The following is a 54270-nucleotide window of genomic DNA, read 5'->3' as shown; positions in this document are numbered from 1 at the left end:
GGTAGCGGCCGGGGAGCGGCTACAGCGCCTTGGCCAGGTTGTAGCGCGTCGTCGCGTAGCCGAGGGACTCGTACAGCCGCAGGGCCGGCGTGTTGGAGGCGAAGACGTGCAGGCCGAGCCGGTCCCCGCCCCAGGTGCGGGTGAGGTCCTCGGCGAGCAGCATCAGGGACCTGCCGTGGCCCCGGCCCCGGTGCTCCGCACGCACCTCGACGTCGAAGACGAACCCGGCGTCGCCACCGGGCGGCAGCTCCCGGCGGGCCACCCACACATGGCCGACGACCTCGCCCGCGTGCACCAGCACCTCGAAACACACCCCGGCGGTCGCCAGTCCGTCCGGCAGGAGGGTGGCGTGGTCGGCCTCGGACTTGAGCCTGGCCTGTTCGGGCGGCACGCCCCGGTCGACCCAGTCCTGTGCGTACGTGAGCACCGTGTCCTGCCGCCAGGCGGCGAACTCCTCGTCGCCCATCGCGCGCGAGGTGAGGCCCGCGGGAAGCGGGACGGTGTCCGGGCCGAGGTCCTTGGCCATGTTGCGGCTGCGTTCGGTGTAGCCGAGGGCGGCCGCGAGGCGGCGGGCCGGGTCGTTGTCGGCGGGGACCTCCACCCGCACCCGGGTGCAGCCCCACCCCCGCAGCACCTCTTCGGCGGCGAGCACGGCGATGGTGCCCCGGCCGCGTCTGCGCCGGGGCTCCTCAACGCTGAGCGAGCGCAGCACCCCGGCGGTCGCGCCGAACGCGTCGTCCGTGCTGATCGCGACGGCGCCGACGGGCCGCCCGTTGTCGCACACGTCGTACTGGCGGGCCCGCGCGCCGTCGGCGCCCTGCTGAAGCGGCCCGGACGGCCGGAGTGTCGTGGTCATCAAGGGTTTGTATCCCCTGCGCGAGGCCCCGTCACGCTCTTTTCGGGGCCGCCGGGGCTGTGGGGCCGCCCGGGCCCGTTACGGGTCGAGGTCGTCGCCGGCCCGCTCGGCGAAGATCCGCATGGCCTTCGCCGTCACCGGTCCGATCTCCTGGGCCAGCTCGCGATCGTCCAGTCGGTGCACGGCCTGGATGTCGCGGAGCGTCGAGGTCAGGAACACCTCGTCGGCCTCGGCGAGGACATCCATCGGAAGGTCGGTCTCCTCGGCCCCGGTCCACTCCACGGCCAGCGCGCGGGTGATCCCGGCGAGGCAGCCGGAGGTCACCGGCGGGGTGTGGACGCGGCCGTCCAGGACGACGAACACGTTGGAGCCGGTGCCTTCGCAGAGGCGGTCCGCGGTGTTGGGGAACAGCGCCTCCGACGCGCCCCGTTCCCGGGCCCGTGCCAGGGCGACGACGTTCTCGGCGTACGAGGTGGTCTTCAGGCCGGCGAGCGCGCCGCGTTCGTTGCGCGTCCAGGGAACAGTAATCACCGCTGTGCTGTCCGGGCGGCGCTTCACCCCGTCGAGGGCGACGACGAGGCTCGGCCCGTCGGTGCCCCGGTCCGAGCCGAGCGGGGACAGCCCGCCGGTGTAGGTGATCCGCAGGCGTCCCAGGGCGACGGGGTTGGCGTCGATGACCGCTGCGGCGGCGCGGCGGATCTCGTCGTGGTCCGGCTCGGGCAGACCCAGGCCCCGGGCGGACCGGGTGAGGCGGTCGAGGTGCCGGGTCAGCGCGAAGGGGCGCCCCTCGCTCGTGCGCACCGTCTCGAAGATGCCGTCGCCCACGGTCAGCCCGTGGTCGAGCACCGACAGCCGGGCGTCGTCGGCGTCCCGCAGTCCGCCGTTGACCCAGATCCTCATAGCGCGGTCCTTCCTGTCTCCGGATACGCGCCCGACGCTACAGCGAGCAGCCGGGCGGCCTTGAGTTCGGTCTCGTCCCATTCGCGATCCGGGTCGGATCCCCAGGTGATCCCGGCCCCGGTCCCGAACCGCAGCAGCGGCGCGGGACCGGTCCGGTCGATCCAGAACGTCCGTATCCCGACGGCGAGCGAGGCCGTACCCCGGTCGGCGTCGACCCAGCCGATCGCACCGCAGTACGGCCCGCGCGGGGCCCGCTCCAGCTCGGCGATGATCCGCAGCGCGCTGGACTTCGGCGCCCCGGTGACCGAGCCGGGCGGGAAGGCCGCCGAGAACAGCGCGGGCCAGCCCACACCGTCGGCCAGTCGGCCCCGGACGGTCGAGACGAGGTGGACGAGACCCGGGTGCTTCTCGACGACGCAGAGATCGGGCACGCTCACGCTTCCGGTGGCGCAGACCCGGCCCAGGTCGTTGCGTACCAGGTCCACGATCATCACGTTCTCCGCGTGGTCCTTGGCCAGCAGGTCGTCCTCGGTCCGGCCGGTGCCCTTGATCGGCCCGGACTCCACGGTCCGCCCGTCGCGCCGGAGGAAGAGTTCCGGCGACGCCGTGGAGACCTCCACGCCGTGGCCCGGCAACCGGATCGTTCCCGCGTACGGGGCGGGGTTGCCGCGGGCGAGCAGGGAGGTCAGGGCATCGACGTCGGCGTCGGCTCCGCCGCCGGGGAGCGGTGCGGACAGTACCCGGCAGAGGTTGGCCTGGTAGACGTCGCCCGCCGCGATATGTTCACGGATCCGCCGTACGCCCGCCGTGTAGGCGTCACGGTCCAGCGAGGAGGTCCAGTCCTCGGTGGCGGGACCGCGCCATGCTCCGGGCACGGGAGGGGGCACTGCCTCCTTGCGCACATCCGAGAAGCGGGCGCAGACGATACGCCCCTCGAAATCGGCACATACCGCCCAGAAACCGGATGAGTCGAGAGCCGCGGGATCGTGGGTCACATCCCGCAGACCGGAGGCGATGAGGCCGTCGAAACGGGCCAAGGGGGCGAGGTCGGGCACGCGACTGAGTCTAGGACGGTGCGCGGTGACCTGCGCCGGGGCGAGGTCACCGCAGCACGCTGCACAAACGCGTTTTTGTGCTGGCCCAGGAATCCGCTAGAGTTCAACACGTCGCCGGGACGCGCAAGCGGGCCGGACAAGGACAAGCGGACGTAGCTCAGTTGGTAGAGCGCAACCTTGCCAAGGTTGAGGTCGCCAGTTCGAACCTGGTCGTCCGCTCGCAGAAGGTGGGGGATTCTTCCCGAGCCCCCATCCCTGGTGGAGTGGCCGAGAGGCGAGGCAACGGCCTGCAAAGCCGTCTACACGGGTTCAAATCCCGTCTCCACCTCCAAGGACGATTAGCTCAGCGGGAGAGCGCTTCCCTGACACGGAAGAGGTCACTGGTTCAATCCCAGTATCGTCCACTGGTCCGCAAGGATCATCGGTCCGCAAGGATCCCCGCGCGATTAGCTCAGCGGGAGAGCGCTTCCCTGACACGGAAGAGGTCACTGGTTCAATCCCAGTATCGCGCACGCAGTAACAAGCAACACGCAGGTTCGCCCCTGCGCGATTAGCTCAGCGGGAGAGCGCTTCCCTGACACGGAAGAGGTCACTGGTTCAATCCCAGTATCGCGCACCACCGAGAACCCCCGGTCGTCTCCACGACCGGGGGTTCTTTCGTCGTACGGTCCGTCCGTCCGCCTCCGTGCCCCGGTGGCACGGTGGCCAGCCGGGGCACGGGGGGCCGATCAGAACGATCAGGACGAGAACAGCATCCGGCCGAAGCCCTTCTGGCGGTGGTGGCCGTAGTGCCCGCCGTGTCCACCGTGCTGCGGCGCACCCCAGGCGGGGGCGTGGGCGGCGGGCGCGGCCGGGTAGGCCTGCGGGGCGGGGGGCGCGGCCGGGTAGGCCTGCGGGGCGGGGGCCGCGGGCGGGGCCTGCTGGGACCACTGGGACTCCAGGCGGGTGAGCGACTCCAGCTCGCCGTAGTCCAGGAATATGCCCCGGCAACCGCTGCACTGCTCGATCTGGACGCCGTTGCGGTTGTACGTGTTCATCTGCGCGTGACACTTCGGACACTGCATCATCGGCTCGGCTCCTCGCCCTCGTTGTGCCGTCGCCGGAATGTCTGCCCGGCGGCGGTCCGTTCACCCTACGACGCGTGGTCGGCGGCCAACTCGGGCGGCAACGTAGCGATTCGGGCACAGGATTCGATCATCAGCTGTTCGAGCTCGTCCGGATCCCGTTGCTCCGCGGCGCACTTGGCCAGAGCGAGCGCCGCCGTCTGCACCGTCAGCGCGCGGGCCGGGACGTCCAGTGCGGGCCAGGGGTCCCCGTCGGCGGGCACCGCCGGTCCCCCGGCGGACCGGTAGGCGTCCAGGAAGGCGGACCAGTCCTCGGAGGCCAGGAGTCCGGCCGCGTACCAGGCGGCGGGCCGGCCGAGGTCCCAGGCCGGATCGCCCGCCCCCGCGTCGTCCACGTCGATGAGCAGCCAGGGCCCGTCCGGAGCGGGGTGGCGTACGAGCTGGCCGAGGTGGAGGTCCCCGTGGCACAGGAAGCCGGCCCTCCGGGCGGGTGCCGGGGCCTCGCCCCGGGCCCAGGCGGGCAGGGACCGCCACCCGGCCAGCACGGGCAGGACGGCCGGGTCGCCGGGAAGGGCGGCGGACATCCTGGCGACGGCCCGCGCGGCCTTGGCCGGTCCGCGCATCGGCGGGAGCCGGAACGGTGGCTCCGTCCGGTGGAGGCGGGCGAGCAGCACCGCGGCCTCGGCCCAGGGGGCCGCGTCGGGGTCGGTGGGGTCGACGGGCGCGCCGAGCGGCCACAGGGTGACCGGACGCGGGGCGGGAGCGGAGTGCCCGGAGGGCTCCGGGTGTCCCGGGACGGTGAGCGGCGGGAGCAGGATTCCGGTGAGCTGCGGGGCGGCGGCCAGGGCGATACGGGCCGCCAGCGCCTCGCGGTCGGTGTCGGCCGCGTGGGCCTTCGCGACGATCGCGCCGCTGCGGACGACCGTGCCGTCGGGCCGGTCCGCGAGGACCTGCGGCGGCTCGCACACGCAACGCGCCCCGGCGGGGTGGGAGAGACCGTGCGCGAGGGTGCCCAGGTCATGGACGACTGAGGTCTGAGTGGTGGTCAACGGCTCCCCCGGCGGCGGTCGGCCCGGCCGTGGCACCGGCCCCGCCGTGAGCGTAACGCGCGAGCCCGCCCGGGGGCCGACCCGGTCCGGAAGCCGCTGCCCGGGCCGGAGCTCCGTGGGACACACCCCTTCGGGGCTGGAGCGCCGGAACACGTCCCGGGGTGGTTGGTGCTGTGTGCGTCGGCCCGGCGGAGAAACACAGACGGGCCCGGACAGCGCGATGCCCGGTCAGCTCCCCAGCTGACCGGACAAACGCTGCCGTCCGCCGCACCCCCGTCCCCACGGGGCTGTTGGCCGGATGTGCGGGTCCGGACCGCTCTTCCGGACCCCGGGCGCCGCTCAGCGCCCCAGCATCACCGCCACGGACGACGCCTGTGTGACCACCGCTTCCCAGCCGCCGAAGACGACCGCGAGCAGGGCCGCCAGGGGAAGGACCATCGCCGTCGCCACCAAGGGGTGACGGGTGCCGGACGAACGGGTGCCGAACGCGGCGTACGCCCTGCGTCCCTGCGTACGGACCATGGTCCGTGTTGCCGTGTCCGACATGGTTCCTCTCCTGACCTGATGGGGAGCGGCGGGCGTGTGACCTCGGGGGACGAGTGCTGCGCCCGCCGCTTGACCTCAACTTTAGGTAACCGGCGAGCACAGGGCGTCATGCCCGCGTACCTAATCCCGGGCCTCCCGGAGGATGAGCCGTGGTCGACCGGCGTACTCCCCTGGGTGGAGACGGACCACCGGAGGTTGGGGTCATCCCGGAGGGGACGCCCGGGCCCGTCCGGCACACCGACCGGTACCGGTCGGCCTGCCCCGGGGGCGTGTGCGCCGGGTGACTTCACTCACGCCCATCACCCCGGCGGGCTGCCGCCCCGGCGCCGGGCACCCTGAGGGGCAGCCCCACCCCGTAGGCCCGGGCGGTGTTCACAGCCTCCGTGACGGCCGCGCGGCGGGGTTCCCGTGATGATCCAATCCCCCTTGCCCGACGGCCCTTTGAGCGGACCGGCCGGCCGAGGGGCCCGGATCCGCCGCCCCCTGCCCCCTCTTCACCTCTCCCGTCCGGCACGGACAATCGAATCCCCCGTGAGGGCGCGGCCTCTGAGCGCGTCGGGCGCGGGGTACGTAAGCTGTGCCTCGTCAGGCGGACCAGGCAGCGGGGATGGGCAGACGATGGCGATGATGCGGCTCCGGCGCGAGGACCCGCGTCTCGTCGGCTCGTTCCGGCTGCACCGACGGCTCGGCGCGGGCGGCATGGGCGTCGTCTACCTCGGCTCCGACCGGCGCGGCCAGCGGGTGGCGCTCAAGGTGATCCGGCCCGACCTGGCGGAGGATCAGGAGTTCCGTTCGCGGTTCGCGCGCGAGGTGTCGGCCGCCCGGCGGATCCGCGGCGGCTGCACGGCCCGGCTGGTCGCCGCCGATCTGGAGGCGGACCGCCCGTGGTTCGCGACGCAGTATGTGCCCGGCCCCTCGCTGCACGACAAGGTCGCCGAGGAGGGCCCGCTGGCCGCCGCCGAGGTCGCCTCGATCGGGGCCGCGCTCTCCGAGGGTCTGGTGGCGGTGCACGAGGCGGGGGTGGTCCACCGCGATCTGAAGCCGTCGAACATCCTCCTCTCCCCCAAGGGCCCCCGCATCATCGACTTCGGCATCGCCTGGGCGACCGGGGCGAGCACGCTCACCCATGTCGGTACGGCGGTGGGGTCGCCCGGGTTCCTCGCGCCCGAGCAGGTCCGGGGCGCGGCCGTGACGCCCGCGACGGACGTCTTCTCGCTCGGCGCGACGCTGGCGTACGCGGCGATGGCCGACTCCCCCTTCGGGCACGGCAGTTCCGAGGTGATGCTGTACCGCGTCGTGCACGAGGAGGCGCAGCTCCACGGGGTGCACGACGCGTTGGCCCCGCTGATCAGCGCCTGTCTGGCGAAGGACCCGGAGGAGCGGCCCAGCACGCTGCAACTGTCCATGCGGCTCAAGGAGATCGCGGCGCGCGAGGCGCAGGGGCTGCACGAGAGCCGGCCGCCCGCCCAGCGTTCGGCCCAGGAGGCCGACCGGCCGACCGGCCGGATGGCCGACCCGTACGCCGATCAGCACACCCGCCGCTCGGAGGGCCCGTCCGCCTCCCGCCCCCAGCCGGGCAGGCGCGGCGCGCCCGCGCGTTCGGGGCCGCCGCGCACCGGTGGCTCGCGCCCGCAGCAGACTTCGCGTGACACGACGCGTTCCGGGAAGCGGCAGGGCCCCCCGGCCGGGACGAACGGCCGGCCGGGGACCCGCTCCGGGGGGCGCACGACCTCGGCGGGGCGGCGTCCGGCCAATCCGCGGCTGCTGCGCCAGCGGCTGGTGGTGTTCGTCGTGGTGACGCTGCTGGTGGCGCTGGGCATCGCGGCGGCGCAGGGCTGCCAGGGGCCGGCGCGCGGGCTGGGCGGCGGGACCGGGGCCGGGACCGGGACCGAGCAGCAGTCTCGGACGCCGCAGACGCCGGCACAGGTCGTGCAGGAGCCGCCGCAGTCGTCCTGACGCGGGACCGGCCGGGGCCGGTTCCTGACGCCGGGACAGGCCGGCCGGCCGTGCTCAGCTCTCCGGGCGTCCCGTGGCCACCGCGTAGAAGGCGACGGCCGCCGCCGCGCCCACGTTCAGTGAGTCGACGCCGTGCGCCATCGGGATGCGGACCCATGCGTCGGCGGCCATCAGGGCCTGCGTGGACAGCCCGTCGCCCTCCGCGCCGAGCATCAGCGCCACCCGGTCCAGTCGGTGCGGGGCCGCCTCGTCGATGCTGGTGGCCTTGGCGTCCGGGGTGAGGGCGAGGAGCCGGAAGCCGGCCTCCCGTACGCCGTCCAGCGCCTTGGGCCAGGCTTCGAGCCGGGCGTAGGGGACGGAGAAGACCGCGCCCATGGAGACCTTGACGGAGCGCCGGTAGAGCGGGTCGGCGCAGTCCGGGGAGAGCAGGACCGCGTCCATGCCCAGGGCCGCCGCGCTGCGGAAGATGGCGCCGATGTTGGTGTGGTCGTTCACCGATTCCATGATCACCACCCGGTGCGCCGTGGCGAGCAGCTCGTCGGAGGCGGGCAGCGGCTTGCGCTGCATGGAGGCGAGCGCACCGCGGTGGACGTGGTAGCCGGTGACGCGTTCGGCCAGTTCGGGCGCGACGGCGTACACCGGGGCCGGGACCTCGTCGATGACGTCGCGCATGACGTCGACCCACTTGGCCGAGAGCAGCATCGACCGCATCTCGTACCCGGTCTGCCGGGCGCGGCGGATCACCTTCTCGCCCTCGGCGATGAAGAGGCCTTCGGCGGGTTCGCGTCGTCGTCGCAACTCGACGTCGGTCAGGCCGGTGTAGTCGCTCAGCCGCGGGTCGTCGGGGTCGTCGACGGTGATGAGTTCTGCCACAGGGTGATACTGCCTTGTCCGGTGTGTGGTGCCAACGCCTGGGATGAAGATAGGTAACCGCGGGTTACCTCACACCTGGTCGCCCGGCCGGTCCTGGCCGGTCCCCGGTGCGGAGTGCGGGCCGACCGCGACGACCTCGCCGATGACGATCACGGCGGGCGGGCGCACGTCCTCGGCGACCGCGCGCTCGCCGACGTCCGCGAGGGTCGCGTCGACCCGGCGCTGGGCGGCGGTGGTGCCCTCCTGGACGAGGGCGACCGGGGTGGCCGGGTCCTTGCCGTGGGCGATGAGGGCGGCGGCGATGGCGCCGATCTTGTCGACGGCCATCAGCAGGACGAGGGTGCCGCGCAGCCGGGCGATGGCCTCCCAGTCGACGAGCGAGCGCGGGTCCTCGGGGGCGACATGGCCGCTGACCACGGTGAACTCATGGGCGACGCCCCGGTGGGTGACCGGGATGCCGGCCGCCCCGGGGACGGAGATGGTGCTGGAGATCCCGGGGACGACCGTGCAGGGGATGCCCTCGGCGGCCAGCGCCTGGGCCTCTTCCATGCCGCGGCCGAAGACGAACGGGTCGCCGCCCTTGAGCCGCACGACGGACTTGCCCGCCTTGGCGTGCTCGATGAGCGCCTGGTTGATCGCCTCCTGGGCCATGAACCGCCCGTACGGGATCTTCGCGGCGTCGATCACCTCGACGTGCGGCGGGAGTTCGTCGAGCAGGTCGCGGGGGCCGAGGCGGTCGGCGATGACCACGTCGGCCTCGGCGAGGAGGCGGCGGCCGCGCACCGTGATCAGGTCCGGGTCGCCGGGGCCGCCGCCGACGAGCGCGACGCCGGGGGCCCGGGTGCGGTGGTGCGGGGCGGCGAGGGTGCCGTCGCGCAGGCCTTCGACGATCGCGTCCCGGATGGCGGCGGAGTGCCGGGGGTCGCGGCCCTGGGAGGTGGTGGTGAGGACGGCGACGGTCACGTTCTCGCTGCGGCCGGTGGCCGGGGTCCAGGCGGTGGCGGCCTCGGCGTCGTCGGCCCGGACGCACCAGGTGCGGGCGCGCTCGGCCTCGGCGGAGGCGGCGTCGTTGGCCGTGGTGTCGGAGGAGGCGATCAGGGCGTACCAGGTGTCGGCGAGGTCGCCGTCCTGGTAGCGGCGGCGCTCCCAGCGGATCTCCCCGGCGTCCGCCATGGCCTCGACGGAGGGCGTCGCGGACGGGGAGACGAGCGTGATGACGGCCCCGGTGGCGATGAGCTGCGGCAGCCTGCGCTGCGCGACCTGGCCGCCGCCGACGACCACGACGCGGCGGCCGTGCAGACGCAGTCCTACGGGGTACGCGGGGTGGTCGGCGTGACCTGCGCGGTCGGCGTGACCTGCGTGCTCGGCGTGGTCTGCGTGCTCGGCCATGGCGGTACGGGCTCCTCGTGCGGGTGCTGCGTAGGGGCCGCTGCGGCGGTGGAGCGGCTGTGACGTGCGGAAAGCTGAGGTCTGGGTCGGGGACACGATACGGGGTGGGGGGCGCCTGCGGCGGGCCAGTCCCCTCCCCCGCCCCTACCCGGGACCGGGGCTCCGCCCCGGTCCCCCTTCGTCCTCGAGCGCCGGACCGGCTGGATTCGGGGCTCCGCCCCGGACCCCGCTCCTCGAACGCCGGAGGGCTGGTTGGGCGGCTACTTCTCCGTCACGCCCGCCGAGTCGAACGTCGCCACTTCGTGCATCGCGCGCGCCGCGCTCTGCACGATCGGGAGCGCCAGCAGCGCGCCGGTTCCCTCGCCCAGTCGCAGGTCGAGGTCGACCAGCGGGCGCAGGCCCAGCTTGTTGAGCGCGGCCACGTGGCCGGGCTCCGCGCTGCGGTGGCCGGCGATGCAGGCCGCCAGTGCCTCGGGGGCGATGGCGCGGGCCACCAGGGCCGCCGCGCCGGCGCTCACGCCGTCCAGGATCACCGGCGTACGCAGGGAGGCTCCGCCCAGGAGGAAGCCGGCCATCGCGGCGTGCTCCAGGCCGCCGACCGCCGCGAGAACACCGATCGGGTCGGCCGGGTCCGGCTGGTGCAGGTCGAGGGCGCGGCGGACGACGTCGACCTTGCGGGCGTGCATCTCGTCGTTGATGCCGGTCCCCCGGCCGGTCACCTCGGAGGCGTCGATCCCCGTGTACACGCAGATCAGGGCCGCCGACGCGGTGGTGTTGGCGATGCCCATCTCGCCGGTGAGCAGGGCCTTGTTGCCTGCCGCCACCAGGTCCCGGGCGGTCTCGATGCCCACCTCGATCGCCGCGAGGACCTCTTCCCTGGAGAGTGCGGGGCCCGTCGTGAAGTCCGCCGTTCCCGCGCGTACCTTGCGGGGCAGCAGCCCCGGGGTCGCCGGCAGGTCCGAGGCCACGCCCACGTCCACGACACAGACCTCCGCGCCGACCTGGGCCGCGAAGGCGTTGCAGACGGCTCCGCCGCCCAGGAAGTTCGCCACCATCTGGGCGGTGACCTCCTGCGGCCAGGCGGTGACGCCCTGGGCGTGCACGCCGTGGTCGCCGGCGAAGATCGCGACAGCCGCGGGCTCCGGGATCGGCGGCGGGCACATCCGGGAGAGCCCGGACAGCTGTGCGGAGATGATCTCCAGCATGCCGAGCGCTCCGGCGGGCTTCGTCATCCGCTTCTGGCGTTCCCACGACTCGCCGAGCGCCTTCGCGTCCAGCGGGCGGATGGCGGAGATCGTCTCCTGGAGCAGGTCGTGCGGCTCGGCACCGGGCAGCGCGCGACGGCCGTACGTCTCCTCGTGGACGACCCAGGACAGCGGGCGGCGCTTCGACCAGCCCGCCTGCATCAGCTCGGGCTCCTCGGGGAACTCGTCGACGTAACCGACGCACAGGTAGGCCACGACCTCCAGGTGCTCGGGGAGGCCGAGCGCGCGGACCATCTCCCGCTCGTCGAAGAAGCTGACCCAGCCGACGCCGAGGCCCTCGGCGCGGGCCGCCAGCCACAGGTTCTCCACGGCCAGCGCCGAGGAGTAGGGGGCCATCTGCGGCTGGGTGTGCCGGCCGAGGGTGTGGCGGCCGCCGCGGGTGGGGTCGGCGGTGACGACGATGTTGACCGGGGTGTCGAGGATCGCCTCGATCTTCAGTTCCTTGAACTGCTTCGCCCGGCCCTTGGGCAGCGACTTGGCGTAGGCGTCGCGCTGGCTCTGGGCCAGTTCGTGCATGGAGCGACGGGTCTCCGCGGAGCGGATGACGACGAAGTCCCACGGCTGGGAGTGGCCGACGCTCGGCGCGTGGTGTGCCGCCTCCAGCACCCGGAGCAGGACCTCGTGCGGAATCGGGTCGCTGCGGAAGCCGTTGCGGATGTCCCGGCGCTCGCGCATGACCCGCAGGACCGCTTCCCGTTCGGCGTCGTCGTAACCGGGGGCGGGCGGGGTGAACGGCTCGGCCTGTCCGGCGGGTTCCGCAGCTTCGGCGGGCTCTTCGAGCTGCTGTGCCGCTTCGGGCTGCTGCGGTTCCTCGGTGTGCTGCGGTGCTTCGATGGGCTGCGGTGCTTCAGCCTGTGCCTGGTGGTCGACGGCGGGTGCCTGGTGGTCGGGCGCCGGCGGCTCCGGGAGCTCCGGTGTCTCGATGACCTCGGGGCCGGTGCCGTCCTCGGCTGCTTCGGGCACGGCCACGTCGGCCGCCGCTGCCGCGGGTGCGCCGCCGGGCTCGGGAGCAGGGGCCGGGGTGGCTTCCCGCTCCGTTACGGGGAGTTGCCGGGCCGTCGGCTCCTGCGCCTCCGTTCCCTCAACTCCCTCCGCTTCCTCCGTCGCGGGCTCGGCCGACTCCACCGGTCCGACGGGCTCCATCGCCTCCACCGGCTCCACCGGCTCCACAGCGATGGGCTCGGGGGCGAGCGGCTCGGCCGCCGACTCCGGCGCAACCACTTCCGGGGCGACAGCCGCCTCCGGGGCCGCAACGGCTACCGGAGCAGCGACGGCGCCCGGGCTCTCGGCCACTGCTGCCGCCGGGGCCGGCTCGGGGGCCGGCTCGTCGGGCCTCTCCTGCTCGGGCACCGCGGCCTCGGGCTGTACCACCGGCTCGACGACGGGCGTTTCCTGGGCCGGGGCCTGGGGTTCGGGGGCCGCGGCCTCCACCGGTTCCGCCTGGGCCTCGGGCTCCGGGGCCGCTGCAGCACCGTGCTGCGCCGCCACCGGCTCCGGCGGCCCGGATGCGGCAACCTCGTCGGCCGGAGCCTGAGCGGGTGCCTCTGCCGGAGCCTCCGGCCGGGCCGCCTCGGGCTCCGGGACGACGACGGGACCGGCGGGGGGCGTCTGGACGGCGGCCGGCTCGGGAACGACCGTTTCTGCCGGGACGGCCTGCGGGGCCTGCTCGGGCTGCGCAACGGCGGCGGGCTGCTCGGGCTGCACCGGCTGCTCGACCGGGGCCGCCGAAACCGCCGCCGGGGCGGGTGCGGGCTCCGCCGGGGCCACCGGAACCGCCACCGGCTCGGCCGGCTGTACCGCCTCAAACGCCTCAGCCGCCTCGACCGGCGGCACCTCCTGGACCGGCTCCTCGGCCTCGACAACGGCTTCGGGCACGGCTTCGGCCTGTTCGACCGTCAGGGCCTGCTCGACCACTCCGGGCGCGACCGCCGCCTGCTCGGCCTCGACCATCCGAACCTGCTCCGGCTGCTGAGCCGTATCGGCCGGCGCCGGCTCCGCGATGACCTGCTCCGGCTCCGGCTGCGGCGGCTGAGCCCCCCACGGGGCGCCGGCCTGCGGCGGGATCTCGCCCAGCTGCGGGCCGGGCAGGGTCGCGGGATCCTCGGCCGGGACGTCGATGTACTCGGGGCCGGCCGTCGGCAGGCCCGCGTGGCGTGCGGGGGCGGCGGTCCGGGTGGCCCCGGCGGGACCCCGGTCGGCCAGCGAGCGCACGACGCCGCCCTGTGTACCCCCGTACGCCGGGGCCTCGGCGGAGGCGGGGCCCCGGTGCAGCGGGCGGCGGGCAGGAGCGGGGGCGGCGGCCGTGTGCGCGCCGACCGGTGCGGGCGCGGGGTTGCGTACGCCGTTGAGGTCCACGGAGCCGGAGTCGCGGCCACCGGACTCATGGGTGCTGTGCGTCTCGACGGGGGCGGCGGGAGCGGCCTGGCCCTGCTGCGCGGGGAGCTGCTGGGCCTGGGTCCGGGTCGCACCCTGTTCGGGAGCGGCGGGCTGCGCCACCGCGGTCTGCGCGGCGGGCTGGCCCTGCGCGGGGGCCGGGGCGGCCTGCGGGTCGCTCCAGGCGCCCTGGGAGGTGGGCATCAGCAGAAGGTCGTCGTCCTCGGGAGTGTGCTCGGAGGGGTCGAGGAAGGTGTACGCGTCCGGGGCGGGGACGCCCGGCTGCTCCACCATGCCTGCGTTCTCCGGCAGTCCCTCGCCCGGGATCTGGCCGGTGTCAGTCATGCGTACCCCTCGCCCATCGTCAGTGCTCCTTCGGCCCTTCGCCCGGGACGCCGAACCACGGCACGCCGGTGCTCGTCAACAAGAACGAGCGGGCTCGCCGCGCGGCACGAAACGCCCGCGGGGCTTCCTATTCTCGCGGCCGTTCGCCGCCGCGACAGGCTGTTCTGCCACGGCTCACTGTGGACTGCGCCACGTTGCGCGTCCCCCGGGTGGTGCCGTACCACAGTGCGGACCAAAGCGGTCCACTTTTCCGGACATTGACGAACGAAGCGACGAACGGCCGGGTGCGGTACAACAATCCGCCAGCCTACCTTCCGCACCGGGCCGAGCGGGTCAGGGGGCGAGGTCCGAACGGCGTCCGGACAGCAGGAACACGACCGACCTTTCGCGCTCGGTCCAGGCCGTGGTGTCCAGGTCGACGGATTGGAGCAGCGAGCATTCGACCGTGTAGCCGTTGCCGGTGAGCGCTCCGCCGAGGGCCTCGGCCTCGTCGCGGGTCGAGGCGTGGGTCACGATGCGTTCGGGGCGGCGGTCGGCGACCGCGGTGGCCACCGGGACTCCCCCGCCGCCGATCCGTACGACGTCCGGTTCGGGCAGCCGTTCCAGGACGTGCGGGGCGCGGCCGCGGACGACCTGGACGGGGACGCCGAAGGCGCGGGCGGCGGCCTCGGTGCGGGCGCAGGCGGCCGGGTCGTCGTCCACGGCCAGGACCGCCGCGCCGAAGCGGGCCGCCTCGACGGCGAGGGCGCCGCTGCCGGATCCGATGTCCCAGACCAGGTCACCGGTGCGGGGGCCGAGGCGGGCCAGTTGGGCGGCGCGCAGGCCGGGGAACTCGCCCTCGCCGGACTCCTGCATCCGCTCGGCCCCGGCGGCCCGGTAGGCCTCGGCGGGCAGGGCCCAGCCCCGTATCCCCTGGGGGTAGGCGGGCGGTCGGCCGGCGATCCAGGCGCCGGCGGCGGTGGTCTCGGGGCCGCCGCCGATGACGATGACGACGTTGGGGTCGCGCCAGGCGTGGTCGGCCGCCTTGTCGGAGGTGAGGACGGTGACGCGCTCGCGGGCGGTGCCGAGTTCCTCGCAGATCACGAAGGTGCGGTGGACGCCGTCGAGGAGCAGGGCCAGTTCGGCGGGTCCGGCGCCCGGTGAGGTGAGGACGGCGACCTTGTGGTGGGCCCGGCAGACGTTGACCGCGCGGCGCAGGGTGCGGGGGTGGGCGACGACGACCTGGGCGTCGTCCCAGGGCATGCCGGCCCGGGCGAAGGCGGTGGCCACGGCGGAGACGGCGGGGACGACCTCGACCTCCAGGCCGTGTTCGCGGGCGCGCAGGGTGCGGACGACGCCGAAGAAGCCGGGGTCGCCGTCGGCGAGGACCACGGCGCTGCCGCGGTGTCCCGCGATCCTGCGGGCGGCGAGGTCGACGCTGCCGAGGCGGATGCGTTCGGCCCGCGGGGGCACTTCCGGCAGGGCGAGGTGGTGGGCGGCGCCGGCGACGAGTGTGGCGGCCGAGAGCGCGGCCGTGGCCGCTCTGGTCAGTGGCGAGCCGTCCCAGCCGATCACCGTGACCCGGTCGGCCATCGTCGTCTGTCTCCTGAGGGTCAAAGGGGGCGGGGCGTTGCCCGTGCGGTGCCGGGCAGGGGTGAGAGTACCCGGTCCGGGCCTTGGGCTCGCGGGGGGCTCGGGCCCTACTTCCAGTTGTTGTACGTGCCGTAGTCGCCGGCGTCGGCGAGCTGTTCCGCGACCCCTTCGAGATCTTCGGGGAGGAGTCCCCAGACGATCAGGTCGGTGCGGATGTCGGTCCAGCCGCCGTCGGTGCCGTTCTCGGTCCGGGTGCGGGCGATGCGGGCGTTGCGCAGGACGCCCTCGCTGATGCAGCCGAGCTTCTGGGCGACCTGCTGGGAGGCGGTGTTGTCGGCGGGGGTGCGCAGCTCGATGCGTTCGAAGCCCTGGTCGCGGAAGAGCCACTGGGCTATGGCGAGCACGGATTCGGTGGCGTACCCCTCGCCACGCGCCCAGGGGGCGGTGATGTAGCGGACCTCGGTGGAGCGGGTACGCCAGTCGGTGTTGAGGAGGCGGACGCTGCCGACGAGCCGCTGGGTGAGGAACTCGTGGACGGCGAGGGCGATGCCGTGGCCCCCGGTGCGCTCAGCAGAAGCGATCCTGCGTACCCAGCGTTCGGCGTCGACCTGGGTGTACGGGTTCGGCCCGTCCATCCACGCGACGACCGCCTCGTCGTTCATCATCTCGATGTACGCGGGGATGTCGGCCATCTCGAAGGGGTGCATCACCAACCTGTCCGTGCTGATGGAGATGGACGGAAAGGTGGTAGTCATGCGCAGCTCCATGCCGAAGACCGGTTAAAAGCACAGCATGCAGCATCGGGGGCGTGGTGCGCATGGGCGGGGCCGCACGGCGGAGCCCCGCGCCTCCGGGAGGGAAGTGCGGGGCTCCGCCGGCAAGTGCCGGGTGGGCGTCAGGACTTGGCGGGGGTGCCGAAGGCCGGGACGATCGCGCCCTGGTAGGTGTCCTCGATGAACTTCTTGACCTCGTCGGAGTTGAGGAGCTTCGCGAGCTTCTCGACGCGCGGGTCCTTCTCGTTGCCGTCCTTGACCGCCAGGAAGTTGGCGTACGGGTTGCCCTCGGCCTTCTCCAGGGCGAGGGAGTCCTTGCCGGGCTTCAGCTTGGCCTCGATGGCGTAGTTGCCGTTGATGACGGCGGCGTCCACGTCGCCCAGGGCGCGGGGCACGGTGGCGGCCTCCAGCTCCTTGAACTCCAGGCCCTTCTTGTCGGTGATGTCGCTCAGCTTGGCGCTGGTGCCGACGCCGTCCTTGAGGGTGATCAGGCCGTTCTCGGCGAGCAGCTGGAGGGCTCGGCCGCCGTTGGTGGTGTCGTTGGGGACGGCGACGGTCTGGCCGGCCTTGATGTCCTCGAGGTCCTTGACCGTCTTGGAGTAGAGGCCCAGCGGCTCCAGGTGGACGTCGACCACGGGCACGATGGTGGTCTTCTGCTTCGCGTTGAAGTCGTCCAGGTAGGGCTTGTGCTGGAAGAAGTTGGCGTCGACCTGGCCGTTCTGGGTGGCGGTGTTCGGCAGGACGTAGTCCGTGAACTCCTTGACCTCCAGGTTGAGGCCCTCCTTCTTCGCCAGGTTCTTCTTGACGTAGTTCAGGATGTCGGCGTGCGGCGTCGGGGACGCGGCGACGACCAGGGCCTTGGAGGTGTCGGCGTTCGAGCCGGTCTCGCTCTTGGCGGCCGGGTCGGAGGCCGTACCGCAGGCGCTCAGGCCCAGGGCGAGGGCGGCGGCGGAAGCGACGGTCGCGGTGATCTTGATGTTCTTGCGCACGAAAAGTGCCTCTTTCTTGTGGTGGTGCGCCCGGACAAGGAGTTCGGGCTCGGTGGGACAGAGAGTTCTTGGGGGGGGCCGGGCCTCAGGAGGCGGTGCGGCCGCGGCGGGCCAGCAGCCGGACGGCGATGTCGCCGATCAGCTGGATCACCGTGACGATGACGACCAGCAGGGCGACGGTGACCAGCATGAACCGGTTGTCGAAGCGCTGGAATCCGTTGGTGATGGCCTGGGAGCCGAGTCCTTCGCCGCCGACCGCGCCGGCCATCGCGGAGTAGCCGATGAGCACGATGAGGGTGGTGGTGACACCCGAGACGAGCGAGGGCAGGGCCTGGGGGAGGAGCACCTTGCGGACGATCGTGGGGATGGAGCCGCCCATCGACTGCACCGCCTCGACGAGTCCGTGGTCGACCTCGCGGATCGCCGTCTCGACGAGCCGGGCGAAGAACGGGATGGCTCCGACGGCGAGCGGCACGATCATCGCGGTGGGACCGATGAAGGTGCCGACGACCCAGGTGGTGAAGGGGATCAGGGCGATCAGCAGGATGATGAACGGCAGGGAGCGGCCGATGTTCACGATCACGCCGATGACCTTGTTCACCAGGGTGTTCTGGAGCAGTCCGCCCTTGTCGGTGAGGACCAGGAGGATGCCGAGCGGCAGTCCGCCGACGACGGTGACCAGTGCGGACCACAGCACCATGTAGAGGGTGTCGACGGTGCCCTGGGTCAGCAGGGGCTGCATTTCGGACCAGGTCATTTGACGACCTCCTGGGTGAGCGCGGCGGACTCCTTGGTGAGCGCGGCGGACGTCTGCTCCGGTACGGCGGTGGCGGCCTTCGGGCCGGTCTCGTCCTCGACGACCTCGGCCTGGAGGCCCTGCTCGCGGAGGAACCCGATGGGAACGACGTTCTCCTCGAAGCGGCCGGGCAGTTCGATGCGCATCCGGCCGATCTGCTTGCCGCCGACGGTGTCCATCGCGGCGCCGAGGATCGAGATGTCGATGTTGTACGTACGGGAGAGCTGGGAGATGACCGGCCGGGAGGCCGATTCCCCCTGGAAGGTGACGTCGACGACCGTACGGTCGGGGCCGGAGGCGGTCCCGCCGACCGGGAACAGCTCGTGGGCCAGTTCGGAGCCGGGGGTGGCGAGGAGTTCCGCGACGGTCCCGGACTCGACGATCCGGCCGCGCCGCATGAGCGCCGCGGAGTCGCAGACGGTCTTGACGACGTCCATCTCGTGGGTGATGAGCAGGACGGTCAGGCCGAGCTGCTGGTTGAGGTCGCGCAGCAGCTGGAGGATGGAGCGGGTGGTCTCGGGGTCGAGTGCGGAGGTCGCCTCGTCCGAGAGCAGCACCTGGGGGTCGCCCGCCAGGGCGCGGGCGATGCCCACGCGCTGCTTCTGACCGCCGGAGAGCTGGCCGGGGTAGGACTTCGCCTTGTCGGCGAGGCCCACCAGGTCGAGGAGGTCCTTGGCCTTGCGGGTACGTTCCTGGCCGGAGACGCCGAGGATCTCCAGCGGCAGTTCCACGTTGTCCAGCACGGTGCGGGAGTCCAGCAGGTTGAAGTGCTGGAAGACCATGCCGATGCGGGTGCGGGCCCGGCGGAGCTCGGCGCTCGCCCGCCGGCCGCGGCCGGCGAGGGCGGTGAGGTCCTGGCCGGCCACCGTCACGGTGCCGGAGGTGGGGCGTTCCAGGAGGTTGACGCAGCGGATCAGGGAGGACTTGCCGGCGCCGCTCTGTCCGATGACGCCGTACACCTCGCCTTCGCGGACGTGCAGGTCGACGCCGTCGAGTGCGGTGACCTCACGGTCGCGCGACTGGTAGACCTTCGTGAGGCCCGTCGTGGTGATCACAGGGGTTTCCGTCACTGTCGAGTGCGCGGCGCGGTGTCCGCCGGGCACGGGGCATTCGTCTGAAGAGACTTCTCGGGCTGGTCGGCCGGGTGTCTCGGCATGGCTGTACGCGGCGGTCGGCCGGGGCAGCGCAGCGCGGGCGCGCTCGTACCGCAGGGTGCGGACGGCGCAGGCTCGGTCTCGCTTCGGGGCGCGAGGCTCAGGCGGGGGCCCTCAGAAGGCGCGCATTCGACACATACAACGAGCACCGGGCGTGCTGATCGCCTCGGTCGCAAGGGTGCGGCTGCTCGTCGTGGTCATGGGCCAAGTAAAACAGACGTGAGGTCTCCGCGATCCCGGCTGTCCGCATAGCGGACAGTGCTGGATGGCCGGATGCTGACCTTCCGGTTAAGTCGGAAGATGCGTGGCACACGGCTGTGACCTGCGAAGACAGGGTGCTCGCACGAGTGGGGTCAGGGGTGAGCGGGTGGCCTGGGAGCGGAACCTTTGCCGCCGGTTGTGGCCAAGGCCACGATGGGGGCCCCGGTGCGGTGGTCGCCCGCGTGGTGGCCGGGGCCGCACGCGGGCGGGCGTTCCGTCCGTAATACCCTCGACTCATGCTTGACGCCCTGACGGTCGCGGTCGCCGTGACCGCGCTCGCCCTCGCCGCCTGGTGCGGACATGCCGCCTACCGGGACCAGCCGACGAAGGACTGGCATTTCATCGGGATGGCGGTCGTCTCCGTGCTGGCGCTGGCCCAGTTGGTCGTGGGCATCGTGCAGCTGGCGCGCGGGGAGCGGCCGGAGCAGGGGATGGCGGTGTTCGTCGCCTATCTGATCGGTTCGTTCGCCGCCGTGCCCGCGGCCGGATTCCTGTCGTTGACCGAACGGACCCGCTGGGGTTCGGTCACGGTCGCGGCGGGTGCGGTCGTGCTGGCGGTTCTGGAGGTCCGGCTCTATGACATCTGGGGAAACTGACGTGAGCGACACCGACCGCCCCGGGGTGGCCACGGCCCCCAAGCCGTCCTTCGAACTGGGCACCGGTCCCGGCCGGGTCCTGGTCTGGTTCTACGGGGTGTTCACGGTCGCGGCGGCCTCGCGGACGATCGTCGAGATGGTCAGGGGCTTCGACCGGGCGCCGCTGGCCTACGCGCTCTCGGCCGTCGCGGCCCTGGTGTACGGCTTCATCACGTACTCGCTGGTGCGCGGCGGTGAGAAGGCCCGCCGGGCGGCGCTGGTGTGCTGTGCCGCGGAGCTGCTCGGTGTGCTGGTCGTCGGCGCGTGGACGCTGGTCGAGCCGGCCGCCTTCCCGGACTCGACGGTGTGGTCGGACTTCGGGATGGGTTATCTCTTCATCCCGGTGATCCTGCCGGTCACCGGGATGATCTGGCTGCGCCGCGCGAAGACGGTCGCGGTCTAGGCCCTGTCGGGCCCCGCCGCGCGCGGCGCACGGTCAGGCGCTGGCCACGTAGTCCCGGTCGGCCGCGTCCTTCTCCAGCAGGACCATCCGGACGCCGTCGGCTCCGGTGACGGCCCCGACCTGGGCGTATCCGGCCCGCCGGTAGAGCCGCAGATTGCCCTCGCTGCGGTGTCCGCTGTGCAGCCGGAAGCGGGTCGCCGCCCGCTCGGCGGAGAGCGCCGACTCGGCGGCGAGCAGCAGCCTGGCCCCGAGGCCGTGGCCCTGGAGCCGGGGGTGGACGCAGAGCTTGCCGATGAGGCCCGTGCCGTCCGGGTCGGTGACCCCTCGGACCGATCCGACGACCTCGTCCCCGAGCCTGGCCACGAACACCAGGTCGTCGGCGACTTCGGCGCGCAGGGATTCGAGGCTCTGGACGAGCGGGTCGATCCGGTAGTTGTCGTACAGCTCCGCCTCGCGCTGGAAGCAGAGGTACTGAAGTCTGAAGATCTGCTCGACGTCCTGTGCCGTCGCCGCCGAGATGGTCACGCTCATGCCCATGTGTGCACGCCTCCCGCTCACCTGTTCGCCGGTTGCCTACCGCTCCCTTCCCGCACGGAAGGAGCGACAACCTCCGCAGCCAGCATTCTGCGCAGACATCCAAGGCATCGGGAACGGATCGGACCCAAGCTCCCCTGTGACATACCCAACTCCCCTGCGATTTCCCGGTAGGTCGGGTCGCTGGGGGCGAGCATCGCCTCCAGCAGCCGGGGGCAGCGGCCGGGCAGCCGGGCCAGTGCGGAGTGCAACGCCAGGCGTTCGGCGGCCCCGAGAGCGGCGCGTTCCGGGCAGTCGGCCGGTCCGGCGGCGGGTTCCGTTCCGGCGTACGGGCGTTCCCTGCGGGCCGCGCGGCGTCCGCGGCGGGCCTCGCCCCGTACGGTGTCGCGCACCCAGCGGGCCGCGTCGGCGGGTGGTCCGGCGGCGGCCGGGCGCTCCAGCAGCCGCACCCAGACGCTCTGTTCGAGGTCGGCGGGGTCGAGCCCGGCGGCCGGGGCCTCGGCCCTCGCCTCCGCGCGCACCAGGGGTTGTAAGGCACGGACGACTAGGGCGGTGGCAGCTGCCGGGCCGGGGTCGTGATCGAGAAGCGTCATGTTCCGGCGGACGTGCCGTGAGGGCCGCCGGTTGCCCCGGGCGGCGCTGCGCCACCCGACCGGGGTATGCCGGGGCAGGCGGCTGACGGCGGTGTACGCGTGGTGCGCCGTCAGCCGCCCGCCTCCGTACCGGGTCAGCGCCCGGCGTGGTCCGCCGCCGCGAGCAGCGCCGTGTCCGGATGGTCGGCGAAGATGCCGTCGATGCCGGTGGCGAGGTAGGCGGCGCAGGCGCCGAACACGTCACCGTAGGCGTTGGGGTCGGTGCCGCGCCGGAAGTCGGCGGGCAGGAAGCTGTTCTCGTTGCGCAGCGTGTACGGGTGCAGCCGCAGGCCCTTGGCGTGCGCGTCCCGTACCAGGGTGGTCGGGGTGGTGAGCCGTCCCGAGGCGTCCTTGGGGATGACGAGATCGAGGGTGGGGCCGATGCCCTGGGCGAAGGAGGCCATCCACGCAAGCCCGGCGGGGGTCACCAGGTCGGCGACGGTGCGGGGGTCGCCCGACTCGACGAAGTCCCAGGGGCGCTCCTTCGGGCCGGAGAGCAGGACGATGCGCGGGGTGTCGACGAGGCGCGCGAGGCGCTGGACGGAGCCGGGCTCGAAGGACTGGAGGATGAGCGCGGAGTTCCGGCGGTCCCGCCCGTAGCGGCGCAGCAGCCGGGCGAGCGGCTCCTCCAGGCCGAGGCCCAGCTTGCGGAAGTAGGTGGGGTGCTTGGTCTCCACGTACAGCCAGACCGGCTTGGAGCGCTTGCGGCCCTCCTTCTCCGCCCAGCGCAGCACCTCCTCGAAGGTGGGGACGCTCCAGCGGCCGTCGTAGAGGGTGTTGTCCGGGCGGCTGCCCGGGATGCGCTCCTTGGCTCGCAGGGTCTTCAGCTCGGCGAGGGTGAAGTCCTCGGTGAACCAGCCGGTCAGGGTGAGCCCGTCGATGCTCTTGGTGGTCCTGCGGCCGGCGAACTCGGGGTGGTCGGCGACGTCGGTGGTGGCGGTGATGTCGTTCTCGTGGCGGCAGACGAGGTGGCCGTCCTTGGTCGGCACGAGGTCCTGCTCGATGATGTGCGCACCCATGTCGAGGGCCAGCTGGTAGGAGCCGAGGGTGTGCTCGGGGCGGTAGCCGCTGGCCCCGCGGTGGCCGATCACCGTCGGCACGGGCAGGTCGCGCAGCGATCCGTGGCCGCCGCCGTGGCCGCGGCCCCGCTCGGCCGCCCGGGCGGTGGCGGGCAGGCCCAGGGCCGCGGTACCGAGGACCGCGGCGCCCAGGAGGCTCCGCCGGCCAGGGGTCTTCCGCGCACGCTCCGTCATGAATGCTCCTCGCTTGGTGATGTCCGGGACCGGTCGAGCGAGGCCCGATCGTAGGCTGGGAGGTGTACCGGAGGGCGGCTCCTCGGCCAACATGGCGGAAACACACGTCAACACCGTGTATCCGCTTCGTGAACCCGATGTGCGATCAGCGCATACCCGCGAGTATCGTCCTCACCTGCACCGACCATCACCCGTCGGCACAGGCCACCGCCCGTACGACCCATTCCATCGCGGCCGGCCAGGCCACGACACCGGAGGAACCGTTGTCCCGTCTCACGGTCATCAAGGCAGTGCTCGGACCGATTCTGCGCCTGATGTTCCGCCCGCAGGTGGAAGGCGCCGAGAACATTCCCGGGACCGGGCCGGTGATCCTCGCGGGCAATCACCTCACGTTCATCGACTCGATGATCATGCCGATCTGCTGCGACCGGCCGGTGTTCTACATCGGCAAGGACGAGTACGTCACGGGCAAGGGCCTCAAGGGCAAGCTGATGGCCTGGTTCTTCACCGGCTGCGGCATGATCCCGGTGGACCGGGACGGCGGCCGGGGCGGGGTCGCCGCGCTGATGACGGGGCGCCGGGTGCTGGAGGAGGGGCAGGCCTTCGCCATCTACCCCGAGGGCACCCGTTCCCCCGACGGCCGGCTCTACCGGGGCCGTACGGGCATCGCGCGGCTGACGCTGATGACGGGCGCTCCGGTGGTCCCGTTCGCGATGATCGGGACCGACAAGCTGCAGCCGGGCGGCGCCGGCCTGCCCCGGCCGGGCAAGGTCACGGTGCGCTTCGGTGAGCCGATGGAGTTCTCGCGCTACGAGGGCATGGACCGCGACCGCTATGTGCTGCGGGCGGTGACCGACTCGGTGATGGCCGAGGTGATGCGGCTGTCCGGCCAGGAGTACGTGGACATGTACGCGACGAAGGCGAAGGCCGCCTGACCCGCACGGCGGTCGGCGAAGGGCCCGCGCCCCCTTCTTGGGGGCGCGGGCCCTTCCTCGTGCGGCCACAGGCTATGGGTGCTCGACGCCGTCCTCCAGCTTCTGGCCCCGCAGCAGGAACCAGGAGGCGACCGCCGCCGCCAGCAGTACCGCCGCACCGACGCCCGCGGCCGACCGCAGTCCGTCGACGAACGCCTCCTGGGCCGCCGAGACCAGTGGCCCGGCCTGGGCGGCGGGCAGGGCCCCGGCGGCCTCGACCGCCCCGCCGAGCGACTCGTGGGCGGCCGACTCGATGTCGGCGGGGATGCCGGACGGGGTCGGGAAGCCCCGGTAGACGCCGGTGACGATGGAGCCGAGCAGGGCGATACCGAGGGCCGCGCCCAGTTCGTACGCGGTCTCGGAGACGGCGGACGCGGAACCCGCCTGCTCCTTCGGGACGCTGGAGAGGATCACGTCGGCGGTGACGGTGAAGGCGAAGCCCGCGCCGACGCCGACGACCAGCAGCATGGAGCCGAGCAGCGGATACCCGGTGTTCTGGTCGAGCAGCGTCACACTGCCCAGGGCGAGGCCGACCGCGGCCAGGCCGCCCGAGACGACCGAGCGGACCGAGAAGCGGCGGGCGGCGAACCCGGCCAGCAGACCCGCGGTCACCGCGCCGATGGCGGCGGGCAGTTCGGCGAGCCCGGCCTCCAGCGGTCCACGGCCCTGCACCAGTTGCAGGAACTGGGAGAGGAAGAAGACGAGACCCGACAGGCCGAGGATGGTCAGCAGGTCGGCGAGGACCGCGCCGGAGAAGCCCCGGTGGTGGAAGAGCCGCATGTCCAGCAGGGGCGCGGGCAGCCGCAGTTGCCTGCGGACGAACCAGGTGAGCGCACCGGCGCCGGCGACGGCCGCCGCCCCGGCCTCCCAGCTCACCCCGTGCGCGGCCGCCTCCTTGATGGCGTACACGACACCGATCATGCCGACCAGGGAGAGCCCCACGCTGAGCATGTCCCACGGGCCGGGAGCGGGGTTCTTGGACTCGGGGATCAGCTTGACGCCGACGACGACGAGGACGGCCATCACGGGCAGGTTGATGAGGAAGACCGAACCCCACCAGAAGTGTTCGAGCAGGGCCCCGCCGACGACCGGACCGACGGCCGCGCCCGCCGAGGCCATCGCGCCCCAGATCCCGATGGCGAGGCTGCGCTCGCGCGGGTCGTGGAAGAGGTTGCGGATCAGCGCCAGGGTGGACGGCATCAGGGTGGCGCCCGCGACGCCGAGGAGCGCCCGGGCCACGATCATCATCTCGGGCGTGGTCGCGTACGCGTTGAGCACGGAGACCGCGCCGAACGCGACGGCGCCGACCAGCAGCAGCTTCTTGCGGCCGATCCGGTCGCCGAGGCTGCCCATCGAGACGAGCAGGCCGGCGATGACGAAGGAGTAGACGTCACCGATCCAGAGCAGCTGGGTGCCGGTCGGTTCGAGGTCCTCGCTGAGGAACGGGGTGGCGAGACCGAGGACGGTCGCGTCCACGGCCACCAGCAGTACGGCGAGGACGAGGACGGCGAGCGCGATCCACCGCCCCGGGCGGCGTACGGCGTCCGTGGTGTCCGGATTCTGATCGATGCTGGTCATTGCTCTACGCTCCGGCGTGCTCCGCCGAGCAGCAACTCGACGATCATGTGTTGGAAGTCCTGTGCGGCGACCCGCCCCGCCTGGACGGCCCAGGCGCCGGTGCCGACGAGCCCGTAGAGGGCCTCCGTCAGCCAGGCGGGGGTGAGGTCGATGCGGAACTCGCCGCGCTCCTGGCCGCGGCGGAAGAAGGCGGAGACACGGGCGTCGGCCCGGTTCCAGCCCTCGTTGACCTCGTCGCCCTCGAAGAGCTGGTTCTCGTTGACGAGGAAGGACAGCAGCCCGGCGCTGGGCTCGACGGCCGCGATGAGGCGGCGCAGCCCCTCCTCGGAGGTGTCCTCGTCGAGCCGGGCGGCGTCCAGGGCCGCCTCGAACTCCTGGATGCCGAGATTCTCCAGCGCCCGCACCAGGGCGTCGCGCCCGGCGAAGTGGCGGTGGAGGGTGGCCCGGCCGATGCCCGCCGCCCTGGCGACCTCGTCCATGGTGGCGGTCGATTTGCGGGTCAGCAGGGCGGCGGCGCTGCGCAGCACCTGCTCACGGTCGAGAGTCATGAGACGACCATAACCCACCTGAGACATACTCGTCTCATCGAGAGGTGCGCGGGCGCACAGGAGGAGAGAAGGGAGAGCGAAGGGGAGGGCGGGGAAACAAAAAAGTGGCCGGAGGTGAATCCACTCCTTGCCACGCTCAACTTATAGCGCATGGGGGGCCTTGCGGCAAGACCCCCCATATGCCGCAGAATCGTCCGCCGTAGCCGGGATGGGACGCCGCCCCCCGTACGCACCGTAGAGCTGCCCCCCGTACGCACCGCAGATCGGAACCGATGCCGTGACACCCCTGACCGCCAGCGCGTTCGACCTCCCCGACCGCCTCTCCCCCAAGGCCGACCCGGCGCTGATCGCCGACGACGAGCAGCACTTCGCGGCCATCGCCCACTCCCTGGAACAGTCGATCGCCGAGCTGACCGACCGGCTCGCGGCCGAACGCAGGGCGCCCGGCGGGGCGAGCCGGCAGGCGATGGACCGGGACGTGGAGATCCACCGGCTGACCGGCCGGCTGCGCGCCCTGCGCCGGTTCGGCCTCGACCTGTGCCTCGGCCACATGGTTGCCGCGGACGGCTCCGGGCCGCTGTACGTGGGACGGCTCGGGCTGACCGACAGCACGGGCCGCCGGCTGCTGCTCGACTGGCGCTCCCCCGCCGCCGAGCCGTTCTTCGGAGCCACCCACGCCGATCCGATGGGCCTGGCGAGCCGCCGCCGCTACCGCTGGACCGGCGGCCGGATCAGCGACTACTGGGACGAGGTGTTCGCGCCGGAGGGCTTCGCCGGGCATGCCGCGCTGGACGACCAGTCCGCGTTCATCGCCAGTCTTGGCGGCAACCGGTCCGCCCGGATGCGCGATGTCCTGGGCACCATCCAGGCCGACCAGGACGCCATCATCCGGGCGGGCTCCCGGGGCGCGCTCGTCGTCGACGGCGGGCCCGGCACCGGGAAGACCGTCGTCGCCCTGCACCGCTCCGCCTATCTGCTCTACTCCGACCCGCGCCTCGGCCACCGCCGCGGTGGCGTGCTGTTCGTCGGGCCGCACGAGCCCTATCTGGGGTACGTCGCCGATGTCCTGCCCAGCCTCGGGGAGGAGGGCGTGCAGACGTGCACCCTGCGGGACCTGGTCGCCGAGGGAGCGCGGGCGGGCGCCGAGACCGACCCGGAGGTGGCGCGGCTGAAGGCGTCGGCGGAGCTGGTGAAGGCGGTCGAGCCGGCCGTCCGGTTCTACGAGGAGCCGCCCGCCACGGGCGTACGGGTCGAGACGCACTGGTCCGACATCTGGCTGAGCGCCGCCGACTGGGCCTCGGCGTTCGGGGCGGCGGACCCGGGCACACCGCACAACGAGGCGCGGGAGGAGATCTGGGAGGAGCTGCTCACGATCCTCGTGGACAAGCACGACGGCGACGCCCCGGAGGAACAGCTGCGGGCCTCGCTGCGGCGGAACAGGGAGCTGTTCGCCCTCTTCGACCGCGCCTGGCCGCTGGTCGAGGCGGCCGACCTGGTCGGCGACCTCTGGTCCGTACCCGCCTATCTGCGTAGGTGCGCCCCCTGGCTGACCTCGGAGGAGGTCGGGCGGTTGCAGCGCCCGGACGCCCGGGCCTGGACGGTGTCCGACCTGCCTCTTCTGGACGCGGCACGGCAGCGGCTCGGCGACCCGGAGGCGTCCCGGCGCAGGCGCCGGCACGAGGCCGCGGCCGCCGCCGAGCGCGAGCAGATGGACCGGGTCGTCGATAGCCTGCTCGCCGACGAGACCCTGGCCGACGCGGACGCGGACGGCGAGGGCGCGCTGGTGATGCTGCGCGGGGCGGATCTCCGGGAGTCCCTGGCCACCGCCGACCGGCCGGGCACGGCCGAACCCGACCTGCTGGCCGGGCCGTTCGCGCACATCGTCGTGGACGAGGCGCAGGAACTGACCGACGCCCAGTGGCAGATGCTGCTCCAGCGGTGCCCGTCCCGGAGCTTCACCGTCGTCGGGGACCGGGCGCAGGCCCGGCACGGGTTCACCGAGTCGTGGCAGGAGCGGCTGGAGCGGGTCGGGCTCGACCGGATCACCCTGGCCTCCCTGACCATCAACTACCGGACGCCGGAGGAGATCATGGCGGAGGCGGAACCGGTGGTCCGGGCCGTGCTCCCCGATGCCAACGTGCCGGTCTCGGTCCGAAGCAGCGGCATCCCCGTCAGGTACGGCTCCGTCGCGAACCTGGACGCCGTCCTCGCCGGGTGGCTCGCCGCGCACGACGACGGGATCGCCTGTGTCATCGGCGACCCCGCGTTCCGGGCGACGCCCCGCGTGCGGTCGCTGACCCCGGAGCTGTCCAAGGGCCTGGAGTTCGACCTGGTCGTCCTCGTCGATCCGGAGAGGTTCGGCGCGGGCGTCGAGGGGGCGGTGGACCGCTATGTCGCGATGACCCGGGCGACCCGGGAGCTCGTCGTCCTGACGAGCTCCTGAGGCGTCGGGGACGGGCCGTCGGGGGCGGCCCCGCGTGCGGGCTTCAGTGCCAGGGCAGCCCTGCCCGGTGCCGCCAGTAGGCCTCCGGCTCCTCGACCAGGGCGTCGAGGCCGGCCCGCTGCTCGTCGTCGAGGTCGACGACGGCGGCGTGCAGATTGCCGGAGAGCTGGCCCACCGTGGCGGCGCCGGAGAGCACGACGTCGGCCCAGGGCTGGTGCAGGACCAGCGCGAGGGCCACCGCGTCGCCGCCCACGCCCGCGGCGGCGGCGATCTCCTGGAACACGGCGGGGGCCTCGTCCCCGGCGAGGCGCCCGTTGGCCATGCCCTCCTTGACGATCACGGTGAGCCCGGCGTCGTGGGCCTCGGCGAGCGCGGGCGCGGCCGAGGTCTCCAGGGCGTTGTAGGTGGCCTGGACCGTACGGAAGAGGGGTTCGCCGTCGACCGTGACGGCGAGGGCGGCCCGGATCGCGTCGGCCTGGGAGGGCCCGCTGGTGGAGAGGCCGACAGTGACGCCGTCGGCGGCCAGGGCGGCGAGCCGGCCGAGCAGTTCCTTGTCGGTGAGCGCGGGGCTGTCCGGGGTGACCGAGTGGACCTGGTAGAGGCTGAGCCGGTCGCCGATCAGAGCCCGGGTCTCGGCGTACTGGCGCTCGAAGGCGGCGAGGCTGTGGTCCTTGACCTCGTGTTCCTCGGCCTCGACGTCCCAGTCGGCGGTGTAGGTGTACCCCCACTTGCTGCCGACGACGAGGTCGGTGAACGAGGGCCGGGCTGCCAACCACTCCCCCAGGAACTCCTCGGCGCGGCCGTAGGAGCGGGCGGTGTCGACGTACCGGACGCCCTGGGCGTAGGCGGCGTCCAGCAGTTCGTGGGTGCGGGCGCGCAGGGCGTCGGGGTCGCGGTCGGCGGGCAGGTCCCGGTCTCGGTGGAGATTGATGTAGCCGGGCCTCCCGACGGCGGCAAGGCCCAGCCCGATGTGGGCGGTCGGGGTCGTCGCGGCGGCCAGGGCGGCGAAGGGCATCGCGGGCTCCTCGGGGTCGGGTTTCGGTTACTCCTACCCCGGTGGGCGCGGCCCGCGACACCCTTCGTCCATCTGGTGCGACACGGCTCCCGCGCGCACCTGACCGGCGTTCCTACTGGCGGGCGGTCGCCCAGGCGTGCTGGGCGGCCAGGTCGTCCTTCACCTCGGCGAGCTGTACGGCGACGGCGGAGGGGGCCGTTCCGCCCCGGCCGTCGCGGGAGGCGAGGGCGCCCCGCACGTTGAGCACGGTGCGGACCTCGGGGGTGAGGTGCTCGGAGATCTTGGCGAACTGCTCGTCGGTGAGCTGGTCGAGCTCGATGCCCTGCTGCTCGCACTCCTTGACGCAGGCGCCGGCCACCTCGTGCGCCACCCGGAACGGAACGCCCTGCTTGACCAGCCATTCCGCGATGTCGGTCGCGAGCGAGAAGCCCGCCGGGGCCAGCTCCTCCATGCGCTCGCGGTGGACGGTGAGGGTGGCCATCATCCCGGTGAAGGCGGGGAGCAGGACCTCCAGCTGGTCGCAGGAGTCGAAGACGGGCTCCTTGTCCTCCTGGAGGTCCCGGTTGTACGCGAGCGGGAGCGCCTTGAGCGTGGCGAGCAGGCCGGTCAGGTTGCCGATGAGGCGGCCGGACTTGCCTCGGGCCAGCTCCGCGATGTCCGGGTTCTTCTTCTGCGGCATGATCGAGGAGCCGGTGGAGAAGGCGTCGTGGAGGGTGACGAAGGAGAACTCCTTCGTGTTCCAGATGATGACCTCCTCCGCGATCCGGGAGAGGTTGACGCCGATCATCGCGGTGATGAAGGCGAACTCCGCGACGAAGTCCCGCGAGGCGGTGCCGTCGATGGAGTTGGCGACCGAGCCGTGCTCGAACCCGAGGTCGGCGGCGACCGCCTCCGGGTCGAGGCCGAGCGAGGACCCGGCGAGCGCCCCGGAGCCGTACGGGGAGACGGCCGTGCGCTCGTCCCACTGGCGCAGCCGCTCGGCGTCCCGGGACAGGGACTGCACGTGGGCGAGCACGTGGTGGGCGAAGAGCACGGGCTGGGCGTGCTGGAGGTGGGTGCGGCCCGGCATGGCGACGTCCGCGTGGGCCTCGGCGAGGCCGACCAGCGCGCTCTGGAGATCGGCGATCAGGCCGCCGATGGTCCGGGCGTGGTCGCGCAGGTACATCCGGAAGAGCGTGGCGATCTGGTCGTTCCGCGACCGCCCGGCCCGCAGCTTGCCGCCGAGGTCGGCGCCGAGGCGCTCGAGCAGTCCGCGCTCCAGCGCGGTGTGGACGTCCTCGTCGGCGATGGTCCCCGTGAAGGAGCCGTCCGCGACGTCCGCTTCGAGCTGGTCGAGCCCGCCGAGCATCCGGGTCAGCTCGTCCTCGCTGAGCAGCCCCGCCTTGTTGAGCACGCGCGCGTGGGCTCGGGAGCCGGCGATGTCGTACGGCGCGAGCCGCCAGTCGAAGTGGACGGACGCGGACAGCTTGGCCAGCGCCTCGGCCGGTCCGTCGGCGAAACGCGCGCCCCAGAGCCGGACGTCACCGTTGTTGCTGCTCACTGCGTGCTCCTCAAAAAGGGGAAGGCAAAGGCCGGAATGGAGGCCAAGGTGCGGATATGCGGCCGCCTCCCTGCCGCGCGACGACGGGGAGGCGGCTGTACAACGAGGGAGGGTCGGGCGAGGTAAGGGTCAGGCTATGCCTGGAGATCACGCTTGGCCGCGATCTTGGAGGAGAGACCGAAGATCTCGATGAAGCCCTGCGCCTTGGACTGGTCGAAGGTGTCGCCCGAGTCGTAGGTGGCGAGGTTGAAGTCGTACAGCGACTCCTCGGACTGCCGGCCGGTGACGACGGCGCGGCCGGCGTGCAGGGTCATCCGGATGTCGCCGGTGACGTGCTGGTTGGCCTCGTTGATGAAGCCGTCCAGGGCGCGCTTCAGCGGGGAGAACCACAGGCCGTCGTAGACCATCTCGCCCCAGCGCTGCTCGACCTGCCGCTTGTAGCGGGCCAGCTCGCGCTCGACGGTGACGTTCTCCAGCTCCTGGTGGGCGGTGATCAGCGCGATCGCACCGGGCGCCTCGTACACCTCGCGGGACTTGATGCCCACGAGCCGGTCCTCGACCATGTCGATCCGGCCGATGCCCTGCGCGCCGGCCCGCTCGTTGAGCTGCTGGATCGCCTGGAGGACGGTGACGGGACGGCCGTCGATGGCTACGGGCACGCCCTCCTTGAAGGAGATGACGACCTCGTCGGCCTCGCGCTGGACGGCGGGGTTGTCGGTGTACTCGTAGATGTCCTCGATCGGCGCGTTCCAGATGTCCTCCAGGAAGCCCGTCTCGACGGCACGCCCGAAGACGTTCTGGTCGATGGAGTACGGGGACTTCTTGGTGGTCGCGATCGGGAGGTTCTTCTCCTCGCAGAAGGCGATCGCCTTGTCCCGGGTCATCGCGTAGTCACGGACCGGGGCGATGCACTTCAGGTCGGGGCCGAGCGCGGAGATACCGGCCTCGAAGCGGACCTGGTCGTTGCCCTTGCCGGTGCAGCCGTGGGCGACGATCTGGGCGTTGTGCTTGTGGGCGGCGGCGACGAGGTGCTTGACGATGGCCGGCCGGGAGAGGGCCGAGACCAGCGGGTAGCGGTCCATGTAGAGGGCGTTGGCCTTGATCGCCGGGAGGCAGTACTCCTCGGCGAACTCGTCCTTGGCGTCCGCGACCTCGGCTTCGACGGCACCGCAGGCGAGCGCGCGCTTGCGGATGACGTCCAGGTCCTCGCCGCCCTGGCCGACGTCCACGGCGACGGCGATGACCTCGGCGCCCGTCTCCTCGGCGATCCAGCCGATGGCGACGGAGGTGTCCAGGCCGCCCGAGTAGGCGAGAACGACGCGCTCGGTCACGGGTTTCTCCTTACGGTGCAATCACTGATGGGCATAACTATGCAGTCCACCGTATTGTTTGTCAAAAGAGCAGGCCAACGCAGTGCGATCGGCCGCACGGGTGCGCGGAGGCGGCGAGCGGAGCGGGGTCGCACCCGAGGTCCGGATGCTGAAATGCCCTGCCCACCGCCCAGATCGGGGTCCGATAATCACCTCATGGGAAAAACGCACGACCGCATCGACGGACGGCTCAGAACCTTCATCGAGGAACAGCACATCTTCTTCACGGCCACCGCCCCGCTGGACTCCGACGGCACGGTGAACCTCTCGCCCAAGGGCGTCACCGGCTCCTTCGCCGTCCTCGACGAGCGGACCGTCGCCTACCTGGACTTCGCCGGGAGCAACGCCGAGACCGTCGCCCACCTCCGGGAGAACGGGCGCATCACCCTGATGTGGTGCGCCTTCCAGGGGCCGCCGAACATCGTGCGCGTGCACGGCCGGGGTGAGCCGGTCTTCCGTGACGACCCCCGGTTCCCCGGGCTTCTCGCCCGCTTCCCCGGTGTCGACCCGGCCCCGCACGGGCTGCGCGCGATCATCGTGGTGACCGCCGAACTCATCCGCGACACCTGTGGGTTCGGCGTGCCGTTCCTGAGCTACGACGAGGACCGCACGCTGCACGCGGACCGGTTCCGGCGCGACGACGACGAGAGCCTCAGCGCCTACTTCGCGAAGAAGGAGGACATCGCGACGAGCATCGACGGGCTGCCGGGCCTGCCGCTCCCGCTGCCGCCCCTGCCGGCCGCGCTCCCGGAGTGAGCCCGTGCCGTCCGCAGTGAACCGCTGGGCCGTACGGAGCAGGTCCGGTGGGGCGTGCCCGCCGGCCGCCGTACGGTCCGGAGCATGCGCAGATCACTGGTGACCGCCGCCGTACTCCTCGCCCTGACCGGCTCCCTCGGGGCCGGGCCCGGCCGGACCGATGCCCCTCCCCTGCCGTACCGGCTGGCGGACACGGGCGGCGGCTCCCAGTTGATCACCGCCGAGGCCCCCGGCACCGGCTCCACGACGGGGACCGTGACCTGGTGGGAGCGTCGCGGGGGCAGCTGGACGGAGGCCGGGTCGGCGCCCGCGCGGTTCGGGGGAGGCGGCCTGGCCGAGGGGGCGACCCGGGAGCAGGGCACCAGTACCACGCCCACCGGCCTGTACGACCTGCCGTACGCCTTCGGCACCGAGGACGCCCCGGCCGGCACGACGTACCCCTACCGCGAGGTCAACGAGGACTCCTGGTGGTGCCAGGACAACGACTCGCGCGCGTACAACCGCTGGGTGGAACCGCGCCCCGGCCACTGCCGGGCGGCGGAGGCCGAGCACCTGGTCTCCTACGGCACGCAGTACGCCCGCGCCCTGGTGATCGGCTTCAACTACGACCGTCCGGTACGGGGCAGGGGCGCGGGCATCTTCCTGCACGTGAACGGGGGCGGGGCGACGGCCGGGTGCGTCTCGGTCCCGGCCGACGCCATGGCGGAGATCCTCGCCTGGGCGGACCCGGAGCGCGACCCGCACATCGCGATCGGCACCTCCTCGGGCCCGACCGCGATCACGCGCTACTGAACAGGGAGGATCAGCGGTCGTTCTGAGCGAGCCTCAGCAGGTGGTCGGCGAGCGCCTGGCCGCCGTTCGGGTCCCGGCTGATGAGCATCAGCGTATCGTCGCCCGCGATGGTGCCGAGGATGTCGTGCAGTTCGGCCTGGTCGATGGCCGAGGCGAGGAACTGGGCCGCGCCCGGCGGGGTGCGCAGCACCACGAGGTTGGCCGAGGCCTCCGCCGAGATGAGCAGTTCGGCGGAGAGCCGGCGCATCCGCTCCTCCTTGGCCGAGCCGCCCAGCGGGGCCTGCGGGGTGCGGAATCCGCCCTCGCTCGGCACCGCGTAGATCAGCTCGCCGCCGGTGTTGCGGATCTTCACCGCGCCCAGCTCGTCGAGGTCCCGGGAGAGCGTCGCCTGGGTGACGCTCAGCCCGTCGTCGGCGAGGAGCTTGGCCAGCTGGCTCTGCGAGCGGACCGGCTGCCGGTTCAGGATGTCCACGATCCGGCGGTGGCGGGCGGTGCGGGTCTGCGGCACGGACGGCCCGCCGTGCTCGGATTCCTGCGCCTCGGTCATCGTCGTCGCCTCATTCTCCGGAAGGTCATGCTCCGGATCGTCCGTCCCCGTATGCCGCGTCGAGAGCGCTCGGCAGGATCTCCAGGAACGCGTCCACCTCCGCGTCACCGATGATCAGCGGCGGCATGAGCCGTACGACATCGGGGGCGGGCGCGTTCACCAGGAGGCCGGCTCCCTGGGCCGCCTGCTGCACCTGCGGTGCGAGGGGTCCGGTGAGCACGATACCCAGCAGCAGGCCCGCGCCGCGGACGTGGGAGACCAGTGGGTGTCCCAGCGCCTCCACGCCGTCGCGGATCTTCTCCCCGAGCCGCTTCACGTCGTCGAGCACGCCGTCGGCCGCGAGGGTGTCGATGACGGCGAGTCCGGCGGCGCAGGCGACCGGGTTGCCGCCGAACGTCGTGCCGTGGTGCCCCGGCTTCAGCAGGTCGGCCGCCGGTCCGAAGGCGACCGTCGCGCCGATAGGCAGTCCGCCGCCGAGGCCCTTGGCGAGGGTGACGATGTCCGGCTCGACGCCCTGGTGGGCCTGGTGCTCGAACCACTGGCCGCAGCGGCCGACGCCGGTCTGGACCTCGTCCAGGACGAGCAGGGTGCCGGTCGCCCGGGTGATCTCCCGGGCGGCCTCCAGATAGCCCTTGGGGGGGACGACCACGCCGTTCTCGCCCTGCATGGGCTCGATGATGACCAGCGCGGTGTCGGTGGTCACCGCGGCCTTCAGCGCGGCGGCGTCCCCGTACGGAACGTGGGTGACGTCACCGGGCAGCGGGCGGAACGGCTCCTGCTTCCCGGGCTGGCCGGTGAGGGCGAGCGCGCCCATGGTCCGGCCGTGGAAGCCGCCGTCGGTGGCGACCATGTGGGTGCGTCCGGTGAGGCGGCCGATCTTGAAGGCGGCCTCGTTGGCCTCCGCGCCGGAGTTGGCGAAGAAGACCCGCCCCCGACGGCCGAAGAGCTGGAGCAGCCGCTCGGCGAGCGCGACGGGCGGCTCGGCGATGAACAGGTTCGACACGTGTCCGAGGGAGGCGATCTGGGTGGAGACGGCCTCGACGACGGCGGGGTGGGCGTGGCCGAGGGCGTTGACCGCGATACCGCCGACGAAGTCGAGGTAGCGGGTGTCTTCCTCGTCCCAGACGTAGGCGCCCGCGCCGCGGACGAGCGGCAGCCGGGGCGTGCCGTAGTTGTCCATCAGCGCGCCCTGCCACCGCTGGGTGAGTTCTTCGGCGCCGGTCATGATTCCCCCCGCTGCTGATGTCCGTGCGTTGCCGGTGTTCCGTGTACGGCTGTTCCGTGTATGGCTGTTCCGTGTACGTCGATGGGGGCGTCGGGGACGACCATCGTGCCGATGCCCTCGTCGGTGAAAATCTCCAGCAGGATCGAGTGCTGGACGCGGCCGTCGATGACGCGGGCGGTCTCCACGCCGTTGCGCACGGCGTGCAGACAGCCCTGCATCTTGGGGACCATGCCGCTGGACAGCTCGGGCAGCAGCTTCTCCAGCTGGCTCGCGGTGAGCCGGCTGATGACGTCGTCGCTGTTGGGCCAGTCCTCGTACAGGCCCTCGACGTCGGTGAGGACCATCAGCGTCTCGGCGTTCAGCGCGGCGGCGAGCGCGGCGGCCGCGGTGTCGGCGTTGACGTTGTAGACGTGGTGGTCGTCGGCGGAGCGGGCGATCGAGGAGATGACCGGGATGCGGCCGTCGTCCAGCAGCGCCTGGATGGCCCCGGTGTCGATGGCGGTGATCTCGCCGACCCGGCCGATGTCGACGAGCTCGCCGTCGATGGTGGGCCGGTGCTGGGTGGCGGTGATGGTGTGGGCGTCCTCGCCGGTCATGCCGACGGCGAGGGGGCCGTGCTGGTTGAGGAGGCCGACCAGCTCGCGCTGGACCTGTCCGGCGAGCACCATCCGGACGACGTCCATCGCCTCGGGGGTGGTGACGCGCAGCCCGGCCTTGAACTCGCTGACCAGGCCCTGCTTGTCGAGCTGGGCGCTGATCTGCGGGCCGCCGCCGTGCACGACGACGGGCTTGAGGCCGGCGTGCCGCAGGAAGACGACGTCCTGGGCGAAGGCGGCCTTCAGCTCCTCGTCGATCATGGCGTTGCCGCCGAACTTGATGACGACGGTCTTGCCGTGGTGCCGGGTCAGCCAGGGCAGCGCCTCGATGAGGATCTGCGCCTTCGGGAGTGCGGTGTGCTTCCGCGCGGTGGTCATGAGCTGTACGCGCTGTTCTCGTGGACGTACTCCGCGGTGAGGTCGTTGGCCCAGATGACCGCCGACTCGGTGCCCGCAGCGAGGTCGGCGGTGATCTTGACCTCCCGGTAGCGCATGTCGACGAGGTCGCGGTCCTCGCCCACGCTGCCGTCCTTGCAGACCCAGACGTCGTTGATGGCGACGTTGAGCCGGTCCGGCTCGAAGGCGGCCTTCGTGGTGCCGATCGCGGAGAGGACCCGGCCCCAGTTGGGGTCCTCGCCGTGGATGGCGCACTTGAGGAGGTTGTTGCGGGCGATGGACCGGCCGACCTCGACGGCGTCGTCCTCGGTGGCCGCGTTGATCACCTCGATCCGGATGTCCTTGGACGCGCCCTCGGCGTCGCCGATGAGCTGCCGGGCGAGGTCCGCGCAGACGGCCCGTACGGCGTCGGCGAACTCGCCTTGCTCCGGGGTGATCCCGCTGGCGCCGGAGGACAGCAGCAGCACGGTGTCGTTGGTGGACATGCAGCCGTCGGAGTCGACCCGGTCGAAGGTGGTCCGGGTGGCCTCGCGCAGGGCGGCGTCCAGCGCGGGGCTCTCGACGTCCGCGTCGGTGGTGAGGACGACGAGCATGGTGGCCAGGCCCGGGGCGAGCATGCCCGCGCCCTTGGCCATGCCGCCGACGGTCCAGCCCTCGCCGCCCGCGACGGCGGTCTTGTGCACGGTGTCGGTGGTCTTGATGGCGATGGCGGCCTTCTCACCGCCGTGTTCGCTGAGCGCGGCGGCTGCCTGCTCGATGCCGGGAAGCAGCTTGTCCATGGGGAGCAGCAGGCCGATGAGCCCGGTGGAGGCGACGGCGATCTCGCCCGCGCTGTGGCCCTTCAGTACTTCCGCGGCCTTCTCGGCGGTGGCGTGGGTGTCCTGGAAGCCCTGGGGCCCGGTGCAGGCGTTGGCTCCACCGGAGTTGAGGACGACGGCGGTGACCTCGCCGCCCTTGAGCACCTGCTCCGACCAGAGCACCGGGGCGGCCTTGACGCGGTTGGAGGTGAAGACGCCCGCGGCGGCGCGACGCGGCCCGTTGTTGACCACGAGGGCCAGGTCCGGGTTGCCGCTCTCCTTGATTCCCGCGGCGATGCCCGCCGCGGAGAACCCCTGTGCTGCCGTGACGCTCACGGTGCCACTCCGATCGTCGAAAGACCTGTGTCCTCGGGGAGTCCGAGGGCGATGTTCATGCTCTGGAGGGCGCCGCCCGCGGTGCCCTTGGCGAGGTTGTCGATGGCGCTGATCACGATGATCCGCCCGGCGGCCGCGTCGTACGCGACCTGGAGCTGTACGGCGTTGGAGCCGTACACCGCGGCGGTGGCGGGCCACTGCCCCTCGGGCAGCAGGTCCACGAACGGCTCGTCCGCGAACGCCTTCTCGTACACCCCGCGCAGGCTCCGGGCGCTCACGCCGGGCTTCGCCTTCGCGCTGCACGTGGCGAGGATGCCGCGCGGCATGGGCGCGAGGGTGGGCGTGAACGAGACGGTGACCGGCTGCCCGGCGGCGGCGCTGAGGTTCTGGATCATCTCGGGCGTGTGGCGGTGCCCGCCGCCGACGCCGTACGGGGTCATGCTGCCCATCACCTCGGAGCCGAGCAGATGCGGCTTGGCCGCCTTGCCCGCACCCGAGGTGCCGGACGCGGCGACGATCACGGCCTCCGGCTCGGCGAGGCCGGCCTCGTACGCCGGGAAGAGCGCGAGGGACACGGCGGTCGGGTAGCACCCGGGCACGGCGATGCGCCGGGTCCCGGCGAGCGCGGCCCGCCCGCCCGGCAGCTCGGGCAGCCCGTACGGCCAGGTCCCGGCGTGCGGTGACCCGTAGAACGTCTCCCAGTCACCGGCGTCCTTCAGCCGGAAGTCGGCCCCCATGTCGACGACGAGGACCTCCTCCCCCAACTGCTCGGCGACGGCGGCGGACTGCCCGTGCGGAAGCGCCAGGAAGACGACGTCGTGACCGGCGAGCACCTCGGCGGTGGTGGGCTCCAGCACCCGGTCGGCCAGGGGCCGCAGATGCGGCTGGAGCGACCCGAGCGCCTGCCCGGCGTTGGAGTGCCCGGTGAGGGCGCCGATCTCGACGTCCGGGTGCGCCAGCAGAAGACGGAGCAGCTCCCCGCCGGCGTAGCCGCTCGCCCCTGCCACTGCTGCTCGTACCACCATCGGTAACCCTCCTGATCGATGGCATGACTATACGCATCGACGCACGTTTATGCAAAGGTGTACCGGCTGCGACAGCGGTCCGTTACCGTGCACCCCCAGGGTCCAGGTGGTCACTGGCAGTCGGCGGCGAGCCCTTCCAGGAACGGGGCGAGGTGTCCGTCCCCGATCCAGGCGACGACCTCGCTGACCCGAGCGTCCAGACCCGGGGCCTCCAGCTCGACGGCACAGCGGCGGTCCCCAAGAGCTTCCGCCGTCAGTGGTCCCCCGTACCGTCTACGCATGGTTGATCAGCAGTGGAACGGTATACGTCAGCGCGTGGTGGCGTTGGGTGCCCAACCGGCGAGCAGCAAGGTGTTCGGCTCGCTCGGGCACAAGTGGGCCCTGGAAGACCCGCTGGCCGAGGACGGGCCGGCCGAACTCGAGGAGCAGATAGGTGTGCGGTTGCCGGATGACTACCGCAATTTCCTCACCTCCGTGGGAGCGGGCGGCGCGGGTCCCGCATACGGCCTCTTCCCCGTCCGCCGCGTACAGGGCCGCTGGCGCTGGGAAGGAGATGGCGCCGACCTCGCCGATCCGACCATGCTCGCCCGGCCGTTTCCCGACCACGGCCCGGATCCCGCAGACCTCGCGGCACTTCTCGCAGTGCGCCCGGAGGAAGAGGAGTTCGAGGAGATCGAGGACTTCGACGACGCCTTCGAGGCGTGGGACGAACGCTGGGGCCTCCTGATGTTCGCCCCCGAGCGCACCGCCGGCGCCATCGTGATCTCTCACCTCGGCTGCGCCCAGAGGGAGTGGTTGATCATCAGCGGCACCCACCGCGGCACCATCTGGTCCGACTGCCGGGCAGATGACACCGACCTCGTCCCGCTCCTCGACCAGGCCGGGAAGCCGGTCACCTTCGCCCGCTGGTACATCGACTGGCTGCAGAAGGCGGAGCTCACCGCAGAGCTCACCGCACACCAGCCATCCACGAACGTCTGACACCGAGCACCCTGGACGCACGACACTGCGCCGTCGTCACGATGAGTGTTGTAGTTGTAGTTGTCCACACGCGCTTGAGTCGGCCCGGGGCAGCGGCTGCTCCTCCTGGGTGGGCACGGCGGTCGACGGCAGCCACCCCAGCCCCGGCCCCGGCAGCCGGCCGGCCCTGTTTATGCTCACGCCCATGGCACTCGCATGGGAACAGATCATCGTCGACTCCGCCGACCCCATCGCCCTCGGGCGCTGGTGGGCCGAGGCTCTCGGCTGGGTAGTGGTAGACGCATCCGAGGAGATCATCGAGATCCGGCCCGAGCCGGACCGGATGCCGGGGCTGCTCTTCGTTCCCGTCCCCGAGGGCAAGACGTCGAAGAACCGGCTCCACCCCGACTTCCGCCCCGACGACCAGGAGGCCGAGGTCGCCCGGCTGCTCTCCCTCGGCGCCCGGCGCGCCGACACCGTGCAGGGCGGGCAGCACTGGGTGACCCTCCTCGACCCGGAAGGCAACGAATTCTGCGTCCTGGGTGAGCGGAAGAGCTGAGCAGGGCCGGGCAGCCGTGCGGGCGGAGGCGCCGGGCTGCCGCCCCGGGCCTGCCCCTGGTGCGGTTCGGGGACCTGACGCAGGATGATGCCCCCAGCACGTCCGGCCGCCCGTGGCTCCTTTAAGGGGCTCACGGGCGGCGGCGTGTGCAGCGGTGGATTCAGGGGTGTGCGACGGCTCGGTATGCGTCAGCGCGTCAGTGGAAGACGACCGAACGCACCTTCAGCCGCTCCGAGGCCCCGCCGGTGTGCGGGCGGAGGGGGAAGGAAGCACCCTCGCAGGCGACGTCCGTGAAGACCTCCGCCCAGGCGTCCGTGCGGTTCTTCGGGGAGTGCCCGGGCTCGGGGTTCTCCAGGCCGACGCCCGGGAGGTTGACGCACTCGCCGCTGGGCGGGCTGTTCAGGAAGCCGGTCGCCTCATACCCCTCGACAGTCACGTAGTCGTAGCGGAACTGCCCCTCGGCGGCCGAGGCGGAGGAGGGAACGGCGGCGAGCAGCAGAGCGGCGCCGAGAACGGCGGCAAAGGTGGAGCGGAAGCGCATGGGTGAAATCCTTCTGGTGATAGGGCTGTTGCCGTGGCCCTCTTCCCGGCGGGCAGGGCCGGTCGCGGGTGGAGCCAGGCGGGGAAACGTGTTTCCGCAGGCACGCCGACGCACGGTCACCGAGGCGACAGCGTCGTGACACTGCGCACATATGGTGACACACAAAGCGACGATTCATGATCCAGAGCCGGCCGTGGAGCTCGGCGAGCAGGGGCACACCACGTGCGGCGACGCCCGGCGGAGAACCGCGCCCGGCCCTCCGGGCGTCCTCCCCGGGGATCACGGGGCCCCGGGGACACGGCCGCCCGCCCGACCGCGTCCGAGCCACGGCCATCACGCCCTACGGCACGTTGAACCGGACGAACGCCTGGGCGGCCGGGGTGCCGCTGCATCGCGCGTACGTCAGCCGCTCCCGCACCTCACGCGGCGTCCGTGGACGGAATCCGGGCCCGCAGCAGCTCTTGTGGAACCCCACGCCCGCGTTCAGCAGCACAGCGAGGGCCCGCCAGGCCCCGTCGTCCCGCCTCCTCGGCGCCGCGAACGCCGAGCCCACGGGGATCATCGGCTCCGCACAGCGCGGACAGTTCCGCTGCCTTGCCCGGTCGTGGGGCTGCTTGAAGGAGACCCGGCAGGGGAGGCAGACGTACGAGGTTTTCCCATGGCTCACCGGCTCGGCCCCGGGATCACGCCAGGAGACGGCCATCGACTTCTTCGGAGCCGGCCCCGGTCCAGGGCCGGATGGTCCGGGTGGGGGCGATACTGGTCGCAGCAGTCGCCCCGCCGCCGAACCGGCTCCTGGCCGGGGCGGCCGGCGGGGCCCGCCTTGCCGATGCCTCTGAGGGGAGCCGTTCATGACCACGGCGAAAGACCTGTTCATCATCGCCATGGATCCGGAGCCGGAGCACACCGTGGGGCAGGGCGACCTGTCGCTCGCGCTCGCGGGAGCCGAACTCCTCGATCTCATCGGGGCGGGAACCGTCACCGTGGACGGCGACCTCATCGTGCCGGGCGGGGCGTCGGTGCCGGACGACCGGCTGCTCGGCGAGGCCGCCGCACGGATCACCCGGCAACCGCCCTACGAGCGGATCGAGGACTGGCTGTGGCGGCAAGGCCGCGACCTTTCGGCCACCTACCAGGACGCGCTGGAGGAGGACGGCGAGCTCACGCAGAAGAGGAGCGGCCGGTTGCCCTTCGGCCCCAAACGCGTGGAGCTGGTCGATACACCCGCCCGCCGCCGGGCCGCCGACCGCTGGGAGGAGGCCGAGCCCGTCCTGGCCGCCCTCGCGTCGGCCGTGGGCATCGACGGCGGACGGCCCGGTGACGACGAACCGCGCCTCGACGACGAGACGGTGACGACCGTGGTCGCCACGGTCCACGAAGCGGTGATGGAGCTGGAGGCCGTACGCCAGCGACGGACCATCGAGAACACGGCTTTCGCCAACGTCTGGCGCGGCCCCTGAGCCGGTCCCCCGGCCGAGGCGCACGGCAGGGTTGACCTTGACACGGTGACAAGCTCTTCACTGCTTGCCGAGGAGGTGGTCTCGATGACGGTCACGGGACACGGCACGGACACGGTACGAGCGCTGCGGGGGCTGGATGACGACCGTGCGTCGGTGCGGCTGCGCGCCGCTCTGGCGGTCGGCTCGACCCCGGACCCGCGCTTCGTCGGCACGCTCGTCGAACGGTGCGCGGTCGAGCCCGAGTTCTTCGTACGCGACATGCTGACCTGGGCGCTCACCCGTCACCCGGTGTCCGTCACCCTTCCCCCGCTGCTCCGCGAACTCCGCTCCGAGCGGACGCGGGCGCGGAGCCAGGCGCTGCACACGCTGTCCAAGATCGGGGACCGGCGGGCGTGGCCGGCGATCACCCGGGCGCTGCTGACCGACGCCGACGACGAGGTGGCGCGGAGCGCCTGGCGGGCGGCGGTGGTGCTCGTACCGGATGGGGAGGAGGCCGCGTTGGCGGTACTGCTGGCGACGCAGCTCGGGCGCGGCGGGCGGGAGACCCGGCTGAGTCTCAGCCAGGCGCTGGTCGCCCTGGGGGACGCGATGGCGCCGGCTCTGGCCGCCGCGACGAGGAGCCACGACCCGCTCGTCCACGCGCACGCGCTCGCCACCCAACGGCTGCTGCGCGACCCGGACGCCGGGTTCACGCTCGCCGTGGAGGAGGCGAAGCGCGTCGTGGCCCTCGGCGGCCAGGGCGCCTCCGGTGACGCCGGTGACGCCCGTGACGCCGGTGACGCCGGTGACGCCGGTGGCTCCCACGGCTCCCACGGCTCCGATGGCTCCGGTGGCTCCTGTGAGGAAGGTCCATAGGGCGTGTTGATCGGTGAAGTCGCGCGACGGTCGGGAGTAAGTGCCCGCATGCTCCGGCACTACGAGTCGCTCGGTCTGGTGCGGCCGTCGGGCCGCACCGGGTCCGGTTACCGGGAGTACTCCGGGGAGGACATCCAGCGGATCTTCCATGTCGAGAGCCTGCGGGCGGTGGGGCTGTCGCTGCGCGAGATCGGGCGCGCCCTCGACGATCCCGGCTTCACACCCTCGGCACTCGTCGACGACCTGATCCGTCGGACGCGCGAACGCATCGCGGTGGAGACCGAGTTGCTCACCCGGCTGCACCGGGTCCACGCCACGGATCCGGCCGGCTGGGAGGACGTCCTCCAGGTCGTCACGCTCCTGGGGGCGTTGGGGTCCAAGAGCGCCGACGCCCGCCAGCGCGCCGCCCTCGCCTCGGTCGACGAGGTTCCGGTGGAGGCCCTGGTCGAGGCGACGCTCGGCGAGGGCGACCCGCATGTGGCCGGGGCCCTTCGATGGGCCCTGGCGCGATCGGGCGGCGGCGCCCCGGCGCTGCTGGCGGAGGGGCTCGGCACACCGGAGGCCGCGGTGCGGGAACGCGCCGTACGGTCCCTCGCCGAGATGCCCGGCGGAGAGGCCACCGCGCTGCTGCGGGATTCCCTGGCGAGCCCCGATGCCGTGGTCCGCGGCTACGCCGCCCTGGCCCTCGGGTCGCGCGGGGAGGCAGATGCGGTCCCGGCGCTCGTCGACCTGGTCGTGGCAGGGACGAACGACACCGATGCGGCCGACGCGCTGAGCCTGCTGGCGGGCGACGGCACGGCGGCGGACCGGATCGCGGCCGCGCTCGTCGACCGCCTCTCCCGCGACACCACCGGCGCGCCGGCGCGCGGGCGGCTGACCCAGGCGCTGGCGGGCGTACCGGGGGCGGCTTCCTCACGTGCCCTCCGGGAGCTGCTGCACGACGACGACCGCGCCGTCGCGCTGACCGCGGCGTACCTTCTTCAGCTGCGCGACGTGGGGTGACGGACCTCGCCCGGGATGTCGCCCACGGGGACCGGTGCGGCGTGTGGCGTGGTGTCGTCGTGGGGCGGGGAGCCGGTCGGCGGCCGGTCCAGGAGCAGCGGAATCGCCAGGACGGGCAGCAGCCAGACGAACACGATGAGGCGGTGTCCGAGCAGTTGGTCGAGGTTCGGATGGCCCGCCTGGTTGAGGAGGCCCGCCGCCCCTGCCGCCAGGGCGACGGGCAGCACCACGGAGCGCCGTCTCAGCAGCGCCCAGGCCGAGAGCGCGAGCAGGACGGGGAGGACCGGGTAGGTGGCCTGGCGCCGGAGCCACGCCGACCAGAAGACCCGCTCCTGGACGAAGAACTCGGGCCAGGGGTCGGGCCGGTCGGGGCGCTGGTAGTGGTGGGTCAGCAGGTCCTGGGCGCTGTCCTCGCCCATCGGCCAGGACAGGAGGTGCGCCCCGGCGTAGACGGTCACCGCCAGCGCACCGCAGAGTCCGGCCGCCCGGAGTACGGGGGCGAGCGCCCGCCGCTTCAGCCGGAGCCACCCGGCCCGGGCCAGGAAGCCGCCCGCGAGAGCGGCCGCCAGCAGCAGGGCCTGCGAGTAGCGGACGAGGAACATCAGGGCGAAGCCGCCCGCGACGAGCGCCGCGCCCGTACGGGGCCGGGCCCGCAGCAGCAGGACGCAGCCGAGGACGACCGCCGTGCCGAGCGCCAGGGAGAGCCCGTCGCTCAGGGGGTTCATGGCGACGGTGCCGGTGGGCAGGGCGAGGTACAGGGCCTGCCCGGCCAGCCCGGCGCGCCGGGAAGCCCCCGCGGCCCGGAGGGTGAGCAGGACGCAGACACTTCCGGCCAGCGCGACGACGAGCCCGGCGAGCCAGAGACCCCAGGTGGCTCCGAAAGCGGCCACGAAGGGGACCAGGAACAGTGGATAGCCGGGCCTGGCCTCGAAGATGGCCATGAAGCGCTGGTTGGCGAACGGTGCGGTCATCCCCGATGTGTTGCCGTGGTCCGACCAGTACGCGACCGAGTCGTTCAACCGGCGCACGCAACTCTCCTCCGACTCTCCCGCGGCCTTCCTGCTGGTCCAGGGGATGAGGTCCGGTGCGTGCTGCCCGCTGGCACAGGAGTAGCCGATGGCCAGCCGGCCCGCCTCCTGGCGGTCCGCGCCGCTGAGGCTCAGGGCGTAGGAGAGGTAGTTCTTCGTGTCGGGCGATGCCCGTCCGGTGACCGCTGTCAGCTGGAACCCGGCGAAGGCCACGGCGATGAGCAGCATCCCGACGAGGCCGAGGCGCTGGGTTCCGCGGGTGCTCGGCAACGGCCCGCGCACGGTCGGCGACCACCTGCGGATGTACGGCATCGGTCTGCGGATGTTCGGCATCGGACGGACGCTCCCCTGCATACGGCGGTTGTTCCATCAACGAGACAACCGGCGTGTGGTGGCGTTCACGGGGCGAATCCGGATGCCACGCGGGCCAGGGGCTTCCGTTTGGATCAGGTCGGATCAGGGATCAGGTCGGATCAGGGAGCGTGGTCGCGTGCCGGGGCCCCGCGAGCCCGACATGATCCGAACGAGAGGCCCTAACGGCCCCGCGGCTTTCCGCGCTTGCCGCCCTGGCCGCCGGTCCGGCCGCCCGACTGGGGCTTCCTGCCCGCCGCGGACCTGTTCCGGGCGCCTCCGGCGCCGCCGCGCTCCCCCGCCCGCTTGCCCTTGTTGTCCTTGGCTTTGTCCTTGGCCTTGTCCTTCGCCGGACGCGGCGGGGCGGCCGCGCGGCCACGGGTGCTGTTGACGGTGCGCCCCCGGACGATCCCGATGAACTCCTCCACCAGGTCGGGGGTGGTCTCCGCCTCGGGCCATGACAGGGCGACGCGTGACTCGGGGGCTTCCGGGACCGGACGGTAGGTGAGGTCCTTGCGGTGGTGGAGGCGGGCCAGGGACTGCGGGACGAGGAGGACCCCCACGCCCGCCGCCACCAGCTCGATCGCGTCCGCCGTGGTCGCCGGGCGCTCGACGGCGGGGCGTCCGGGCAGGGTCTCCCAGGCGAGGAGGTCGTCCAGCGGGTGCAGCACGATCTCGTCGGACAGCTCGGCGAGCGACACCTCCTCCGCGGCGGTCGCGACGTGGTCCTTGGGGATCACGACGACGGTCGTCTCGGTGTAGAGGGGGATCGCGCTCAGGACGTCCCGGTCGACCGGGAGCCGTACGAGACCGGCGTCGGCGCCGCCGTCCGCCAGCAGCTCGGGTGCCTCGGCCGCGGTGGCCTGGACGAGTTCCAGCGAGGTGTGGGGCAGCCGCTCGTGCCAGACCCTCACCCACTTGGTGGGCGTCACGCCGGGAACGTAGGCGAGCCTGAAGGATGAGGGGATGTCCGAGCCTGTCACGGAACCAGGCTACCGGCAGGTGGTCGGAGGTATGTCCCATGGTCGATACCCTGGACCCATGACGTCGCACAAGACCGCCCAGACCATGAAGCCCGCCACGGCGGCGAAGAAGCTGGGTGTGTACCTCCAGGCCACCCCCGCCGAGTTCCAGGAGGGTGCCGTCTCGCGCACCGAGCTCAACGCCCTCCAGACCGACCCGCCCGCCTGGCTGGTGGAGCTGCGCCGCACCGGCCCGCACCCCCGCCCGGTCGTCGCCGCGAAGCTCGGCATCTCCATCGCGGGGCTCGCCCGCGGCGGGATCGCCGAGGCGCTCACCACCGAGCAGATCGACGCGCTGAAGGACGAGATGCCCGAGTGGCTCCAGAAGGAGCGCGCCACACAGGCCGAGGTGCGCAAGGAGACCGCCCGGATCAAGGAGCGCAACGCCGAGCGGGCCGCGCAGTCCGGCCAGGAGTAACCCGGTCATCAGTAACCCGGGTATCAGTAATCAGGGCATCAGCAGCCCGGGCATCAGCAGCCCGGCGGTCGAACGCGCCTGGTGTCAGGGCCGACAGCCCCGTCCCTGAGGGAGCTGGCCCAGGTCCACCGCACGGTGGATCGTCTCGGCCGGTTGCCGGGAAACCGCCAGCGGCACGCCACGGGCCCGCGGCCGGGTTCCGCCCCGCGACGCGTACGTCGGTGGGACGGCCCCGCCACGGGCCCATCGGGTTATCGGACCGGTCAGAGAACGCCGGACTTGTCGATGGTGACCTTGGCGCGGGTCTTGCCGCTGGAGGAGCCGAGCGCCTCGATCTTGCGGACCAGGGCCATGCTGTCGTCGTCGGCGACCTTACCGAAGACCACGTGCTTGCCGTCCAGCCACGGGGTGAGCACCGTGGTGATGAAGAACTGCGAACCGTTGGTGTTCTTCCCGGCGTTGGCCATCGAGAGCAGGCCCACACGGTCGTGCTTGAGCGTGAAGTTCTCGTCGGCGAACTTCTCGCCGTAGATGCTCTTGCCGCCGGTGCCGTCACCGCGGGTGAAGTCGCCGCCCTGGAGCATGAAGTCCGTGATGACGCGGTGGAAGGACGAGCCGGCGTAGCCGAAGCCCTTCTCGCCGGTGGCGAGCGCGCGGAAGTTCTCCGCCGTCTTGGGGACGACGTCGTCGAACAGGTCGAACGTGATCCGCCCTGCGGGCGCGTCGTCGATGGTGATGTCGAAGTAAACCTTGGTTGTCATGGTGACATCCTCACATTCCTGGCAACCGCAGGTGAAACCCGGGTTGGGTCGGCGCGTGGGACGCCCTGTTCCGCCCACCTCCCGGTGGTCTCCCCGTGGGCCGCGTAGACGGCGTCCACCAGGGCCGTCTTGCGCGGGTCGTCGGCGAGCCGGGAGCCCGTCCGGTTGTGTACCGGTCGTCGCGGTGACCGTGGAGCTGCGGCACGGGGGCTTCCCTCGTCGCGGGCGCGGGTCCGGCGGCGGAACCGGATGACCCGGCGACATACCGACTGGTCGGACCAGCGGGAAGGGGCAGCACCCCGGGGCCTCTGGGCTTCCCCGGTCCCGCCCCGGTCAGCGGATACCCGCTTCCAGGCTCAGGCTCCAGCGGCCCGGCAGGCCGGTCAGCGTGATGGTGGACAGCGGACGGACGTCGACGTTCCAGTACGCGGAGGGCGGGGCGTTCAGGGCGTAGACGAGGGCGGCCCGGACCACGGCGGGTTCGGCGACCGCGACGACGAGGCCGTCGGCGGCGGGGCGGGTGTCCAGCCAGCCGCCGACCCGCCCGATGAAGCCGAGCATCGACTCGCCGCCGTGCGGCGCGCTGCGCGGGTCCGCCAGCCAGTGGTCCACGGCGGCCGGTTCCCGGGCGGTGACCTCGCCCAGCGTCAGCCCACGCCAGCGGCCCATGTCCCAGTCGCGCAGGGCCGGTTGCGCCATCGGCGCGAATCCGAGGGCGTCCCCGGTGGCACGGCTGCGCGGAGTGGGCGAGCAGTAGCGCAGCTCGGCGGCGGCGCCGAGCGGCACGAGCGTGTGGGCGACGAGCTGCACCTCGTGCCAGCCGGCCTGGTCGAGCGGCCGGTCGTCGTCGAAGCGTTCGGCCAGCCGGGAGGAGCTGCGCGCCGCTGCGACCAGGGAGACCCGAAGCGTCATGGCGGGATCGTGGGGCCGAACGCCTGTTTGGTCAAGAGGGCGCGCACGTCGGGGCGCGCCGCGTCAGCCGCCCAGGAGCCCGTCGAAGGCGGTACGGAGGCGGCGGACGCCCTCCGCGATCTCGGCCGCCCCGGAGACCGCGGCGAAGCTCAGACGGACGTGGCCGGCCGGGGGTTCGGCGCAGAAATAGGGCCGCCCGGGGGCGATGGCGACGGAGGCGCGCAGGGCGGCCGAGACGACGGCCGGCTCGTCGGTGGCCGTTCCCGCGCCGCCACCCGGGAGCCGGAGCCAGAGGCTGCCGCCGCCCGCCGGGAGATGCGGCAGCGCGAGTTCCGGCAGCTCGCCGCCGAGAGCCGCCGCCATGACCGTACGGCGGTGCCTCAGCTCGGTGGCGACGGCGGCGAGGTGGCGGCCCCAGGACGGGGAGCCGACGAGTTCCAGCGCGGCTTCCTGGAGCGGCCGGGGTACGAAGAAGCTGTCGACGACCTGGATGGCCCGCAGGCGCTCCAGCACCGGCCCGCGGGCGGCCAGGGCCCCGACCCGCAGGCTGGGCGAGGTGACCTTGGTGAGCGAGCAGACGTGGACGACGACGCCGTCGGGATCGTCGGCGGCCAGCGGCGCCGGAAGCGGTCCGGCGTCGTCGTGGACGAGCCGGCGGGCGAAATCGTCCTCGACCACGAACGCCCCGGCCGCGCGGGCGATGGCCAGGATCTCGGGGCGGCGGGCGGGTGCGAGGGTGGCCCCGGTGGGGTTGTGGAAGAGCGGCTGGCTGACGAAGACCCGGGCGCCGGTGGCCCGGAAGGCGTCGGCGAGCAGTTCGGGGCGTACCCCGTCGGCGTCCATCGGCACGGGGACGGGGCGCAGCCCGGTGGCGCGGGCGGCGGCGAGCATCCCGGGGTAGGTGGGCGACTCCACGAGGACCGGGGCGCCGGGCGGGGCGAGCGCGCGCAGCGCGGTGGCCAGGGCGCTCTGGCCACCCGCGGTGATCAGGACGTCGGTGCCGGAGACGGCGGGGCCGATCTCGCGGGCGAACCAGGAACGCAGTTCGGGCAGTCCGTCCGTCGGGGGGCGGCCCCAGGCGCCGGGTCTGCGGCCCGCGCGGGCCAGGGCCGCGGAGAGCGCACGCTCGGGCTGGAGGGAGGCGTGGAGGTAGCCGCCGTTGAACTCGATGACGCCGGGCGGCGGTGCGGCGAGGGTGACCAGCACGCCGGAGGCGTCCACGGTGCGCGGCACCACCTCGGGTCCACCGTCGCCGCTCAGCGACACCTCCTGCCAGGACGTGTCGCCCGGCGCGGGGAGGGCGACGCGGGGATGCGCTCGGAAGGCGCCGGAGCCGGGGCGGGTGACGACGAGCCCCTCGGCGGCGAGCTGGGCGATGGCGCGGGAGACGGTGACGGGGCTGACCCGGAACCGCTCGACGAGTGCACGACTGGACGGCAGCTTTCCACCGGGAGAGTAGCGGTTGAGGTCGACTCTCAGGGAAGTAACCAGCTCGGCGACGCTGCTACGCTCTTTCATGAGAGCAGATAATAGCGCTACCCCGCCTTCATCGATAGCGGTTACCGAGCCGGCCGGCACCCCTCGGACCGCTACGGCGATCCCGTCGGAAGCGGCCGTTGCCTCGGCTGCGGACGGGTCGGGAAGCAGTCCCGCGCCGGGGCCCTCGGCCGGCCGGAGCGGCACCGTGCTCGCCGGGCTCGGCGTGGTGGCGTTCTCGCTCACCTTCCCGGCCACGGCCTGGGGTCTGGAGAGTTTCGGCCCCTGGTCCCTGGTCGCTCTGCGCAGCGTGCTCGCCGCCCTGATCGCGGGCAGTGTGCTGCTGGCCGCGCGCGTCCCGCTGCCCGAACGCCGGCACTGGGCCGGGCTCGCGGTCGTCGGGGGCGGGGTGGTGGTGGGCTTCCCGCTGCTGACGACGCTGGCGCTGCAGACCTCCACCACCTCGCACGCGGCCGTGGTCGTGGGCCTGCTGCCGCTGACCACGGCGGTGCTGGGGTCCCTGCGCACCGGGGAACGCCCCTCGCGCACGTTCTGGACCGCGGCTCTCGCCGGGGCCGCCGTGGTGATCGCCTTCACCGTGCAGCAGAGCGGCGGGGCTCTCGCCCCCGGCGACCTGTACCTGTTCGGCGCGCTGCTCGTGTGTGCGGCCGGGTACACCGAGGGCGGCCGGCTGGCCCGGCTGATGCCGGGATGGCACGTGATCGGCTGGGCCCTGGTCCTGTGCCTGCCGCTCGCGGTGGCGGGCACCCTGGTGGCCCTGCCCCTCGAACCCGTGCACCTGAACGCCCACGGCGTCCTCGGCCTGGTGTGGGTCGCCGCCGGGTCGACCTTCCTCGGACTGTACGTCTGGTACCGGGGCATGGCGGCGATCGGTGTCGCCCGGGCCAGTCAGCTCCAGCTCGCCCAGCCGCTGCTGACGCTCGTGTGGTCCTTCCTCCTGCTCGGCGAGGAGATGTCCGCCGCGGCTCCGGTCGCGGCGGTGGCCGTGCTCGTCTGCATCGCCGCCACCCAGCGGGCCGGCCGCGGCGCAGCGGGGGAATCCCGGCGCGTACGGTCATAGACTTGTCGACACAGACACCATCTCCCCCTGTGAGGAGGTCGCTCCCGATGGAGGCACACACGGGCGACCGGCTGCTGATGCACGGCAGGACCGTGGGACAGCACGACCGGGTCGCCGAGATCATCGAGGTGCTCGGCGACGGGGGCGCTCCCCCGTACCGGCTCCGCTTCGAGGACGGCCGTGAACACCTGATGTCACCGGGCCCCGACAGCGTCGTCCAGCACAGGGAGGCGCCGACGGACGAGCGGTAGCGGCAGGAGGCGCGCGCGGCCGGGGCTCGCACACCGAAGCCCGGCTACTGCGCGCTCTTCAGCCGTGCCCCGGCCCGCGGGCCGACCCGACTACCGCGCGCCCCGCCGGAGACCGGTCCCGGGACCCGGGACCCGTAACGCTGATCACCTCGCCGAAGGGCGACCGCGGTGCGGATACGTGCGGCCCCGGTCCGGATAGAGCCGGGCCCGGTCCGTGTAGTGGTCGGCCACCACGCGTCGCATCGCGCCGATCCGGTCCGCCATCACGCTCTTCCCCGAGAAGAAGACATGGCCGCCCACCTCCGCGTGGTCCCGGGCGAGGGTGAGGTGCCGGGAGAGCTCCGCAGGGTCCTGCCAGGCCTCCGCCTGGGCGGGGTCACCCGCCTTGTACAGCGCCTCACCCACGTACAGATCGACGCCCGTGCCCCGGACGGTCCGGCTCCACCAGGCGAGGACCTTCGCGTAGTCGGCGGCGGCCTGGCCGATGTGCCAGTAGATCTGCGGGCAGATGTAGTCGATCCATCCCTCCTTGACCCACTTGCGGGTGTCGGCGTACAGATCGTCGTAGGTCTGCACGCCCGCCCGGGTGTCCGAACCCAGCGGGTCGGTCGCAGCGTTGCGCCAGACCGCGAAGGGGCTGACGCCGAAGCGGACGTGGGGTTTGATCTGCCGGATCCGCTCCCCCGTCTCGCGCACGAGCCGGTCGATGTTGTCGCGCCGCCAGGCCGCCCGGCCGGCGAAGCCGCCACCGTACCGCTCGAACTCCGCGTCGTCGTCGAAGGCCTGACCGGCCACCGGGTACGGGTAGAAGTAGTCGTCCCAGTGCACCGCGTCGATGTCGTAGCGCCGCACGGCGTGCAGCATCGCGTCCTGGACGAAGCGGCGGACCTCCGGCAGCCCGGGGTTGTAGTAGAGCTTCCCGCCGTACGGCACGACCCAGCTCGGGTTCCGCCGGGCCGGGTGGGAGGCGATGAGGCGGGTGGGGTCGGTGTGGTTCGCCACCCGGTAGGGGTTGAACCAGGCGTGCAGTTCCAGGCTCCGGTCGTGCGCCGCGCGCACCGCCGTGCCGAGCGGGTCCCAGCCCGGGTCCTTCCCCTGGGTCCCGGTGAGGCAGGCGGCCCACGGCTCGTGCGGCGAGGGCCACAGGGCGTCGGCGGTCGGCCGGACCTGGAACACCACCGTGTTGAGCCGCAGCTCGACCGCCCGGTCCAGATACGCGAGCAGCTCGGCCTCCTGCCGCGCCGCCGTGAGCCCCGGCTTGGACGGCCAGTCGATGTTGGCGACCGTGGCGATCCACATGCCGCGCACCTGACCCGGCTCCGCGAACCGCCCGCCGCCCCTGCTCCTCCCCGCCGGAAAGGCGACCGCGTCACCGGCCGACGTCATCGCCGCCAGCAGTCCGGCCGCACCCAGCACGAACGCCCTTCTCGCCACTCCCGTTCCCCGCATCCTGGCCCACCTCTCTTTGTCACGTCCCACTCCGACTCCGATAGCTCTACGTAACCGCATGTTTCCCATCCGTGGCCGTCATGACCCGCGGGACGTCCGCGTCAGCATGCGGAGTAACGTCGTGGGGTCGGGGCGGGCACCGGAATCACACGGGACCCTGCGATACGGAGAACAGCGAAAGGCACGAGGTGACGGACTCTATGGCCGACATTGCACGCGTCGGAGTGGTGGGCTGTGGCCAGATGGGCGCGGGTATCGCGGAGGTGTGCGCGCGCAGCGGCCTCGAAGTAAAGGTCGCCGAGACCACCGGCGAAGCGCTGGAGATCGGCCGCACCCGTCTGCACAACTCCCTCGCGAAGGCCGCCGAGCGCGGCAAGATCAGCGCGGAGGAGCGGGACGAGACCCTCGGCCGACTGAGCTTCACGACCGACCTCGGGGAGTTCGCCGACCGCGATCTCGTCATCGAGGCCGTCGTGGAGAACGAGCAGGTCAAGACCGAGATCTTCCAGGTGCTCGACCAGGTGGTGACCCGGCAGGACGCGATTCTGGCCTCCAACACCTCCTCGATCCCGCTGGTGAAGCTGGCCGTCGCCACCTCGCGCCCGGACCGGGTCATCGGCATCCACTTCTTCAACCCGGCCCCAGTGCAGAAGCTCGTCGAGCTGATCCCGGCGCTGACCACCTCGGACGAGACGATCGCCCGCGCCGAGGCCGTCGTGCAGGACGTGCTCGGCAAGCATCCGATCCGCGCCCAGGACCGGTCCGGCTTCGTCGTGAACGCCCTGCTGATCCCGTACCTCCTCTCCGCGATCCGGATGTTCGAGTCGGGCATCGCCAGCCGCGAGGACATCGACAACGGCATGGAGATGGGCTGCGCCCACCCGATGGGTCCGCTCAAGCTGGCCGATCTGATCGGCCTGGACACCGTGGCCTCGGTCGCGGACTCGATGTACGCCGAGTACAAGGAGCCGCTGTACGCCGCTCCCCCGCTGCTCCAGCGGATGGTCGACGCGGGCCGGCTCGGCCGCAAGACGGGGTCGGGCTTCTACCCGTACTGACCGGCTACCGGCGGGGTCGGCGCTCATGCGGCCGGGCCCGCCGGGGCACGTTTCCCATGGTCAGGACCGTGTGCGGCCCGCAGAGCCTCGTACCCCACGGCCGACCCCACGCCGCGCCGGAGCGCTGCGGAGCGACGGCGCGGATGCACGGACCCGAGTCCCTGGCGACTCCGACCCAGGACCTCCGCATTGCGCATACGGGCTCAGTCAGGCAGCGCAGGGCTCCTCCAGCACCACCACGACCATCACCGGAAGGTCGGTGTCATGCTGGATCACACCGGCGGTCAGAATCCGGCTGTCGAGGGTCCACTTCTTCAGCTTGACGAACTCGTCCCTGTCCGCCTCCGTCGCCTCGGCCTCGATGAGGTGGCCGACAAGCGGGGAAGCCTCGATCTCGGGGAGGAAGTCGGCCAGCACCTGCTCCCCCTGCTCGTAGACGGCATCCAGGTCGTCGAAGTAGCCCGACTCGTCGACG

53 protein-coding genes and 5 tRNA genes (1 of these 58 cut by a window edge) are annotated in these 54270 nt (G+C 72.5%); 21 read left to right on the top strand and 37 right to left on the bottom strand.

Annotation, left to right across the window (positions count from 1 at the left end; genetic code table 11):
• Positions 1 to 19 precede the first annotated feature (19 nt).
• From N7925_RS30595 to N7925_RS30585, 3 genes are all read right to left on the bottom strand, one after another.
• A complete protein-coding gene (locus N7925_RS30595) occupies positions 20 to 856 on the bottom strand; it encodes a GNAT family N-acetyltransferase (protein ID WP_274345779.1) in 837 nt (278 codons plus the stop codon).
• A gap of 78 nt (positions 857 to 934) precedes the next feature.
• Positions 935 to 1756, bottom strand: coding sequence for an aminotransferase class IV (locus N7925_RS30590; RefSeq protein WP_274345778.1), 822 nt, complete (start codon positions 1754 to 1756; stop codon positions 935 to 937).
• The gene (locus N7925_RS30585) at positions 1753 to 2811 is read right to left on the bottom strand and encodes a chorismate-binding protein (protein ID WP_274345777.1); all 1059 of its coding nucleotides are present in this window, start codon (positions 2809 to 2811) and stop codon (positions 1753 to 1755) included. Before N7925_RS30585 ends, N7925_RS30590 begins: the two co-directional genes overlap by 4 nt.
• A gap of 146 nt (positions 2812 to 2957) precedes the next feature.
• Here N7925_RS30585 and N7925_RS30580 point away from each other — a divergent pair.
• From N7925_RS30580 to N7925_RS30560, 5 genes are all read left to right on the top strand, one after another.
• Positions 2958 to 3030 (top strand) — tRNA-Gly (locus N7925_RS30580).
• A 38-nt stretch (positions 3031 to 3068) separates the two neighbouring features.
• Positions 3069 to 3142, top strand: a tRNA-Cys gene (locus N7925_RS30575).
• A 1-nt stretch (position 3143) separates the two neighbouring features.
• Positions 3144 to 3215: transfer RNA gene (locus N7925_RS30570), tRNA-Val, on the top strand.
• Positions 3216 to 3251: 36 nt separating this feature from the next.
• Positions 3252 to 3323: transfer RNA gene (locus tag N7925_RS30565), tRNA-Val, on the top strand.
• 32 nt (positions 3324 to 3355) lie between these two features.
• Positions 3356 to 3430 (top strand) — tRNA-Val (locus N7925_RS30560).
• Between the two features lie 118 nt (positions 3431 to 3548).
• Here the strand turns inward: N7925_RS30560 and N7925_RS30555 are convergent.
• The 3 genes from N7925_RS30555 to N7925_RS30545 all read right to left on the bottom strand — a co-directional run bounded on the left by N7925_RS30555 (position 3549) and on the right by N7925_RS30545 (position 5470).
• Positions 3549 to 3878, bottom strand: a complete 330-nt coding sequence (locus N7925_RS30555) for a TFIIB-type zinc ribbon-containing protein (RefSeq protein WP_265602709.1) — start codon at positions 3876 to 3878, stop codon at positions 3549 to 3551.
• A 65-nt stretch (positions 3879 to 3943) separates the two neighbouring features.
• Complete coding sequence (locus N7925_RS30550; RefSeq protein ID WP_265602708.1) at positions 3944 to 4924, bottom strand: phosphotransferase family protein; 981 nt, start codon at positions 4922 to 4924, stop codon at positions 3944 to 3946.
• Positions 4925 to 5263: 339 nt separating this feature from the next.
• Positions 5264 to 5470, bottom strand: a complete 207-nt coding sequence (locus N7925_RS30545; protein WP_018959421.1) for a hypothetical protein — start codon at positions 5468 to 5470, stop codon at positions 5264 to 5266.
• Positions 5471 to 6088: 618 nt separating this feature from the next.
• On the opposite strand from N7925_RS30545, the gene N7925_RS30540 reads away from it, so the two are divergent.
• Entirely contained in the window at positions 6089 to 7426 is a 1338-nt protein-coding gene (locus tag N7925_RS30540) for a serine/threonine protein kinase (protein WP_274345776.1), read from the top strand.
• A 54-nt stretch (positions 7427 to 7480) separates the two neighbouring features.
• On the opposite strand, the gene N7925_RS30535 is transcribed toward N7925_RS30540, so the two are convergent.
• The 8 genes from N7925_RS30535 to N7925_RS30500 form a co-directional block, all read right to left on the bottom strand.
• A complete protein-coding gene (locus N7925_RS30535) occupies positions 7481 to 8299 on the bottom strand; it encodes a TrmH family RNA methyltransferase (protein ID WP_265602706.1) in 819 nt (272 codons plus the stop codon).
• Positions 8300 to 8368: 69 nt separating this feature from the next.
• Positions 8369 to 9688: a uroporphyrinogen-III C-methyltransferase gene (gene cobA / locus N7925_RS30530; protein ID WP_265602705.1), complete on the bottom strand. Its 1320-nt coding sequence runs from the start codon at positions 9686 to 9688 to the stop codon at positions 8369 to 8371.
• A gap of 260 nt (positions 9689 to 9948) precedes the next feature.
• Positions 9949 to 13671 carry a nicotinate-nucleotide--dimethylbenzimidazole phosphoribosyltransferase gene (gene cobT / locus N7925_RS30525; protein ID WP_274345775.1) on the bottom strand — a complete coding sequence of 1241 codons (3723 nt, stop codon included), beginning with the start codon at positions 13669 to 13671 and terminating at the stop codon, positions 9949 to 9951.
• A 333-nt stretch (positions 13672 to 14004) separates the two neighbouring features.
• A complete protein-coding gene (gene cbiE / locus N7925_RS30520) occupies positions 14005 to 15243 on the bottom strand; it encodes a precorrin-6y C5,15-methyltransferase (decarboxylating) subunit CbiE (RefSeq protein WP_274345774.1) in 1239 nt (412 codons plus the stop codon).
• Positions 15244 to 15350: 107 nt separating this feature from the next.
• Positions 15351 to 15998 carry a GNAT family N-acetyltransferase gene (locus N7925_RS30515; RefSeq protein WP_265602704.1) on the bottom strand — a complete coding sequence of 216 codons (648 nt, stop codon included), beginning with the start codon at positions 15996 to 15998 and terminating at the stop codon, positions 15351 to 15353.
• A gap of 140 nt (positions 15999 to 16138) precedes the next feature.
• On the bottom strand, positions 16139 to 17005 hold the full coding sequence (locus N7925_RS30510) for a MetQ/NlpA family ABC transporter substrate-binding protein (protein ID WP_265602703.1): 867 nt from the start codon (positions 17003 to 17005) through the stop codon (positions 16139 to 16141).
• Between the two features lie 85 nt (positions 17006 to 17090).
• Entirely contained in the window at positions 17091 to 17762 is a 672-nt protein-coding gene (locus tag N7925_RS30505) for a methionine ABC transporter permease (RefSeq protein WP_274345773.1), read from the bottom strand.
• Positions 17759 to 18856: a methionine ABC transporter ATP-binding protein gene (locus N7925_RS30500; RefSeq protein ID WP_274345772.1), complete on the bottom strand. Its 1098-nt coding sequence runs from the start codon at positions 18854 to 18856 to the stop codon at positions 17759 to 17761. The genes N7925_RS30505 and N7925_RS30500 overlap by 4 nt, the downstream gene beginning before the upstream one ends.
• Before the next feature lie 596 nt (positions 18857 to 19452).
• Between N7925_RS30500 and N7925_RS30495 the strand changes: the two genes are divergently transcribed.
• Together N7925_RS30495 and N7925_RS30490 are read left to right on the top strand one after the other, a co-directional pair.
• Complete coding sequence (locus tag N7925_RS30495; RefSeq protein ID WP_265602701.1) at positions 19453 to 19812, top strand: hypothetical protein; 360 nt, start codon at positions 19453 to 19455, stop codon at positions 19810 to 19812.
• Between the two features lies 1 nt (position 19813).
• Entirely contained in the window at positions 19814 to 20254 is a 441-nt protein-coding gene (locus N7925_RS30490) for a hypothetical protein (protein WP_265602700.1), read from the top strand.
• Between the two features lie 33 nt (positions 20255 to 20287).
• Here the strand turns inward: N7925_RS30490 and N7925_RS30485 are convergent, their stop codons facing one another.
• The 3 genes from N7925_RS30485 to N7925_RS30475 all read right to left on the bottom strand — a co-directional run bounded on the left by N7925_RS30485 (position 20288) and on the right by N7925_RS30475 (position 22673).
• A complete protein-coding gene (locus N7925_RS30485; protein ID WP_265602699.1) occupies positions 20288 to 20791 on the bottom strand; it encodes a GNAT family N-acetyltransferase in 504 nt (167 codons plus the stop codon).
• A gap of 17 nt (positions 20792 to 20808) precedes the next feature.
• Positions 20809 to 21381 (bottom strand): sigma-70 family RNA polymerase sigma factor, encoded by a 573-nt coding sequence (locus N7925_RS30480; RefSeq protein WP_274345771.1) that lies wholly within the window; start codon positions 21379 to 21381, stop codon positions 20809 to 20811.
• 134 nt (positions 21382 to 21515) lie between these two features.
• The gene (locus N7925_RS30475; RefSeq protein ID WP_274345770.1) at positions 21516 to 22673 is read right to left on the bottom strand and encodes a glycerophosphodiester phosphodiesterase; all 1158 of its coding nucleotides are present in this window, start codon (positions 22671 to 22673) and stop codon (positions 21516 to 21518) included.
• Between the two features lie 263 nt (positions 22674 to 22936).
• On the opposite strand from N7925_RS30475, the gene N7925_RS30470 reads away from it, so the two are divergent.
• Entirely contained in the window at positions 22937 to 23608 is a 672-nt protein-coding gene (locus N7925_RS30470; RefSeq protein WP_265604059.1) for a lysophospholipid acyltransferase family protein, read from the top strand.
• 72 nt (positions 23609 to 23680) lie between these two features.
• On the opposite strand, the gene N7925_RS30465 is transcribed toward N7925_RS30470, so the two are convergent.
• Positions 23681 to 25225, bottom strand: coding sequence for an MFS transporter (locus N7925_RS30465; RefSeq protein ID WP_265602696.1), 1545 nt, complete (start codon positions 25223 to 25225; stop codon positions 23681 to 23683).
• A complete protein-coding gene (locus tag N7925_RS30460) occupies positions 25222 to 25773 on the bottom strand; it encodes a TetR/AcrR family transcriptional regulator (RefSeq protein WP_215110151.1) in 552 nt (183 codons plus the stop codon). The genes N7925_RS30465 and N7925_RS30460 overlap by 4 nt, the downstream gene beginning before the upstream one ends.
• A 277-nt stretch (positions 25774 to 26050) precedes the next feature.
• Between N7925_RS30460 and helR the strand changes: the two genes are divergently transcribed.
• Positions 26051 to 28216, top strand: coding sequence for an RNA polymerase recycling motor ATPase HelR (gene helR, locus N7925_RS30455; protein WP_274345769.1), 2166 nt, complete (start codon positions 26051 to 26053; stop codon positions 28214 to 28216).
• A 43-nt stretch (positions 28217 to 28259) separates the two neighbouring features.
• On the opposite strand, the gene N7925_RS30450 is transcribed toward helR, so the two are convergent.
• The 3 genes from N7925_RS30450 to N7925_RS30440 all read right to left on the bottom strand — a co-directional run bounded on the left by N7925_RS30450 (position 28260) and on the right by N7925_RS30440 (position 32102).
• Positions 28260 to 29231, bottom strand: coding sequence for an aldo/keto reductase (locus N7925_RS30450; RefSeq protein ID WP_274345768.1), 972 nt, complete (start codon positions 29229 to 29231; stop codon positions 28260 to 28262).
• 112 nt (positions 29232 to 29343) lie between these two features.
• Positions 29344 to 30771 (bottom strand): argininosuccinate lyase, encoded by a 1428-nt coding sequence (gene argH / locus N7925_RS30445; RefSeq protein ID WP_265602693.1) that lies wholly within the window; start codon positions 30769 to 30771, stop codon positions 29344 to 29346.
• A gap of 134 nt (positions 30772 to 30905) precedes the next feature.
• Positions 30906 to 32102, bottom strand: a complete 1197-nt coding sequence (locus tag N7925_RS30440; protein ID WP_265602692.1) for an argininosuccinate synthase — start codon at positions 32100 to 32102, stop codon at positions 30906 to 30908.
• Positions 32103 to 32297: 195 nt separating this feature from the next.
• On the opposite strand from N7925_RS30440, the gene N7925_RS30435 reads away from it, so the two are divergent.
• Both N7925_RS30435 and N7925_RS30430 read left to right on the top strand, forming a co-directional pair.
• Positions 32298 to 32897 (top strand): pyridoxamine 5'-phosphate oxidase family protein, encoded by a 600-nt coding sequence (locus N7925_RS30435; protein WP_265602691.1) that lies wholly within the window; start codon positions 32298 to 32300, stop codon positions 32895 to 32897.
• A gap of 84 nt (positions 32898 to 32981) precedes the next feature.
• Positions 32982 to 33689 (top strand): L,D-transpeptidase family protein, encoded by a 708-nt coding sequence (locus tag N7925_RS30430; protein ID WP_274345767.1) that lies wholly within the window; start codon positions 32982 to 32984, stop codon positions 33687 to 33689.
• 10 nt (positions 33690 to 33699) lie between these two features.
• Here the strand turns inward: N7925_RS30430 and N7925_RS30425 are convergent, their stop codons facing one another.
• The 6 genes from N7925_RS30425 to N7925_RS30400 form a co-directional block, all read right to left on the bottom strand.
• Positions 33700 to 34236: an arginine repressor gene (locus N7925_RS30425; protein WP_006123291.1), complete on the bottom strand. Its 537-nt coding sequence runs from the start codon at positions 34234 to 34236 to the stop codon at positions 33700 to 33702.
• A gap of 25 nt (positions 34237 to 34261) precedes the next feature.
• Entirely contained in the window at positions 34262 to 35461 is a 1200-nt protein-coding gene (locus tag N7925_RS30420) for an acetylornithine transaminase (protein WP_265602689.1), read from the bottom strand.
• A complete protein-coding gene (gene argB / locus N7925_RS30415; protein ID WP_265602688.1) occupies positions 35458 to 36435 on the bottom strand; it encodes an acetylglutamate kinase in 978 nt (325 codons plus the stop codon). Before argB ends, N7925_RS30420 begins: the two co-directional genes overlap by 4 nt.
• Positions 36432 to 37586, bottom strand: coding sequence for a bifunctional glutamate N-acetyltransferase/amino-acid acetyltransferase ArgJ (argJ, locus tag N7925_RS30410; RefSeq protein WP_265602687.1), 1155 nt, complete (start codon positions 37584 to 37586; stop codon positions 36432 to 36434). Before argJ ends, argB begins: the two co-directional genes overlap by 4 nt.
• Entirely contained in the window at positions 37583 to 38611 is a 1029-nt protein-coding gene (argC, locus tag N7925_RS30405; RefSeq protein ID WP_274345766.1) for an N-acetyl-gamma-glutamyl-phosphate reductase, read from the bottom strand. Before argC ends, argJ begins: the two co-directional genes overlap by 4 nt.
• Positions 38612 to 38721: 110 nt before the next feature.
• Positions 38722 to 38892, bottom strand: coding sequence for a DUF6228 family protein (locus tag N7925_RS30400; RefSeq protein WP_274345765.1), 171 nt, complete (start codon positions 38890 to 38892; stop codon positions 38722 to 38724).
• Between N7925_RS30400 and N7925_RS30395 the strand changes: the two genes are divergently transcribed.
• Both N7925_RS30395 and N7925_RS30390 read left to right on the top strand, forming a co-directional pair.
• Positions 38891 to 39592 (top strand): SMI1/KNR4 family protein, encoded by a 702-nt coding sequence (locus tag N7925_RS30395; RefSeq protein WP_274345764.1) that lies wholly within the window; start codon positions 38891 to 38893, stop codon positions 39590 to 39592. The two genes, N7925_RS30400 and N7925_RS30395, sit on opposite strands and share 2 nt — an antisense overlap.
• A gap of 184 nt (positions 39593 to 39776) precedes the next feature.
• Positions 39777 to 40130: a VOC family protein gene (locus N7925_RS30390; protein WP_274345763.1), complete on the top strand. Its 354-nt coding sequence runs from the start codon at positions 39777 to 39779 to the stop codon at positions 40128 to 40130.
• 196 nt (positions 40131 to 40326) lie between these two features.
• On the opposite strand, the gene N7925_RS30385 is transcribed toward N7925_RS30390, so the two are convergent.
• Complete coding sequence (locus N7925_RS30385) at positions 40327 to 40671, bottom strand: hypothetical protein (protein WP_274345762.1); 345 nt, start codon at positions 40669 to 40671, stop codon at positions 40327 to 40329.
• Positions 40672 to 41011: 340 nt separating this feature from the next.
• On the bottom strand, positions 41012 to 41338 hold the full coding sequence (locus tag N7925_RS30380; RefSeq protein WP_274346579.1) for a deoxyxylulose-5-phosphate synthase: 327 nt from the start codon (positions 41336 to 41338) through the stop codon (positions 41012 to 41014).
• 184 nt (positions 41339 to 41522) lie between these two features.
• Between N7925_RS30380 and N7925_RS30375 the strand changes: the two genes are divergently transcribed.
• From N7925_RS30375 to N7925_RS30365, 3 genes are all read left to right on the top strand, one after another.
• On the top strand, positions 41523 to 42131 hold the full coding sequence (locus tag N7925_RS30375; RefSeq protein ID WP_265602674.1) for a GOLPH3/VPS74 family protein: 609 nt from the start codon (positions 41523 to 41525) through the stop codon (positions 42129 to 42131).
• A gap of 84 nt (positions 42132 to 42215) precedes the next feature.
• A complete protein-coding gene (locus N7925_RS30370; protein WP_274346578.1) occupies positions 42216 to 42986 on the top strand; it encodes a HEAT repeat domain-containing protein in 771 nt (256 codons plus the stop codon).
• Between the two features lie 3 nt (positions 42987 to 42989).
• The gene (locus N7925_RS30365) at positions 42990 to 43988 is read left to right on the top strand and encodes a MerR family transcriptional regulator (protein WP_274345761.1); all 999 of its coding nucleotides are present in this window, start codon (positions 42990 to 42992) and stop codon (positions 43986 to 43988) included.
• Here N7925_RS30365 and N7925_RS30360 read toward each other — a convergent pair.
• Entirely contained in the window at positions 43967 to 45349 is a 1383-nt protein-coding gene (locus tag N7925_RS30360; protein ID WP_443032277.1) for a hypothetical protein, read from the bottom strand. The genes N7925_RS30365 and N7925_RS30360 overlap by 22 nt on opposite strands.
• Positions 45350 to 45549: 200 nt before the next feature.
• On the bottom strand, positions 45550 to 46350 hold the full coding sequence (locus tag N7925_RS30355) for a LysR family transcriptional regulator substrate-binding protein (RefSeq protein ID WP_274345760.1): 801 nt from the start codon (positions 46348 to 46350) through the stop codon (positions 45550 to 45552).
• Positions 46351 to 46408: 58 nt separating this feature from the next.
• On the opposite strand from N7925_RS30355, the gene N7925_RS30350 reads away from it, so the two are divergent.
• The gene (locus N7925_RS30350) at positions 46409 to 46807 is read left to right on the top strand and encodes a DUF5997 family protein (RefSeq protein ID WP_274345759.1); all 399 of its coding nucleotides are present in this window, start codon (positions 46409 to 46411) and stop codon (positions 46805 to 46807) included.
• A 263-nt stretch (positions 46808 to 47070) separates the two neighbouring features.
• Here N7925_RS30350 and N7925_RS30345 read toward each other — a convergent pair whose 3' ends face one another.
• The 3 genes from N7925_RS30345 to N7925_RS30335 form a co-directional block, all read right to left on the bottom strand.
• Complete coding sequence (locus N7925_RS30345) at positions 47071 to 47568, bottom strand: peptidylprolyl isomerase (protein WP_265602670.1); 498 nt, start codon at positions 47566 to 47568, stop codon at positions 47071 to 47073.
• A 333-nt stretch (positions 47569 to 47901) separates the two neighbouring features.
• Positions 47902 to 48480 (bottom strand): histidine phosphatase family protein, encoded by a 579-nt coding sequence (locus tag N7925_RS30340; protein WP_274345758.1) that lies wholly within the window; start codon positions 48478 to 48480, stop codon positions 47902 to 47904.
• A gap of 63 nt (positions 48481 to 48543) precedes the next feature.
• A complete protein-coding gene (locus tag N7925_RS30335; protein WP_274345757.1) occupies positions 48544 to 49998 on the bottom strand; it encodes an aminotransferase-like domain-containing protein in 1455 nt (484 codons plus the stop codon).
• On the opposite strand from N7925_RS30335, the gene N7925_RS30330 reads away from it, so the two are divergent.
• Together N7925_RS30330 and N7925_RS30325 are read left to right on the top strand one after the other, a co-directional pair.
• Positions 49997 to 51037: a DMT family transporter gene (locus N7925_RS30330; protein ID WP_274345756.1), complete on the top strand. Its 1041-nt coding sequence runs from the start codon at positions 49997 to 49999 to the stop codon at positions 51035 to 51037. The genes N7925_RS30335 and N7925_RS30330 overlap by 2 nt on opposite strands.
• Before the next feature lie 47 nt (positions 51038 to 51084).
• Positions 51085 to 51288, top strand: a complete 204-nt coding sequence (locus N7925_RS30325) for a DUF1918 domain-containing protein (RefSeq protein WP_274345755.1) — start codon at positions 51085 to 51087, stop codon at positions 51286 to 51288.
• A gap of 144 nt (positions 51289 to 51432) precedes the next feature.
• Here N7925_RS30325 and N7925_RS30320 read toward each other — a convergent pair whose 3' ends face one another.
• Positions 51433 to 52737 (bottom strand): glycoside hydrolase family 10 protein, encoded by a 1305-nt coding sequence (locus N7925_RS30320; protein ID WP_443032276.1) that lies wholly within the window; start codon positions 52735 to 52737, stop codon positions 51433 to 51435.
• A gap of 200 nt (positions 52738 to 52937) precedes the next feature.
• Between N7925_RS30320 and N7925_RS30315 the strand changes: the two genes are divergently transcribed.
• Complete coding sequence (locus tag N7925_RS30315; protein WP_274345754.1) at positions 52938 to 53795, top strand: 3-hydroxybutyryl-CoA dehydrogenase; 858 nt, start codon at positions 52938 to 52940, stop codon at positions 53793 to 53795.
• 207 nt (positions 53796 to 54002) lie between these two features.
• Here N7925_RS30315 and N7925_RS30310 read toward each other — a convergent pair whose 3' ends face one another.
• Positions 54003 to 54270, bottom strand: partial view of a hypothetical protein gene (locus N7925_RS30310; protein WP_274345753.1) — the 3' portion only. The gene runs 215 nt beyond the window's last position; only the last 268 of its 483 coding nucleotides appear in the window; the start codon falls outside the window, past its right edge; it ends in the stop codon at positions 54003 to 54005.

It is taken from the genome of Streptomyces sp. CA-278952 (genome assembly GCF_028747205.1).
In the GTDB taxonomy this organism is placed as follows: domain Bacteria; phylum Actinomycetota; class Actinomycetes; order Streptomycetales; family Streptomycetaceae; genus Streptomyces.
The sequence above is the reverse complement of the archived record's forward strand: the minus strand, read 5'-3'. Positions and strand labels throughout refer to the sequence as shown.

What these genes read in the sequence shown, in the direction of transcription:
- N7925_RS30595 (WP_274345779.1), bottom strand. Translation starts at nt 856, where the DNA reads ATGACCACGACACTCCGGCCGTCCGGGCCGCTTCAGCAGGGCGCCGAC.
- N7925_RS30590 (WP_274345778.1), bottom strand. Translation starts at nt 1,756, where the DNA reads ATGAGGATCTGGGTCAACGGCGGACTGCGGGACGCCGACGACGCCCGG.
- N7925_RS30555 (WP_265602709.1), bottom strand. Translation starts at nt 3,878, where the DNA reads ATGATGCAGTGTCCGAAGTGTCACGCGCAGATGAACACGTACAACCGC.
- N7925_RS30545 (WP_018959421.1), bottom strand. Translation starts at nt 5,470, where the DNA reads ATGTCGGACACGGCAACACGGACCATGGTCCGTACGCAGGGACGCAGG.
- N7925_RS30540 (WP_274345776.1), top strand. Translation starts at nt 6,089, where the DNA reads ATGGCGATGATGCGGCTCCGGCGCGAGGACCCGCGTCTCGTCGGCTCG.
- cobA (WP_265602705.1), bottom strand. Translation starts at nt 9,688, where the DNA reads ATGGCCGAGCACGCAGACCACGCCGAGCACGCAGGTCACGCCGACCGC.
- cobT (WP_274345775.1), bottom strand. Translation starts at nt 13,671, where the DNA reads ATGACTGACACCGGCCAGATCCCGGGCGAGGGACTGCCGGAGAACGCA.
- cbiE (WP_274345774.1), bottom strand. Translation starts at nt 15,243, where the DNA reads ATGGCCGACCGGGTCACGGTGATCGGCTGGGACGGCTCGCCACTGACC.
- N7925_RS30515 (WP_265602704.1), bottom strand. Translation starts at nt 15,998, where the DNA reads ATGACTACCACCTTTCCGTCCATCTCCATCAGCACGGACAGGTTGGTG.
- N7925_RS30505 (WP_274345773.1), bottom strand. Translation starts at nt 17,762, where the DNA reads ATGACCTGGTCCGAAATGCAGCCCCTGCTGACCCAGGGCACCGTCGAC.
- N7925_RS30495 (WP_265602701.1), top strand. Translation starts at nt 19,453, where the DNA reads ATGCTTGACGCCCTGACGGTCGCGGTCGCCGTGACCGCGCTCGCCCTC.
- N7925_RS30485 (WP_265602699.1), bottom strand. Translation starts at nt 20,791, where the DNA reads ATGGGCATGAGCGTGACCATCTCGGCGGCGACGGCACAGGACGTCGAG.
- N7925_RS30480 (WP_274345771.1), bottom strand. Translation starts at nt 21,381, where the DNA reads ATGACGCTTCTCGATCACGACCCCGGCCCGGCAGCTGCCACCGCCCTA.
- N7925_RS30475 (WP_274345770.1), bottom strand. Translation starts at nt 22,673, where the DNA reads ATGACGGAGCGTGCGCGGAAGACCCCTGGCCGGCGGAGCCTCCTGGGC.
- N7925_RS30465 (WP_265602696.1), bottom strand. Translation starts at nt 25,225, where the DNA reads ATGACCAGCATCGATCAGAATCCGGACACCACGGACGCCGTACGCCGC.
- N7925_RS30460 (WP_215110151.1), bottom strand. Translation starts at nt 25,773, where the DNA reads ATGACTCTCGACCGTGAGCAGGTGCTGCGCAGCGCCGCCGCCCTGCTG.
- N7925_RS30450 (WP_274345768.1), bottom strand. Translation starts at nt 29,231, where the DNA reads ATGCCCTTCGCCGCCCTGGCCGCCGCGACGACCCCGACCGCCCACATC.
- N7925_RS30435 (WP_265602691.1), top strand. Translation starts at nt 32,298, where the DNA reads ATGGGAAAAACGCACGACCGCATCGACGGACGGCTCAGAACCTTCATC.
- N7925_RS30430 (WP_274345767.1), top strand. Translation starts at nt 32,982, where the DNA reads ATGCGCAGATCACTGGTGACCGCCGCCGTACTCCTCGCCCTGACCGGC.
- N7925_RS30425 (WP_006123291.1), bottom strand. Translation starts at nt 34,236, where the DNA reads ATGACCGAGGCGCAGGAATCCGAGCACGGCGGGCCGTCCGTGCCGCAG.
- N7925_RS30420 (WP_265602689.1), bottom strand. Translation starts at nt 35,461, where the DNA reads ATGACCGGCGCCGAAGAACTCACCCAGCGGTGGCAGGGCGCGCTGATG.
- argB (WP_265602688.1), bottom strand. Translation starts at nt 36,435, where the DNA reads ATGACCACCGCGCGGAAGCACACCGCACTCCCGAAGGCGCAGATCCTC.
- argC (WP_274345766.1), bottom strand. Translation starts at nt 38,611, where the DNA reads ATGGTGGTACGAGCAGCAGTGGCAGGGGCGAGCGGCTACGCCGGCGGG.
- N7925_RS30395 (WP_274345764.1), top strand. Translation starts at nt 38,891, where the DNA reads ATGGTTGATCAGCAGTGGAACGGTATACGTCAGCGCGTGGTGGCGTTG.
- N7925_RS30400 (WP_274345765.1), bottom strand. Translation starts at nt 38,892, where the DNA reads ATGCGTAGACGGTACGGGGGACCACTGACGGCGGAAGCTCTTGGGGAC.
- N7925_RS30390 (WP_274345763.1), top strand. Translation starts at nt 39,777, where the DNA reads ATGGCACTCGCATGGGAACAGATCATCGTCGACTCCGCCGACCCCATC.
- N7925_RS30385 (WP_274345762.1), bottom strand. Translation starts at nt 40,671, where the DNA reads ATGCGCTTCCGCTCCACCTTTGCCGCCGTTCTCGGCGCCGCTCTGCTG.
- N7925_RS30375 (WP_265602674.1), top strand. Translation starts at nt 41,523, where the DNA reads ATGACCACGGCGAAAGACCTGTTCATCATCGCCATGGATCCGGAGCCG.
- N7925_RS30370 (WP_274346578.1), top strand. Translation starts at nt 42,216, where the DNA reads ATGACGGTCACGGGACACGGCACGGACACGGTACGAGCGCTGCGGGGG.
- N7925_RS30360 (WP_443032277.1), bottom strand. Translation starts at nt 45,349, where the DNA reads ATGCCGAACATCCGCAGACCGATGCCGTACATCCGCAGGTGGTCGCCG.
- N7925_RS30350 (WP_274345759.1), top strand. Translation starts at nt 46,409, where the DNA reads ATGACGTCGCACAAGACCGCCCAGACCATGAAGCCCGCCACGGCGGCG.
- N7925_RS30345 (WP_265602670.1), bottom strand. Translation starts at nt 47,568, where the DNA reads ATGACAACCAAGGTTTACTTCGACATCACCATCGACGACGCGCCCGCA.
- N7925_RS30340 (WP_274345758.1), bottom strand. Translation starts at nt 48,480, where the DNA reads ATGACGCTTCGGGTCTCCCTGGTCGCAGCGGCGCGCAGCTCCTCCCGG.
- N7925_RS30330 (WP_274345756.1), top strand. Translation starts at nt 49,997, where the DNA reads ATGAGAGCAGATAATAGCGCTACCCCGCCTTCATCGATAGCGGTTACC.
- N7925_RS30335 (WP_274345757.1), bottom strand. Translation starts at nt 49,998, where the DNA reads ATGAAAGAGCGTAGCAGCGTCGCCGAGCTGGTTACTTCCCTGAGAGTC.
- N7925_RS30325 (WP_274345755.1), top strand. Translation starts at nt 51,085, where the DNA reads ATGGAGGCACACACGGGCGACCGGCTGCTGATGCACGGCAGGACCGTG.
- N7925_RS30320 (WP_443032276.1), bottom strand. Translation starts at nt 52,737, where the DNA reads ATGCGGGGAACGGGAGTGGCGAGAAGGGCGTTCGTGCTGGGTGCGGCC.
- N7925_RS30315 (WP_274345754.1), top strand. Translation starts at nt 52,938, where the DNA reads ATGGCCGACATTGCACGCGTCGGAGTGGTGGGCTGTGGCCAGATGGGC.